This is a genomic window from Dactylosporangium sp. NPDC048998, assembly GCF_043197855.1.
Classification (GTDB): Bacteria; Actinomycetota; Actinomycetes; order Mycobacteriales; family Micromonosporaceae; genus Dactylosporangium.
Window position 1 is genome coordinate 1 of sequence record NZ_JBICTV010000041.1, and the last position, 57671, is coordinate 57671.

Here is a 57671-nt window from a genome sequence, read left to right on the forward strand (position 1 = left end):
CAGCCCGGCCTCGATCTCCGTGATCGTCGCCTCGGGCGTCTCGGCGAAGACCACCTCGTACGAGGTCGCGGTGTCGTGCTCTTCGAGCGCGCCGAACAACACGTGGAAGCCGTAGGTCACAGCCTTGCGGTAGCGCAGCACCAAGACGAGGTCGGGGTTACTCACAGCGCCATCCTGCCAGTACGACAGACATCGGCCTGGTCAAGCTGGCCGCTCGGCTACGAACACGCCTCGTCCCGGCTGGCCTACGACCAGGCCCTGCGCCTTCAGCTCGACCATAGCGAACTGAATGACCGTTCCGCTGACACCGTAGATGTCGCGGAGTTGCTGAGTGCTCGGGAGCTTGTCGCCCGGCTTCAGGGTGCCCGCCTCGATCTGGGCGCGGAGATCCGCCGCAACCTGGCGATAGTACGGCGTCCCGTCGTTCTTCAGAGGCACATGCGCACCCTGCCCCGAGGCCGGCGAAACCTACATCACGAGGTACCACCTACATCACTATGTGATGTAGGTTGGCCTGAGGTGCAGCGGCCCATAACCGCAGCATGAGGGCTATCGCATCCGTCTAGTTACGTCGGCGAGCCAGGAGCGATCATGAGTGAAGAGCTACATCCGACATGGTGCGTCCGCGCGGTGTGCACTGCCTACGGTCCGGCAGTGGACGAGTACCACCGCTCCCAGCCGTTCATCGTTCAGACCGACGATCCACGGATCGACCTGTTCATCTCAAAGGTCGCCGACCCGGACGGCACGAACGAGTACATCGAGATCACGGAACTGGAACGAGACGACGACCAGCCCTGGCACCTGCGGGAGCCCGTCCGGGGAATGTTTCTCCCGCGTGCCTCGGCTGACGCCGCCTGGCGCGCGATGGCGGAGCTGGTCTGAACAGATGCGTCTGAAGCAAGCCTGGAACCGGCTTGCAGATTCCGCACAGTAGCCTGCATGAAACCGCAAGGGTGGCGACGGCTAGAGCGGGATGTTGCTGTGGGCGCCGCGGGCGGGTGGGGCGCCGGCCAGGGCCGCGGCGATGCGGCGGCGTGTCCTCGCCGGGTCTACCACCTCGTCGACCACGCCGATCTCCAGCGCGCGGTTCACGCCGCCGGCGACCTCGATCTGCTCCTTGACGAGCCGTGCCCGCAGCTCGTCGCGCTCCTCCGGGGCGGCCGTGGCCAGCTTCTTGCGGTGCAGGACGTTCACCGCGGCGCTCGCGCCCATCACCGCGACCTCGGCGGCCGGCCACGCGAAGACCGCGGTCGCGCCGAGCGAGCGGGAGTTCATCGCGATGTACGCGCCGCCGTAGGCCTTGCGGGTCACGAGCGTGACGCGCGGTACGACCGCCTCGGCGAAGGCGTGCAGGAGCTTCGCGCCGCGGCGTACCACGCCGTCCCACTCCTGGCCCAGGCCGGGCAGGTAGCCGGGGACGTCGACGAGCACGATGAGCGGCACGCCCAGCGCGTCGCACATGCGCACGAAGCGGGCCGCCTTCTCCGCGCTCGCGGCGTCGAGGCAGCCGCCCAGGCGCAGCGGGTTGTTCGCGATGACGCCGACCGTGCGGCCGCCGAAGCGGCCCAGGGTGGTGACGATGTTCGGCGCCCACTTGGCGTGCAGCTCCACGCCGGGGGCGTCGAGGATGCCCTTGACGAGGGGCTTCACGTCGTACGCCCGGTTGGCCTCGACCGGCAGCAGCGCGCCGAGGTCGGCGTCGGTGACGTCGTCGGGCGAGATGCGGCCCTGCTTGCCCAGCAGCGAGGCGAGCTCGCGGGCGCTGGTCAGGGCCGACTCGTCGTCCTTGGTGGTCACGTGCACCACGCCGGAGCGGCGGCCGTGCGGCTCGGGGCCGCCGAGGCGCTCCATGTCGACCTGCTCGCCGGTGACGCTGCGCACGACCTCGGGGCCGGTGACGAAGATGCGCCCGGCCCCACTCATGATCACGATGTCGGTCAGCGCCGGGCCGTAGGCGGCGCCGCCGGCGGCGGGGCCGAGCACGACCGAGATCTGCGGCACGCGGCCCGACGCCCGGACCATGGCCGCGAAGACCTGGCCGACGCCGTCGAGGGCGACGACGCCCTCGGCGATGCGGGCGCCGCCGGAGTGCCACAGGCCGATGACCGGCACCCGCTCGCGCACGGCGGTGTCGATCACGTCGACGACCCGTCTGCAGCCCTCGTCGCCCATCGCGCCGCCCATCCGAGTGGCGTCGCTGGCGAACGCGACGACGGGCGTGCCGTCGATCTCACCGCGCGCGCCGAGCATGCCCGAGTCGTCGCGCGGCGCGAGCAGGCGCAGCGTGCCGCGGTCGAAGAGGGCGCGCAGGCGCACCTCCGGGTCGCGCAGGTCGACGGTCTCGGTGTTGGTGTCGGCGTGCATAGACGTGGACGTGGACGTGAGCGTCACGGTGGCTCCAAGTGGTGCGGTGGTTCAGGCGCGGACGAAGACCAGCGCGGCGTTGTGCCCGCCGAACCCGAAGGAGTTGTTCAGCGCCGCCGGGATCTCGAGGTGGCGCGCCTTGTGCGCGGCCACGTCCAGGTCGAGTTCGTCGTCCGGCTCATCGAGGTTAATGGTCGGCGGCACCACGCCGTGGTAGATCGCGAGAATCGTCGCGATCGACTCCACCGCGCCGGCCGCGCCGAGCAGGTGCCCGGTCATCGACTTGGTCGAGGTGAGCACGGGGTGGTCGCCGAGCGCCCGGTGCAGGGCCTTGATCTCGGCCAGGTCGCCGACCGGGGTCGAGGTGGCGTGGGCGTTGACGTGCATCACGTCGGCCTTCGCGATGTCCGCGTCGCGCAGCGCGAACGCGATCGCCCGCACCGCGCCGTCGCCCTCGGGGTGCGGCTGGACGATGTCGTACCCGTCGGAGCTGAGGCCGGCGCCGGCGAGGCGGGCGTAGATGCGCGCGCCGCGGGCCCGGGCGTGCTCGGCCCGCTCCAGGACGATGACGCCGGCGCCCTCGCCGAGGACGAAGCCGTCGCGGCCCTTGTCCCACGGGCGGGAGGCGCGCTCCGGCTCGTCGTTGCGCACCGACATGGCGCGCATCGAGGCGAAGCCGGCGATGGGCAGCTGGTGGATCACGGCCTCGGTGCCGCCGGCGACGACGACGTCGGCGCGGCCGAGCCGGATCAGGTCGAGGCCGTGCGCGATCGCCTCGGCGCCGGTGGCGCAGGCGCTCGCGACGCAGTGCACGCCGGCGCGCGCGCCCAGCTCCAGCCCGACCCAGGCGGCGGGCCCGTTGGGCATCAGCATCGGCACGGTGTGCGGCGAGACCTTGCGCGGGCCGCTGGCCTCCAGGATGTCGTCCTGGTTGAGCAGGGTCTGGGCGCCGCCGATGCCGGTGCCCACGCTGACGGCGAGCCGGTCCTTGTCCACCTCCGGCGAGCCGGCGTCGGCCCAGGCCTCGCGGGCGGCCAGGATCGCGGTCATCTCGCTGCGGTCCAGCCGGCGGGCCTGCACCCGGTCGATCTTCTCGGTGGGCTCGACGGCGAGCTGCGCGGCGATCCGCACGGTGAGCTGCGCGGCCCAGTCCTGGGTCAGCGGCGACACTCCCGACTTGCCGGCGAGCATGGCGTCCCAGGTGGACGGGGCATCCCCGCCGAGCGGGGTGGTTGCCCCGATGCCGGTGACGACGACCTCAACACTCACTGCACAACACTCCTCACAGCTGACCTAACGACGGGGCCCTGGGCAAGGTCCCGGGGTGACCGTGCCCTGCTCAGGACCCCGGCGGCGGATTTCAGGCCTGCGACTTCTCGATGTACGAGACGGCGTCGCCGACGGTCTTGAGGTTCGGCACCTCGTCATCCGGGATCTTCACGCCGAACTTCTCCTCGGCCGCCACGACGACCTCGACCATGGACAGCGAGTCGACGTCCAGGTCGTCGGTGAACGACTTCTCCTCGGCGACGTCGTCGGGGTTGACTCCGGCGACCTCTTCGAGGATCTCGGCGAGACCTACGGCGATCTCTTCACGGGTGGACATAGAGCTTTCCTTCCTAGGGTTGACACGCTCGTCGATGGAAGATGAACAGACCGCTACGGGCAGTAGATGACTTGGCCCGCGTAGGTCAGGCCGCCGCCGAAGCCGAAGAGCAGCACCGGTGCGCCGGAGGGAACCTCGCGCCGCTCGATCGCCTTGGACAGGGCCAGCGGGATGCTCGCCGCCGACGTGTTACCCGACTCGACGAGGTCCTTGAGGATGATCGCGTTGGGCAGGTCGAGGCGCTTGACGATCCCGTCGATGATACGGGCGTTGGCCTGGTGGGCGACGAACGCGGCGATGTCCTTGCCCTGCACGCCGGCCCGGTCGAGGGCGGCCTGGGCGTAGGGGGCGATGGCGGTCGTGGCCCAGCGGAACACCGCCTGGCCCTCCTGTTTGATGTACGGCCGCCACCCCTCGATCCTGAGCACGTCGCCCCGCTCGGGGGCGGAGCCCCACACGACCGGGCCGACACCGGGCCGCTCGCCCTCGGCCACCCCGGTCACCACGGCCGCGCCCGCGCCGTCGCCGAAGAGCACGGCGGTGGTGCGGTCGGTCCAGTCGGTGAGGTCGGAGAGCTTCTCGGCGCCGATCACCAGCGCGTTGCGCGCCGCGCCGGCGCGGATCGCGTGGTCGGCGCCGGCCAGGGCGTAGCAGAAGCCGGAGCAGGCGGTGTTGAGGTCGTAGGCGGCCGGGGCGTTGATGCCGAGCTTCGCCGCGACCCGGGTGGCCACGTTCGGGCACCGGTCGACCGAGCTGCAGGTGGCCACGATGACGGTGTCGATGTCGGCCGCGGTGAGCCCGGAGGCCGCGAGCGCTTTGCCCGCCGCGGCGATCGCCATGTCGGCCACCGTCTCGCTGCCGGCGACGCGCCGCTGGGCGATGCCGACCCGGTCGCGGATCCACTCGTCGTTGGTTTCGATCACCTTCGACAGGTCGTCGTTGGTGACCACCTGGGACGGCTGGTAGTGGCCGAACGCGAGGATCCTCGATCCTGCAGCCGGGGTCATAGCTGGCCTCCAATGCGGGCGAGCGGCTGGCCCGGGGCGACCGGGTCGTCGTGGTGGGCGAGCCACTCGGTGAGCACGCCGGCGCGGTGCGCGACGACCTCGACCGGGCCCTGCCGGGTCTCGATGGCCCCGACGACCTGGCCGCCGCGGATGTCGGCGCCCTCGGCGAGGCCGGCGGCCGGGGTGAACGTGCCGGCGGTGCCGGCCACCACGACGCTGAACTCCGGGTGCGGCTCGTGGGTGGGCGCGGCGCCGTGCCGCGCGATCGCGTCGCGCGCCGCGGGCAGGTCGTCCGGGGTGTTGACGGTGACGATCTCGATGCCCTTGAGCGCCCGCTTGGCCAGCCCGGCCAGCGTGCCGGCCGGGGCCAGCTCGACGATCGCGGTGATGCCGAGGTCGGCGAGGGTCTGCATGCACAGGTCCCAGCGCACCGGGGCGGTGACCTGGCGCACGAGGCGCAGCAGCATGGTGGGGCCGTGGTCGACCGCGGTGCCGTCCAGGTTGGACAGCAGGATCTTGCCCGGCGTCGCGGCGGTGATGCCGGCCGCCACCCGGCCCAGCGCCTCCTCGGCGGGGGCCATGTACGGCGTGTGGAACGCCCCGGCCACCTGCAGCGCGATGATCCGGGTCCGGGCCGGCGGCGTGGCGGCGAGCTTCTCGAGGCCGGCCAGCGCCCCGGCGGCGACGACCTGGCCGGCGCCGTTGCGGTTGGCCGGGTACAGCCCCGCGCCGTCGATCGCGGCGAGCACCTCGTCGGGGTCGCCGCCGAGAACGGCGCTCATGCCGGTCGGCTCGAGCGCGCAGGCGGCGGCCATCTCGCGGCCCCGCACCCCGGCGAGGGTGACCGCGGCCTCGGCGCTGAGCACGCCGGCGAGGGCTGACGCGGCCAGCTCGCCGACGCTGTGGCCGACGACGACGGCGGCGTCGTACATCGGCAGCTGCTCGGCGGTCAGCAGCGCGGCCGCCACGAGCAGCGGCTGGGTCTTCGCGGTGTCCTTGATCTCCTCGGCGTCGGCCTCCGTGCCCAGGTGCACGAGGTCGACCCCGGACAGGGCGGACCACCAGCGCAGGCGCGCTTCGGCCCCGGGCAGCGCGAGCCACGGGGTCAGGAAACCGGGCTTCTGAGAGCCTTGGCCTGGAGCGAGTACAGCGAGCACGTCTATGACTTTTCCGGATTCCCAAGAGTCGCGCGGGTAGCGCTACACACCAAAGTGGACCACCTCGTTTGTAGGAACCCTACAAAAGATCGCGTGGTGTTGCGCCAACAGATCCGCACTGTTACCCGCCGCAATCCGTAGTTCACCTGTGATGCGATCCGGATCACTCGGGGTGGCGCAAGCAGAATAAGGGGCAAACCATGGGGCAGCGCCGGGAAACGGCAATCACGGCGGGGGGATCGGCGCGGGGGACGGCGCGAACGGATCCAGCCTGCCGATCGTGAGCGCGATTCGCAATGCGAAGGCGTCCCGCGGCACCAGCGGTGTGAAGCCGGTCACCTCGCCGATGCGCCGCAGCCGGTACCGCACCGTGTTCGGATGCACGAACAGCCCCCGCGCCGCGCTCTCCAGCACCCCGCCGCCCGCGAAGAACGCGTCGAGCGTCTCCAGCAGCTCCCCGCCGGCCCGCACCAGCGCGCCGTAGATCTCGTGCCGCAGGATCCGCCGCGCGTCCGCATCGCCCGCGAGGGCCCGCTCGGGCAGCAGGTCGGCGGCGGCGACCGGGCGGGGCGCGGCCGGCCAGGCGGGCGCGGCCCGGTAGCCGGCCAGGGCCGCTCGGGCGGACTCGGTCGCCTCGTCCAGCGACGGTACCGCCGGCCCGACCACGACCGGGCCGTCGCCGAAGCCGACCAGCAGCCGCTCGGTGGCGGCCATCGGGTCCGCCGCCCCGCCCAGGACCACCACCAGGCGGTCGCCGTGGACGCCGCCGAGGATCTCCACGCCGATGCGCCGGGCCGCGCGGTACACCGTGTGCAGCACCGCCGCGGCCTCCCCGCCCGGCGAGCGGCCCACCGCCACCGCGACCGGCGGGGCATCGGCCCAGCCCAGCGCCGCCGCCCGGCTGGCCAGCTCGTCGGAGGAGTCGCCGCGCAGCAGCGCGTCGACCAGCAGGGCCTGCAGGCGGGCGTCCCAGGCGCCGCGGGTCTCGGCCGCCCGGGCGTACACCCGCGCGGCGCCGAAGGCGACCTCCCGGCTGTAGTACAGCACCGCCTCCCGGAGGCCGTGCTCCTGCCCGGGCGCGGCCAGATGCGGCAGCTGCGCCTCGACGACCTCGATGGTGACCCGGATAAGCTGTACCGTCTGGGCGAGGTTGATCGAGCGGGCCAGCGCGCGCGGCGCGGCGTCGAAGAACTCGTCGGAGTTGTCCGGCGGCGCCGGGCCGTCCTTGTCGCGGTTGCGCAGCCACTCCACCATCGAGCGCACGCCCGCCTGGGCGACCAGCATGACCCAGGCGCGCTGGTCGGCCGGCAGCTCGCGGAACCAGGGCAGCGTCTCGTCCATCCGGGCGACGCTGGCCGTGGCCAGCGCGCCGGCGGCCCGCTCGATCGAGCGCACGCTCGCCTCCAGCGAGCCCGGCGCCGCAGGGGGCTCCGAGCCCTTGGAGCCCGCCAGGAGCTCCGGGAACCGGTCGAAGTCCGCCGCTGTCACACCTACAGCCTTTCATGGGCTGTTCCTCGCTTGGCGCGCGCTCCGCGCGGGCGCGGCCGGGGGGTTCCCACCCCGGACCCCCCCCCCATGCCCGCTCCGCGGGCACCTTTGCTGCGCTGCGCGCCCCTGCGTCGCCTCGCCGTCGCCTACCGGCGCCTACGGCGCTGTGCGCCGGGGTGGATTCTCGGTTGATGCGTGCTGCGCGTGCCGGGGTGACGTATGCCGCCGCGAGCTACGACGGCAGGAGTGCGGGAAACGCCGTCCTGATGACAGGCCGTCTGACCATGGGTGAGGCGCTATCCGGGGGCTCGCCACTCGTCCGTTGTCCGAGGGTGATTCGGCCGTGAGGGGATCGACCGCCCTTCCTGGCGCAAGGTAGCGTTGGGCCCACGCAGCGTGCGAAAAGGCAGCGTGCGAAAAGGGAGAGCCGTGGAGTCCAAGGCAGCCGAGATCGCCGCCGAGCAGCAACACTTCGATCTCGCCCGCAAGCACCGCGAGCTGCTGCGCGCCGAGCTGGGCGAAAACCCGGACGTCGCCGCCAATCCCGGGACCGGCCGCTGGCTGTCGGGGTTCCGCCGCGGTCGCCGCGATGCTCTCGCCCCGCCGGAGCAGGAGGTCGCGTTCGGCCGTGTCGACAAGAAAGTCGACCAGAAAGCCGGCCAGCAAGTCGACCAGGGCGGCGACGAGCGGTTCTACATCGGCCGCGAGACGATCCTCGACGACCAGCGCCAGGTCCTCGTGGTCAACTGGAAGACCCCGATCGGCGACCTGTACTACCAGGCCTCCGCCGAGGACCCGCGCGGCCTGACCCGCAAGCGCACGTACAGCTGCGAGGGCAACCGGATCGTCGACTTCGAGGACCTGCTGTTCGAGCGGCTCGCCGAGGCGATCGAGGCCCTCGACGGGCCCGACGCGGCGCTGCTCGGCGAGCTCGACCGCGAGCGCACCGGCGCCATGCGCGACATCGTCGCCACCATCCAGGCCGCCCAGCACCAGCTCATCCGCGCCCCGCTCGAGCAGCTGCTGGTCATCGAGGGCGGGCCCGGCACGGGCAAGACCGCCGTCGCCCTGCACCGGGTGTCGTGGCTGCTGTACAACCACAGCGACCGGCTGCGCCCCCGCGACGTGCTCGTCATCGGCCCGCATCCGGCGTTCATCCGCTACATCCGCACCGTGCTGCCGAGCCTCGGCGACGCCGACGTCGAGCAGGCCGACATCGACGCGCTCTGCCCGCCGGTGCAGCGCGGCCGGCAGGAAGACGCGGCCACCCGTCGCCTCAAGGGCGAGGCCCGGATGGCCGGGCTGCTCGCCCGCGCGCTGGAGGCCCGCATCGGCGCGCCCGAGGCCGCCGAGCGGATGCTCTTCGACGGCCGCTTCCTCACCCTGACCGGCTCCGAGGTCGCCGCCGAGGTGGCCGGCGCCCGGCAGGCCGTCGGCCCCTACGCGCTGCGCCGCCAGCGGCTGCGCGCCCGCCTCGCCGAGCTGGTGCGCGAGCGCGGCGGGCCGGTCGACGCCGAGCGGCTCCCCCCGGTGGAGAACCTCCTGGAGCGGCTGTGGCCGCTGCAGAGCGCCGCGGCGTTCCTGCGCGGCCTGCTCGGCTCGAGGAACCGGATGGCCGCCGCGGCCGCCGGCGAGTTCACCGACGAAGAGGTGACGCTGCTGTACCGCCGGGGCGCCGACCGGCTCTCCGAGCAGGTCTGGAGCGACGCCGACGGGCCGCTGCTCGACGAGGTCGACGACCTGCTCAACGGGACCGCCGGGCGATACCGCCACATCGTCGTCGACGAGGCCCAGGACCTCTCGCCGATGCAGCTGCGCGCCATCGCCCGCCGCTCGGCCAACGGTTCCCTCACCGTCGTCGGCGACCTGGCCCAGTCCACCGGGGCATGGGCCCGCGACCGCTGGGAGGAGGTCACCGACCACCTGCCGCAGACGCTCCCGCGGGTCGTTGAGCGGCTGCGGTACGGCTACCGGGTGCCGCGGCAGGTGTACGAGCTCGCCGCCCGGCTGCTGCCGATCGCCGCCCCCGGCGTCGAGCCGATCCGGGTCGTTCGCGACGGCCCCGAAGGTACCCCCGCCACCCATGTCGTCGAGCCCGGGGAGCGGGCCGGCCGGGCCGCCCAGATCGCCCGCGACCACCTGGAGGCGCACCGCTTCGTCGGCATCGTCTGCCCCGCCGCGTGCCGGGCCGAGCTCGAGTTCGCCCTGCACGCCAACGACCTGCCGTGGGGCCGCGCCGACCAGGGCGAGCTGGACCGCGCCATCAACCTGGTCTCGCCGCAGGAGGCGAAGGGCCTCGAGTTCGACGCGGTGATCGTGGTCGAGCCCGAGGAGATCGTCGCCGAGGACCCGCGCGGGCACCGGCTGCTGTTCGTCGCGCTGACCCGCACCATCCGGTATCTCGACATCGTCAGCAGCGGCGACACGCTCCCGCTGGAATCGCCGGGCGACGTGACGGACCGCATCCCGCGCCAGCGCACGCTCGTCGAGCCCGACCCCGACCCGACGGTCGAGCTGTCCCTGCTCGACCGCCTGGCCGAGGACCTGACCGCGATGATCGCCGGCGGCGCCCCGCCGTCCATGTGGGACGAGGTCCTGCAGCGCACCGCGGCCCTGCTCGACGAGCGCTCCGGCCGCGACCGCCCGAAGGGCCGCCACCACCGCGCCTAGGTTGATCAGCTAGGCGGTGACCTCGGTACGGAGCTCGTGGCCGCCGTCCTCGCGGGTGCCCTCGTAGTAGATGCGGCCCGCCACGGCGGTCAGGTAGCGCAGGCCATGCGGCGCGTGCGGGGACTGCGCGGGCGGGGCGTCCGCGGCCGTCAGCGGGCCGAATGTGCCGTCCGCCAGCAGCGGCGCGGTCGCGGTGCCGGTGCGCTCCTCCCAGTTCTCCGCGGCGGTGGCCCGCCCGTCGTAGGCGAAGGCCAGGCCGCCGTCGACCGGCAGTACCGCGCTGACCCGCACGCCGCGGGCGTCCCACGCGCCCGGGCGCGGTGCCAGGACCGCGCCGTGCCAGGTCCAGTCCACGCCGTCGGGGCTGGTGGCGTACCAGGTGCTCATCCGGTCGGCGTGCTCGTCCGACTCCAGCGGGTGCACCGACGCCCACAGGTGCCAGCGGCGGCCGTCGAAGTGCAGGACCGGGTCCTTGACGCCCGCCGTCGCGTCGCCGGGCAGCACGGTGCGCGCCGGCGCCTCGCCGAGCTGCCCGGGGTCGTCGGCCTCCAGCAGGTCGACCCGCCAGTGCTTCGTGCGGGGGGTGGCGACGCTGACGTACAGCCGCCACCGGCCCTCCGGGGTGACCGCGAGCGCCGGCCGCTCCAGCGACGCGCCGCCGAAGCGGTCGCGGTGCACCACGGCGACCGTGGTGAACGCGACGCCGTCGCGGGAGCGGGCCACCACGTTGGCGTAGCCGCGCCCCTCGTCGACCGGCCGGCGCAGCCGGTACGCCAGGTACACCTCGTCGCCGACGCGCAGCGCGCTCGGCGCGCCGGCCCAGCTGCCCGGCCCGCCGGCGGGCGGCTCGACGACGACGCGGGCGTCGTCCCAGCGCGGCAACGTCAGCAAGGCTTCTCCTCCGGGCGTGACACGGAGAATTCACCCTATCGGGGACGGCCCCGGCGACAAGCGGCCGGGATGAATGTCATGCTGCACCGATGAGCGTCGTCTCCGTGATCAACTACAAGGGCGGCGTCGGCAAGACCACCGTGACCGCGAACCTCGGCGCCGAGCTCGCCGCCCGCGGCCGCAAGGTGCTGCTCATCGACCTGGACCCGCAGGCCAGCCTCACCTACTCGTTCTACCGGCCGGCCGACTTCGCCGAGCAGCCGACGATCCGCTCCTGGTTCGAGGCGTTCGTCGCCAGCCGCACCCCGGAGTCGCTGTTCCGGTACGTGCTGGCCCCGCACGCGGTCAACGCGGTCGTGCAGCCGCTGGGCGGCCACCTGCACCTGGTCGCCTCCCACCTGGGCCTGGTCGACGCCGACCTTGACCTGGCCGCGGGCCTCGGCGGCGCCCGGTTCCAGCGCAGCAGCCCGCGATACCTGCAGGTGTACCGCCTGCTCGCCGACGCCCTGGCGGAGCAGCCGTTCAGCGCCTACGACGCGGTGCTGATCGACTGCCCGCCGAACTTCAACCTGGTGACCCGCACCGCCCTGGTCGCCAGCGACCACGTGGTCGTCCCCGCCCGCCCCGACTACCTGTCCACCCTGGGCATCGACCTGCTGCGCAACCGCCTGTCGCAGCTGGTGGAGGACTACAATTCCGTGGCGGAGCACCCGATCAACCCGGAGATTGCCGGCGTCGTCTACATGATGGTGCAATACACCCCGTCGGGCCCCCTGGCCAGCCAGCGCAGCTCGTTCGAGGAGACCACGCGCATCGAGATGCCGGTGTTCTCCCAGACGATCCGCGACAACAAGACCGCGGTCACCGAGGCCGGCAACCGCTCCGTGCCGGCGGTGCTGGCACCGCCGGGCAGCACCGCGATCGAGACCCTACGATACGAGTTGCAGCAGCTCACCAGCGAGTTCCTGGCACGCACGCGAACCTGAGGGAGAAGCCCAGATGACCGACCCGGCCGACCTCGCCCACGAGGTGCTCCTACGCGTGGCCGCGTTCGTGAAGACCCTCCCCGCCGACCAGCTGGCCGACCTGGCCTCCGGCGCCGCGAAGCTGGAGCTGGTCCCGAAGGGCGGCCGCCCGGCCCGCGCGACCAAGGCCGCGCCCGCCGCGCCGTCCCGCCCGGTGAGCGAGATCGAGGCGATGCTGGCCGAGCTCGGCACCCGGCAGGCCGCCGCGCAGTACCTCAACGACCTCAAGCTGACGGTCGCCCAGCTCCGCGAGCTGGCCAAGGCATTGAGCGTGGCCGCCCCGGCCAAGGCGACCAAGGCCGCCCTGACCACCGCCATCGTCGACGCCACCACCGGCCGCCGCCTGGACAGCCTCGCGCTCAGCGCCCGATAGCGAGCCGGCGAGCCCCGTTGGCGCGTGCCGATCCCGGCGATCGTCTCAGCACGTCCACCGCACCGGGAGGACCGGGTCGTTCTTGCTGCGGGAGAGCCAGCCGACCGCGGTCCGGCCGTCCGCGCTCATCGACGTCACCACCGCCGACTGGCCGTCGGACAGCACCGGCATCTCCAGCACCGCCCCGTCCGTCCAGAGCGCCGGCGGAGCGTCGTCGATGCTGCGCATCACTACGCCGAACATCCGCCCCGACGCGTCGACGCCGCCCGGCACGAACGTGCCGAGTTCGCGCACCTCGCCGGTCCTCAGGTTCCACCGCACGCCCTGGTCGAACCACGTGCTGCCGTCCTCGTAGTAGCCGATCGCCCAGTCCCCGGCGATCTGGGTCACGCCGTACGCCGGTTTGCCGCCGGAGCGTTTGAGCAGCCTGGGGGTGCCGTCGGGGCGCCACACGTACGGCTGGGGGTCGTGCCCGGGCTCCATCCCGCGCCCGAAGACGGTGCCGTCGTCGGCGACGCCCGACGCACGGGCGATCGTCGGGCTGGTCGTCACGTAGGCGAACTGCTCGGGGCGCGCCACGTTCCACCGCACGATCCGCGCCCTCGTGGCCCGGCTGCCGTCCTGCCACGACGCGGTGCCGATGATGTCGCCCGCGGCGTTGATGCCCTCCGCGGAGACCGTGTCGGCGTCCGGCGGGGTGGCGAGCCTGGTGAAGGTGCCGTCCTTCAGCATCCACGGCACCGAGGTGCTCTCGCCCTGGCTGTTGCCGACCACGACACCTGCGGCGTTGACGCCGGCCGGGTGCGGGTAGGGCAGCGGCGCGCCTGCCACCGGCTGCAGCACACCGTCGGTCCACAGCAGCACCACGCCAGCACCCTGCTCGCCGCCGGAGTCCCCGTCCAGGGTGCCCACCGCATACCGCCCTGCCGGGTCGACCGCGCCGACGACGGCCGGGGCGCCGCCCGGAGTGGGCAGCCGCTGCACGCCGCAGCCGTTGCGGGTCCGCACCACCGTCGGACTCGGCGGCGTCTCGTCGCCGATCTGCGGTGGCCGTCGATCCGGTGCGAACGCCGACACACCGATGAGGGTGGCGCCGACGGCGACGGCGACCGCGGCGACCGCGAGCAGGCGGCGGCTGCGCTCGCGGCGCCGGCCCTCGGCGAGCGCCCGCTTGATGTCCACCTTGGACGGCGGCATGGGCTGCGGCCGCATCAGTGGCTTGAGCGCCTGTGCCTCGAACTCGTCGTTCACCAGGCACCTCCGTTGGCGTTCTTCGCGGTGGTCGCGGTGGTACTGCCCGCACCTCGCGACCTGCCTGCCTCATCGGTGCCGAGGATGCGGCGGAGCGCGGCCAGACCGTCCGACGTGTGGCTCTTGACGGTGCCGGGGGCGCAGCCGAGGGTGGCGGCGACGTCGTTGACCGGCAGGTCACACAGGAAGCGCAGCACCAGCACCGCCTGCTGCTTGGCCGGGAGCCGGCGCAGCGCGGCCCGGACGACCAGGGCGTCGTCGGTCGATGCCGCGGCGGCGGCCTGCTCGGGCAGCCGGTCGGTGAGCCAGGTCCGCGCCCATGCACGGCGCTGCTCGGTGAGGAACGTGTGGACGACCATCTTCCGCACGTACGCGTCGACGCTGTCGGCCGCCCGGACCTGCCGCCACTTCAGGTACAGGCTGGTCGCCGTCGTCTGCACCACGTCGTCGGCGCGGTCGAAGTCGCCGGTCAGCAGGTAGGCCAGCCGGCGCAGGTGCGGCATGCGGACGCGGACGTACTCCACGTACTCCCGCTCGAGTTCGTCGCGCAACCAGGTCCCCTTCCACCGCTCCAGCCCTCAGATGCGCCCGGGCCGTCGATCGGTTGGGTTCCCCGGGGGCCCTTGGCACCGCGGACCTTGCAGGGAGGGCCGCCAGGCCCGACCGCTTCGCCCAGTCTGGCTCGATGAGGCTTCGCGGCGACCGACCCAGACCAGGCGCTCACGGGAGGAACGGTCCGCAGGTGACGCGGCCCGAGCCAGGAAAAGCTCGCGGCTCAGGCGCAGGCCGAGGCGGGCAGGCCCGGGACCGGGACCGGCGTGCGGCCCGGCGCCTTCGCCTTGCCCACCAGCACGTCGGCGAGCGCGGACATCGAGGCGCGCGACGAGGAGTAGGTCGCGACCAGGGTGCCCTTGGCCGAGCCGAGCACGTACGGGGTGTCCAGCGCCACGGTGACCGCCGACGACGGCGACAGGTCGGCCGAGCCGCGGCTGTAGCCGACGAGCCGCACCTCCGCGCCGCCCTGGGGCACCACCTCGGCGCCCGCCTGGCGCAGCGACTCCTCCAGCGCGCCGCGGGCGGTGTCGGCACCGGCCGAGGTGACCCGGACCGGGCCGGTGACCAGGGCGCCGGAGCACGGGCCGCGCAGGACGGTGATCGCGGCGGCGGCGCCGGCCCGGGCGGCCGACTTGCCGGCGTCGCCGTCGACGACGCTCATCGGCGGTCTCGGTACCGCGGCCAGCCGCAGCTTCAGCGTCAGGATCCGGGTCGCCGACTCGATCAGCCGCTGCTTGGTGATCCGCCCGGAGCGCACGGCGTCGAGCAGGCCCTTGTACGCCGCGGTCAGGTTGGGCGGCATGAGCAGCACGTCGTTGCCGGCGAGGATCGCGCGGACCGCGGCCTCCCCCGGCGGCCACGCCTCGGCCGGCGTCATGTTCAGGGCGTCGGTGACGACGACCCCGGTGTAGCCGAGCTTCGTGCGCAGCAGGTCGACGAGGATCTTGCTGGAGAACGAGGCCGGTCCGCCCGGGTCGACCGCCTTCACCTCGAGGTGGCCGGACATGATCAGGCCGATGCCGGCGTCGCGCGCGGCGAGGAACGGCGGCAGGTCGCCGGACTGCAGCGCGTCGAGGCTCTGGCCGAGCACGGGCAGGCTGCTGTGGCTGTTGACGGTGGTGTGCCCGTGGCCGGGGAAGTGCTTGGCCGCCGCGGCGACCCCGGCGGACTGCAGGCCCCGCACGGCCGCGGCGACCTGGACGGCGACCTTCGCCGGGTCGCTGCCGAACGAGCGGGAGCCGATCACGCCGCCCGGCTGGGTGCCGAGCACGTCGGCGTCCGGGGCGAAGTCGACGTTGACGCCGATCGCGGCGAGCTCGGCGCCGGCCGCCCGCCACGCGGCCTCCGTCACCGCCGGGTCTCCGGCCGCGCCGAACGCGAGCGCGGACGGCAGCTGGACCATGCGGTCGCGGATGCGGGTCACCTGGCCGTACTCCTGGTCGGTGCCGATCAGCAGCGGCAGCCGCGCGGGCAGGCTCAGCGCCGCCTGCTGCAGGCCGGCGGTCAGCTTCGCGACCTGGGCCGGGGACTCGACGTTGGTGGTCATGTTGGTGCCGGCGGTCGGATCGTCGGCGCTGGAGGAGACGAGGATGATGCCGCCCAGGTGGTACTTCTTGACGATCTCCGCCGGGGTCGCCGCGCCCGCGTAGCTGCGGTTGGCCGACGCCGAGCCGGAGGACACCTTGTCGGCCGCGTTGCCGTACGCGTAGGGCATCAGCAGCTGGCCGACGAGCTCCTCATCGGAGAGGCGCCCGGCGATCTCCGCGGCCTGCGTGGCCGGGTCGCCGCCCGGCACCAGGGCGGACACCGGCCCACTGGAGCTCGGATCGGCGGTGCCGGACCCGCCATCGGTGCAGGCGCTCAGCAGCAGGGCGAGCGCCGTCAGGGACGGCAGGAGGCGGCGGAGGACGGACACCCCGCCACTCAACCACGGGCGTGCAACCTGTCTCTGCCGGTTATCCGACCCGGGTGAGAAGGGTCAACGGGACGCCGTCGCCGGCGTGGCGGTAGGGCTCGAGCTCCGCGTCCCAGGGGGCGCCGAGCGCCTTCTCCAGGGTGTGGGCGAGCGTGTCGTAGCCGCGGGCGCCGGCCACGAGGGCGCGCAGCCGGTCCTCGGACAGCACGATGTCGCCGTTGGCGCTGGTCGAGCCGCGGAACAGGCCGCGGCCGGGCACGTGCATGAACCGCTCCCCGTCGACGCCCGGGCTCGGCTCCTCGGTGACCTCGAAGCGGATCATCGGCCACTGCCGGAGCGCGGCCGCCAGCTCACCGCCCGTGCCGGTCGCGCCGGTCCACGAGCACTGCGCCCGGCGGGCCGAGGGCTCGACGGGCTGCACCGACCACTCGAGCCGCACCGGTGTCCCGAGGACGCGCGCGATCGCCCACTCGACGTGCGAGGACACGGCGAGCGGGGTCGAGTGAACGTATATGACGCCACGCGTGGGCACGAAAGACCTCCTGGAGACCGAGGTGCGTCTTCCCCTACGACCTCGTGCTCCGCGGGTCATGCCGTCGCGTCGACGGTGACTGTTGCGACCAATGATGACGATGTTGTGCGCGGTGCGCCAGAGAATCGGTCACACCGCTCCTGCGATTTGTCCAACGAACGGAGGTTCCACCAGGTAACTCGCTTTTTCCGGCCGGTGCGGCCGGGTGTTACAGTTTCTTGTCTTCCGTACGCAGCCTCGACAAGGAGTTCCCGCCGTGGCGAGCAACACCTCAAAGACCGCGCGGGCCTCAGTCCGCGCCGGTCAGGCCGGTGCATCCGGCGCCCTCAGTGTGCTGGGTGAGTTCAAGTACCTCATCCCGCTCAACAAGGGCAAGCACGTCTACGTGCGCAACCTGACCAACGGCAAGACCGTCCACCTCAGCACCGCCTCGGACGCCTTCGTCGAGGAGATCCGGCAGCTGGCCGGGGCCGGTCACGCCACCAAGATCCGCGCGGAGCTGCAGGCGCTCGCCGCCGCCACCCCGCAGGACGGTTGGGACGCCGCCGAGAAGCGCCTCGTCGAGGCGGGCGTGTTCGAGGCCGCCTGAGCCTCTCGCTGTGCGGACGCCGCCGGGGTCACCCCGGCGGCGTCCGGCTTTTCGCCAGGAGTAGCCCTGGAGTACTCCTTGATTACTCCTTGATTACTCCCGAGGATCACCGGGGTAATTCCAGGTACTTCCGGGTAACAATGGTTCATGGGTACCGTCGTCTCCCCTTCCGTGAGGCTCAAGGACGGCGCCCGCCTGTACAGCGTGCTCCACCCCGCAGCGCTGGCCACCCCCGGCCGGCGCCCCGTCACGGTGGTCCTCCTGCACGGCTGGACGCTCGACAGTCGCCTCTGGCGGCAGCAGATCGCCGACTTGCCCACAAGGCTCGGCGCTCCCATCCGGCTGCTCGCCTTCGATCTCCGCGGCCACGGCCGCTCGTCGGCCATCCGCGGCGCCGACGCCACCCTCGAGCAGCTCGGCGACGACCTCGCCGAGGTGATCGAGCAGCTCGTCCCGCACGGCCCCATCGTCCTTGCCGGGCACTCGCTCGGCGGGATGGCGATCATGGAGTACGCCCACCGCCACGCGGCCGAGTTCGCGCGCCGCGTCGTCGGGGTCGTGCTCGTGTCCACCTCCGCCGAGGGCTCCTCGCGCACCAGCTACGGGCTCAGCCCCCGCCTGGCCCGGGTGATGCGAATCCTCGAGGTCCAGGGCGCCGGGCTGCTGGCCCGCTCCGGCGCGTGGCGGCCGCACCGACGCCTGATGCCGCTGCTCGCCCCCGGTGTGCGATGGCTCGTGTTCGGCCACCGGGTCGACACCAGCTGGGTCGCGCTGACCGCGTCCATGGTCGGCAACGCCCCGCTGTGCGCGATCGGTGGCTTCCGGCCCTCGGTCGACCTGCATCATCGCGTGGAGAGCCTGGTCGCGATGCGCGGGCTGCCCGTGGCGGTGCTGGTCGGGTCGATGGACCGGCTCACACCGCCGATCTGCTCCGAGACGATCGTCCGGGAGCTGCCCGACGCCGAGCTGCAGATATGCGACGAGGCCGGGCACATGCTGCCAATCGAGCGCCCGGACGCGGTCACGGACGCGATCGTGTCGGTCATCCGGCGCGCCGCCCGCAACCGCCGCCGCGCGCCGAAGCCGCACCGGCCGCGCACCGCCGTGACGGGCGACGACGTCGCCACGCCGACGGGCTGAGCTTCACCGGCCTCACCCGGCCATGGTGACGGTCACACCGTCCAGCGTGCGCACGAAGTCCGCGCCGAACGCGGCTGACGGGGTGTGCACGCCGGGCGGCACCTCGCCGGCCCGGACCCGCTGGAGGGCGCGCAGCGAGGCGTCGGCGGTCAGCGCATACGCGTTCGGGCCGCTCAGCGTCGCCGAGCGGGTCGCGCCGAAGGCGTCGCGGACCTCGGCCCACGCCTCGCAGCCGGTGCCGGCCCGGCGCGCCGCCGACGGGCCGCCGCGGCGGACCAGGGCCCGGGCCAGCCGGCGCAACGGACCGAGGCGCAACGCCTTGGCGCACCCGCTGACCAGGGCCGCGCCGGGCGGCAGGGGCATGGAGACGGTGATGTCCGGGATGCCGGTCGAGCGGTAGGCCGTGACGAGGTCGCCCCAGCGGGTCGCGCCCACGCGGCGGGGACCGGACGGGAACGGCACCGTCCGCGACGGGGTGCCGTAGCGGGTGGGGACCAGCTCGCCGCCGATGCGGCGGGCCGCGCCCGCGCCCATCTCCGCGAACGCGGTGCGGGCGGTGCCGCGGGACATCCCGCCCGGCGCGTGGAACGCGATTTCCAGCGCCACCGCGCCGGGCAGTTCGGCGGCGAGCAGCGCGGCGAGGCAGTCTGTCGGCACGACGTCGAAGCCGGCCCCGGTGATCATCGTCACGCCGGCGGCGCGGGCGGCCCCGTCGTGCCCGAACATATCCTCGAACACGTCCAGTTCGCCGGTGATGTCCAGGTAGTGCGCCCCGGCCGCCAGACAGGCGGCGACGGCTGGCCCGGCGGTCTCGGCGAACGGCCCGGCACAGTTCACGACGGCATCGACGCCTTCGAGCAGCCCCGGGGTGAGCGGGCCGACCCGGTGCGGCAGACCCAGCTCGGCGGCGAGGGCCGCGACCGGCGCCGCGGACCGGCCGGCCAGCACGGGGCGCTCCCCGCGGATCACCGCCAGCCGGGCGAGCAGTGACCCGCTGTAACCGTTGGCGCCGTACACCATCCAGCTCACGCTCAGCAAGGTATGAGACGCTGAGCACAGACGGAAGTCTCTGGGGAGGGGAACCGCGGTGCATTACATCGAGACGTGGATGGGCACGCTCTCCCCGATCTGGGTTTACCTGCTGGTCGGCGCCGTCATCGGGGTCGAGAGCATGGGCGTGCCGCTGCCCGGCGAGATCGCGCTCGTCACCGCATCCCTGCTTTCCGTCACCACCGCGGTGAATCCGTGGGTGGTCGCCGGGGCCGCGTCGGTCGGCGCGATCGCCGGGGACAGCATCGGATACCTCATCGGCCGCCGCGGCGGCCGGGCCCTGCTGGAGCGGTTCGGCCGGCGGTTCCCGAAGCACTTCGGGCCCCCGCACCTGGCCAAGGCCGAGCGGGCGTTCCAGCGCTGGGGCGTCTGGGCGGTCTTCTTCGGCCGGTTCATCGCCCTCCTGCGCATCCTCGCCGGCCCGCTCGCGGGTGCGCTGCGGGTGCCGTACGGCAAGTTCCTCATCGCCAACGCCCTCGGCGGGATAACCTGGTCGTTCGGCACCGTGTTCGCCATCTACTCGCTGGGCCGGGTCGCGGAGAAGTGGCTGAAGGACTTCTCCTGGGTGGCGCTCGCGGCGGCCGTCGTCGCCGGCCTGGTCACGACCTTCTACCTGCGCCGCCGGGCGGCCGCGGAGGCCCGGGCGCTGCGCGCCGAGGCGGACAAGGAGCCCGCGGCCACGCCGTAGGAGGGCCCTGCCGCGAAATCCGGGCGCCGACGCGCGAGTAGGATTTCGGGGTTGTTTTTCGCCGGGCGGCAGGAGTAAAGCGTTGAGCGACGCGGTTCGCGACTCGGAGATCGCCGCTGAGCAGGCATATCTGGACCGGGTGTATGTGCGGCTGGACCAGTTGCGCATCTCCGCCGCCGAGGTGGAGAAGGCCGGGTACAGCCTGGCCCGGGTCGGCAACTTCGGCGCCCTCGTCGAGCGCGACGCGATGGTGTACCACGCGGCGCGGCGCCGGCGCGCGCTGGAGAGTGAGCACGACGGGCTGGTCTTCGGCCGGCTCGACCTCGGCCCCGACGGGGTGTCCGGCGCGGACGCCGCCGCGGTCGAGCCCGCGGTGCCGGACGGCGAGGTGCGCTACATCGGGCGGCTGGGGCTGCGCACCGAGCAGTACGAGTCGCTGGTCGTCGACTGGCGGGCGCCTGCCGCGGCACCGTTCTACCGGGCCACCCCCGCCGACCGGATGGGTGTGGTGCGCCGGCGCAGCATCCGCAGCACCGGCGAGAAGGTCGTCAGCATCGAGGACGACCTGCTCGACCCGGCGGGCGCGCCCCCGTCCATGGCCGTCATCGGCGACGGGGCGCTGCTGGCGAACCTGTCCCGGGCCACCGGCCGGGGCATGAAGGACATCGTCGCCACCATCCAGCGCGAGCAGGACGACGCGATCCGCTCCCCCGCGTCCGGGATCACGATCGTGCGGGGCGGGCCGGGCACCGGCAAGACCGCCGTCGCGCTGCACCGCGCCGCATACCTGCTCTACGCCGACCGCAACCGGTACGAGTCCGGCGGCGTGCTGGTGGTCGGGCCGTCGGACGTGTTCGTCGGGTACGTCTCGCGGGTGCTGCCGTCCCTCGGTGAGGACACCGCCACCCTGCGCTCGCTGGGCCAGCTGGTCGAGGGCGTCCAGGCGACCCGGCACGAGCCGCCGGAGGTCGCCGCCGTCAAGGGCTCGCTGCGCATGCAGAAGGTGCTGGGGCGCGCCGCCCGCAGCCCGATCCCCGGTTCGCCCGACAGGATCCGGATCTTGTACCGCGGGGAGCTGCTCAGCCTCGACCGGCCCGCGCTCGACGAGCTGCGCCGCACCGTGCTGGGCCTCGGCGTGAAGCGCAACGCCGCCCGGGCCAAGGCCGCCGGGCACGTGCTGGACGCGCTGTGGCGGCAGAGCGTCGAGCTGCTGCCCGCCGGCCGGCAGCAGAAGCGCGAGGAGTTCGCCCCGGACATCGCCGAGCGCCCCGAGTTCATCCGGTTCATGCGCGGGTGGTGGCCGGTGCTGCGCCCGGTGGAGGTGCTCGGCTGGCTCGCCGACCGGCAGCGGCTGTCGCGCTGGGCGGGCGGCGTGCTGAGCAACCGGGAGATCGCCACCCTGGCCGCCTCCCTCGACCCCGACGCGCTGCCCGGCAGCCTGTCGGTCGAGGACGTGGCGCTGCTCGACGAGTTGCACGAGCTGCTCGGCGAGCCGCCGGCGCGCAAGCGCCCGCCCCGCGACCCGTTCCAGGTCGCCGAGGGCGTGCGCGAGGTGACCACCTACGCGGACCGGATGGCGGCGGCGCGTGCCCAGGCCGTGGAGCGCCCGGACGACTACCGCGACTACGCGCACATCATCGTCGACGAGTCGCAGGACGTCTCCCCGATGCAGTGGCGGATGGTCGGCCGCCGCGGCCCGCACGCCACCTGGACGATCGTCGGCGACCCGGCGCAGGCCGCGTGGGCCGACGCCAAGGAGGCGGAGCGGGCGATGGAGAGCGCGGTGGGCACCCGGCGCCGCTCCGCGTTCACGCTCACCACCAACTACCGCAACTCGGCCGAGATCTTCGCGGTCGCCGCCCGGGTGATCCGGGCGGCGCAGCCGGACATCGAGCTGCCGACGGCGGTCCGCTCCTCCGGCGTCGAGCCCCTGGAGACCGTGACCGACGACCTGGAGACGGCGGTGCGCGAGGCCGCGAAGACGCTGCTGGACCAGGTCGAGGGCACGGTCGGCGTGATCACCCCGACCGCCCGCCGCGCGGAGGTCGCCGGCTGGGTGGACGGCCTGGACCCGCAGCGCCTGCAGACGGTGGGCGCGCTGGACTCGAAGGGCATGGAGTACGACGGCGTCCTGGTCGTCGAGCCGGCCGACATCCGCGAGGAGGCGACGACCGGCTTCCGGACGCTGTACGTCGCCCTGTCCCGCGCCACCCAGCGCCTGACCACGGTCGGCACCCGCCCCTTCTGACCCGTGGCATCTGCCCCGTGTCATCGCCGCGTCAGCCCTTCGCGGCTCCCAGGGTCAGGCCGGCGACGAACTGGCGCTGCAGGGCGAAGAACACCACGAGGGTCGGGAGGGCGACCAGCAGCGAGCCGGCCGCCAGCAGGTTGTAGTCGGTGAAGAACTGGCCGCGCAGGTTGTTCAGGGCGCTCGTCACCGGCAGCTTGTCTCCGGTGGAGATGAGCACCAGGGCGTAGAGGAAGTCGTTGTAGATCCAGGTGAACAGCAGGGTGGCGAGCGCGGCCAGGGCCGGGCGGCACAGCGGGAGCGTCACCTTCCGGTACTGCAGCCACACCCCCGCCCCGTCGACCACCGCGGCCTCGGTAATCTCCGGCGGCAGCGTGCGCATGAAGTTCGACAGCACGAACACGCAGAAGCCGACCTGGAACGCCACGTGGATCGCGATCAGGCCGACGTACGAGTCGTAGAGGGTGCCGGACCCCGACACGAAGCCGGGCACCGGGATCTGTTTGTACAGCTCGTACAGCGGCGTGACGAGCACCTGCGGGGGCAGCAGGTTGCCGGCGGTGAACACCACCAGCAGGAGCAGCGACCAGCGTATCCGCAGCCGGGCGATGCAGAACGCCACGAACGATGCCAGGAACAGGGTCAGCAGCACGGCCGGCACGGCGACGACGACCGAGTTCGTGAAGTACTTCGGCAGCTGCGCGGAGTCCCACACCTGCGCGTAGTAGTGCAGCGTGAGCCGGTCCGGCCAGGAGAAGTACCCCTTGCGGGAGGTCTCCGCGTAGGGGCGCAGCGACGCGTAGACGGCCAGCGCCAGCGGTGCCAGCCAGCCCAGCGACACGATGATCAGGAAGCCGTTGAGCAGCACGCGCGCCGGGCGCAGGGCGCCTGCCTTCATCGCTCCTCCCGCAGGATGCGCACCAGATACGTGACGATGAAGCCGAGCGAGATGAGCAGCAGGATCACGGCGATCGCCGAGCCGAAGCCGATCCGGCTGGCCTCGCCGATGATGTTGTCGGTGACGAGCACGGACAGCAGCTCCAGGCCGTTGCGGCCGCGGTTGATCGCGTAGACGACGTCGAACGCGCGCAGGCCCTCGATGACGGTGATGACCAGCACGATGATGTTGACCGGGCGCAGGGTCGGGAAGGTGACCCGGAAGAACGTCTGCGCCTCGTTGGCGCCGTCCAGCGCGGCCGACTCCTTGAGCGCGGGGTCGACGGCCTTGAGCCCGGCGAGGTAGAGGATCATCACGTAGCCGACGTGGCGCCAGCCGACGGCGATCAGCACCGCCCAGATGTTGATGGACGGGTCGCCGAGGAAGTCGATCGGGTCGGACGTGCGGCCGAGGATGTTGTTGAGCGCGCCGTAGTCGCGGGAGTACACCAGCTGCGCGATGAACCCGACGATCGCCAGCGACAGCACGACCGGCAGGTAGAGCGCGCTCTGGTAGAACCGGCCCAGCCGCAGGCGCTTGTCCAGCAGTACCGCGAAGAACAGCCCCAGCGGCGTGGCGACCAGGCCGAGGAACGCCAGCCACAGCAGGTTGTGCCGCATCGCCGGCCAGAACGGCGGGTAGACGTTCACGATCGTGTCGTAGTTGCGCCCGCCGACCCAGACCGGGTCGGTGACGCCGTTCCACGAGGTGAAGGACAGCCCGATCGAGGCGATCGTGGGACCCCAGATGAGCCCGAGGTCCAGCACGATCGCCACGCCGAGCACGACCGCGATGACGGCGCGGTCGCTCACGCTGAAGCGGCGGACCTTCACGACGTGAAGATGGTCTTCTTCTGGGCCTCGATGCTCTTCAGCAGGCCGTCGACGTCGTCGGGCTTGTTGATGAACGTCTGCAGGGCCGGGATCATGACCTGCGAGGCGAAGTCGGGGCGGGTGTCGCGGTCGAGGAACTGCGAGATGTGCTTGGCGCTGCTGACGAGCTCGACGGACTTCTTCTGCAGCGCGTTGTAGGCGGAGGTGTCGGCGGTGGAGTTGGCGGCGATGTTCGTCGGGTTGCTCTTGAGGTAGGCCAGCTCCGCGGGGCCGGTGGCCAGGTACTTGAGCAGCTCCTTCGCCGCGGCGGCGTGCTTGGGCCTGGCGGCCATCATGAACCCGTCGATCGGCGCCTCGACCGAGTCCCGGCCGAACTCGGAGTTGATCTCGGGGAAGGCGAAGAAGTCGAGGTCCGCGAGCTCCGCGCCGGCGAACTGCTCGCCGACGAAGGTGCCGCAGACGTACATGCCGGACTGGCGGTTGAGCAGCGACTGGGCTGCTTCCTGCCAGGTGCGGCCGTTGGCGCCGGGCTGGTGGTAGGGCAGCAGGCCCCGCCAGGTGTCGAAGACGGTCTTGAGCTTGGCGTCGGTCCAGGCCTGCTTGCCGGCCATGAGGTCGACGTGGAACTGGTAGCCGTTGATGCGCATGTTGAGGTAGTCGAACGTGCCCATCGCCGGCCAGCCGTCCTTGTCGGCGAAGGCGATCGGCACCAGGCCGTCGGCCTTCATCTTTTCGCACAGGGCCTTGAACTCGTCCAGTGTCTTGGGCTCGGTGTAGCCCTTCTGCTGCCACAGGCTCTTGCGGAAGAAGACGCCCCACGGATAGTTGTAGAAGGGCAGGAAGTACTGCTTGCCGTCCTCACCGGTCGAGGCCGCCTTGAGCGCGCCGGAGAAGTTGCCGCCGACCTCCTGCCACACGTCGGACAGGTCGCCGGCGAGGCCCTGCTTGGCGAAGAACTGCATGCGGTAGCCGGCGAACCAGGTGAACACGTCGTCGGGGTTGCCCTGCAGGTACCGGTTGATGTTCTCCTGGAACGAGTTGTGGTCGACGGTGTTGACCTTGACGTTCTTACCGTTGGGGTAGGCCTGCAGCACCGCGTCCATCGCGGACTTCGGCACGGCGTCGGAGTAGTTGGACCCGAAGGTGACCTCAGCGGTGGTGCTCCCGCCGCCCCCGGAGTCGCCGCACGCGGCGAGCAGTGACGACGCCGCCACCCCTCCGAACCGGCCAGTGCACCGCCCAGGACGGTACGACGTGAGAAGTTCATCGCTTCCTCCTCAGCAAGGCACAGAACCAAACGAGAACCTCCAGTAGGGCGACAGTCCTCGGATAAACGGGCATTGTCAATGGATCTACGTATTTGATCAGGAAAAATTAGCAGTGATCGATGTATTTTGTCCGGAAACTTTATCGACACATGTCGGTAACAGCGGGGCGCCGGGGCCATCCATCGACAACCGGATGTTTGTTCGAGTTTGTTGACTTCTGGTCGGCTAGGTTCGAAGCTGTACGCCATGCGAGCGCACCTACGCGCCCTCTTCGGGGGTGACCGCCCGGCGAGAGACTTCGACCGGGTCAGCGAGGTGCACGTGCGTGCGGGAGACGTAACGTCTGCGTGGGAACCCGTTGTGGGTCCGGACACTCGCGCAGTCGTGAACACCCCCGCTGCGCCTGCGAAGGGAACGGCGTGATGCTCGCACAGCAACGTCAGGCGGCCATCCTCGACCTGGTCCGCCGCCACGGTGGCGTGCGCGTGAGCCAACTGGTCCGCCAGTTCGGCGTCTCCGACATGACCATCCGGCGCGACCTCGAGGCGCTCGCCGACCGTGGCCTCGTCGACAAGGTGCACGGCGGCGCGACGATCGCCGGGCCCGGCTCGACCGAGGAGCCCGGCTTCGACGCCAAGTCCGTGCGCCAGCGCAACGAGAAGGCGGCGATCGCCGAGCGGGCCGCGAGGCTGATCGAACCGCACACCGCGGTCGCGCTGTCGGCCGGCACCACCACCGCCGCGCTCGCCGCGCACCTCGTCGACGTCCCGGGACTGACCGTCGTCACCAACTCGATCCCGGTCGCCGACACCCTGTACCACGCCGGGCGCCCGGACCAGACGGTCGTGCTCACCGGCGGGATCCGCACCCCCTCCGATGCCCTCGCCGGCCCCGTGGCCGAGGCGGCGATCGGCTCCCTCAACGTCGACGTGCTGTTCCTCGGCGTCCACGGCATGAGCCCGCGCACCGGCTTCACCACGCCCAACCTCATGGAGGCCGGCACCAACCGGCTGCTGGTCGCCGCCGCGCGCCGGCTCGTGGTGCTCGCCGACCACACGAAGTGGGAAATGGTGGGCATCGCCACCATCACGCCGCTGGACGAGGCGGACATCCTCATCACCGACGTCGGGCTGGCCGCCGAGGCGCGCGTGCAGCTCGCCGAGCGTGTCGGGGAGCTCATCGTCGTCGATCCGAACGGTTAGCCAAAACTCGGTAGCAAGACCCTGGAGAACGAGTGAAGCGCACGGTCACCCACCTCGCCGACGGCCGGGAGCTCATCTACTTCGATGAGCGCGACGACGCGTCCCGGGACACTGTCGACCAACGGGACCTGCCCCCGCCGCCGGCGGCGTCGGAGATGCGGTACGACCCGATTCTCGACGAGTGGGTGGCGATCGCCACGCACCGGCAGTCCCGCACCTTCCTGCCGCCGTCGGACCAGTGCCCGCTGTGCCCGTCGACGCCGGAGTGGCAGAGCGAGATCCCGTCGCCGGAGTACGACGTGGTGGTCTTCGAGAACCGCTTCCCCTCCTTCAGCCACCGGGTCGGGCCGGGCCAGGGCGACGTGCTGCCCGGCCTCGTGCCGACCCGCCCGGGCGCCGGGCGCTGCGAGGTCGTCTGCTTCACCTCGGACCACAACGCGTCGTTCGCGTCGCTGGCCCCGCACCGGGTGCGCACGGTGATGGAGGTGTGGGCCGACCGCACCGCCGAGCTGTCCACCCGCGACGACGTCGAGCAGGTCTTCTGCTTCGAGAACCGGGGCGAGGAGATCGGCGTGACGCTCTCCCACCCGCACGGGCAGATCTACGCCTACCCGTTCGTGACCCCGCGCACCCGCCGCATGCTGCGCTCCGCCCGCGAGCACGCCGCCAAGAGCCCGGGCGGCGCGAACCTCTTCGCCGACGTGCTGGCCGCCGAGCGCGCCGACGGCACCCGGATCGTGGCCGGCAACGAGTGCTGGACGGCGTTCGTGCCCGCCACCGCCCGCTGGCCGTTCGAGATCCATCTGTACCCCAACCGCCGGGTCGCCGACATCCCCGCGCTCAGCGGCGAGGAGCGCGACGCGTTCGGCCCGCTGTACCTGGAGGTCCTGCGCCGCCTCGACGGCATGTTCGGGCTGGCCATGCCCTACATCGCCGCCTGGCACCAGGCGCCGGTGCGGGTCGCGCGGGACCTGGCCTACCTGCACCTGCAGCTGTTCAGCACCCGGCGGGCGCCGGGCAAGCTCAAGTATCTGGCCGGCTCCGAGTCCGGCATGGGCGTGTTCGTCAACGACGTGCGGCCCGAGCAGGCCGCCGCGATGCTGCGGGAGGTGGCCCTGTGAACTCCGCCGTGGAGCGGCTTCCGGACGGACCCTACGACGCCGTCTGGGCGAGCCCCGGCCGGGTCAACCTGATCGGCGAGCACACCGACTACAACGACGGCTTCGTGCTGCCCTTCGCCCTGCCGCACAGCACCGTGGTGGGCGCGCGCCGGCTCGACCGTCCCGAATGGACGGTGACCTCGGAGCAGACGGGCGAGACGGTCACGTTCGGGCCGCAGGACAAGGTGGACGGCTGGGCCTCCTACGTCGCCGGGGTGGTGTGGGTGCTGCGCGAGGCCGGCCACGACGTGCCGGGCGCGGCCCTGACCGTCGCCTCCGACGTGCCCTTCGGCGCCGGGCTGTCCAGCTCCGCGGCGCTGGAGTGCGCGGTGATGGCCGTCCTGCTCGACCTCGCGGGGATCGACCTGCCGATGGCGCTGCGGCCGCGCCTGGCGCAGCGGGCCGAGAACGAGTACGTCGGCGCGCCGACCGGCGTCATGGACCAGTCCGCCTCCACGCTGTGCCGGGAGGGCCACGCGCTGTTCCTGGACTGCCGGTCACTGGCCACCGAACAGGTGCCCTTCGACCTGGCCGCGCAGGGCCTGGCGGTCCTCGTGGTGGACAGCAGGGCGCCGCACGCGCACGTCAGCGGCGAGTACGCGGCCCGGCGGCGCAGCTGCGAGGAGGCGGCGAAGATCCTCGACGTGCCGGCGCTGCGCGACATCGACCCGGCCGGGCTGCCGGCCGCGCTGGAGCGCCTCGACGACGAGGTGATGCGCAAGCGGGTCCGGCACGTGGTCACCGAGGACCAGCGGGTGCTCGACACCGTGGAGGCGCTGCGGGCCGGCGACGCACGGGCGATCGGGCCGCTGATGACCGCCTCGCACGCCTCGATGCGCGACGACTACGAGATCACCGTGCCGCAGGTGGACACGGTGGTGACCGCGGCCCTGGCGGCCGGGGCGCACGGGGCCCGGATGACCGGCGGCGGCTTCGGCGGGTGCGTGCTGGCCCTGGTGGACGCCGACCGGTGCGGGGAGGTCGAGGCGGCGGTGCGGGGGGCGTTCGCCGAAGCCGGCTTCACGCCCCCCGACGCCTTCGTCGTGACCCCGGCGGAGGGGACCCGCAAGGTCGGGTGATCAGCAGACGATCAGCAGACGAGCCGCGCGTCCGCCCAGTCGGCGTGGTCGTAGTCGATGCTGCCCGCGCCGCCGACCACCAGGTGCAGGTCGCTGCGGCCGGCCACGCTCACGTCGATCGCCACCGGTGAGCCGGCGGTGACCGTCGGGCTGGCGTACAGGGTGGCGCCGTCGGCGACGACGCTGAACGTGACGCCGGTCGACTGGGTGCCCACCTCGGCGTCCAGGCCGGCCACGGCGGTGAACCGGCTGCACGCGCCGCCGAGCGGCACCGCGATGTCGCTCGCGGCGTGGGCGCCGACGCCCTTGGGGTAGAACACCCCGCCGACGGTGAGCACGCTGCCGTCGCCGGCCGGCTGCTCGCCGTTGGACATGTCGCGCTCGGCCGGTCCCCAGCCGTTGCTCGCCGCGCCCCAGGTGCGGTCGCTGACGGCCGAACCGGCGCCGGCGCCGCCGCAGACCAGGGTCGGCGATCCCCAGTCGGCGTGGTCGTACTGGATGCCGTTCGTGCGCCCGTCGGTGACCCGCAGCTCGAGGTTCAGGTAGCCGCCGGTGGAGACCGTCAGTCGGGTGGGTGCCTGGCCGCCGGTCTTCACCCCGGTGTACGCCAGGAGCCGCCCGTCGCCGTAGACCGCGAAGCGCACCGAGCCGTTGGTGCCCACCTCGGCGTCGACGCCGACCTGCGCGGTGAAGGTGCGGCAGGCGCGGCCGAGGTACACGTGCACCGCGGAGTCGGCGTGCGCGCCGATGCCCTTGGCGAACGTGGTGCCGCCGATGTTGAGCGTGCCGCCGTCGCCGGCCGCCTGCTCGCCGTTGGCGCGGTCCCGCTCGGCCGGGCCCCAGCCGTTGCTCGTCGCGGCCCACGTCATGTCGCTGACCTGCAGGGTGCCGGCGGCGGGCGGCGCGGCCAGGGTGCCGGCGCGGGTCACCCGGAACATCGCCACGCCGTGCGCGGGCACGGAGGCGCTCAGCGCGCCCGTGGTGCTCGAGGTCGCGCCCGTCCACAGGTTCTTCGCCTGGTACGAGCTGGAGCCGGCCAGGCCGAGCTCGGCGGCGCTGGTGGAGACCGTGGCGCCGGCGCTGCCGCGGTTGAGCAGGACCACGGCCACCGACCCGTCGCTCATCGGCTTGGCCCACACCTCCTGGTCGCCGGCGTCGGCGACGCGCCGGCCCTGGGAGCCGCCCCAGTCCCGGTTGACCGCGATGACGTCGGCGTTGCGCAGGATGCCCAGCGTGGCGGCGCTGACCGAGCGCAGGTCGTTGCCGAGCAGCAGCGGCGCGGACAGCAGCGCCCAGAGCGAGAAGTGGGCGACGTTCTCGTCCTGGGTCAGCGAGCCGTTGCCGACCTCGAGCATGTCCGGGTCGTTGTAGTAGCCCTTGCGCGCGAACGGCTCGAGCCCGGCCTGCTGGTCCAGGATCGAGGTGATGCTTCCCCAGCTGGCGTTGATGTCGTCGGTGGTACGCCAGGAGCTGCCGCCCACGTTGGGGCCGAAGACCCACGGCTGGTCGCTGCCCCAGTTGCACAGGCTGTAGACGATCTGCCGGCCGGTGGCCTTGAGCGCGTCACCCATCGCCTTGTACCGGTCGAGGGCCGGGCGGCCCTGGTTATTGCAGTTGTCGTACTTGAGCAGGTCCACGCCCCACGACGCCCAGGTCTGCGCGTCGGTGACCTCGTGGTCGAGGCTGGCCGGCAGCCCCTGGCAGGTGGCGGTGCCGGCCGAGGAGTAGATGCCGAGCTTGAGGCCGCGGGCGTGGACGTAGTTGGCGATCGCGGCGATCCCGCCCGGGAACCGCACCGGGTCGGGCTGCAGGCGGCCCTGCGCGTCGCGGGTGCTCGCCATCCAGCAATCGTCGATGTCGACGTAGGTGTAGCCGGAGTCGCGCAGTCCGGTGCTGACCATGGCGTCGGCGGTCGCCTTGATCAGGTTTTCGTCGATGTTGCAGCCGAAGCGGTTCCAGCTGTTCCAGCCCATGACGGGGGCGGTGAGGGGGCCCGGCTGCGGCGTGGCGGCGGCCGCGGCGGGCCCGGCGCCGGCCACAGTGACGGTCACAACGACGGCGATGGATGTCGGGACGGCCAGGCCGAGTGACACGGCGGCCGCCGTCAGGGCGCGGCGCAGCGCCCCAGGGGGTCGGATCATCGCAGCTCCCAGGTGGAATTCCGATCGAACCTGTTGAATATTGTTCTACGCCGATCAACACGCTCGCACAAGGTCGTGCACCGATGTCGGGCCGGCGCCGCCCAGGTCTTGGAAATGTGACAGTTGATGTTTGGTTTTGGGCAGCTGGGTGGAAAGTCTTGACAGAAAAAGTTTAAGGGTGAGTGAATGCGATACGCATCGATGCGGTGCTCGCACAGACACCCCCTGTCCACCCTTCGCTCAAGGGAGTGACACCATGATCGATATGCGTGGCCGCTGGCGGCCCGCTCTGGCCGTGCTCAGCGCCGCGGCCCTGCTGATGTCCGGCTGCGCGAAGTCCGAGGACGACAACGCCGGCTCGTCGGCGGCGGCGAACGCGTCCGCCGCCGCACAGGCCACCAAGTCCGCCGACGCCGGCGGCGCGACCTGCACCCTGCAGCAGTACGGCGGCACGAAGGCCGACCTGAAGACCGCCACGGTCGGCTTCTCGCAGTCGGAGAAGGAGGCCAACCCGTTCCGCATCGCCGAGACCCAGTCCATCAAGGACGAGGCCGCGAAGCTGGGCATCCCCGCCGACCACCTCAAGACCACCAACGCCGACTCGAAGTTCGACAAGCAGATCACCGACGTCAGCACCCTGATCGACCAGGGCGTCCAGCTGCTGATCATCGCCCCACTCAACTCCGACGGCTGGGACTCGGTGTTCGCCAAGGCGTCGGCCAAGAAGATCCCGATCGTCACCATCGACCGGAAGATCAACGCGAAGAGCTGCACCAACTACCTGACCTTCATCGGGTCGGACTTCGCGGAGCAGGGCAAGCGGGCCGCCGACAAGATGGCCAAGGCCCTCAACAACACCGGCACCGTGTCGATCCTGCTGGGCGCGCCGGGCAACAACGTGACCACGCTGCGCACCAGCGGCTTCAAGGACGAGCTGGCCAAGGTCGCCCCCGGCATCAAGATCGTGTTCGAGCAGACCGGCAACTTCTCCCGTGAGGACGGCCAGAAGACGGCCGAGCAGCTGCTGCAGGCCAACCCGAACGTCAACGGCATCTACGCCGAGAACGACGAGATGGCCCTCGGCGCGATCACGGCCCTCAAGGGCGCGAACAAGAAGGCCGGCGACGTCAAGATCGTGACGATCGACGGCACGAAGGGCGCGGTCCAGGGCATCGTCGACGGCTGGATCTCCTCGGTCATCGAGTCCAACCCGCGCTTCGGCCCGCTCGCCTTCTCCACCGCCCAGAAGTTCTTCGATGGCGAGGCGATCCCGGAGAACATCATCATCTCCGACCGCGAGTACGACTCCACGAACGCGCAGTCGGACCTGGGGCTGGCGTACTGACCTTTACGGCGGTTGGCCCGGGCCGGACCCTGCCGGCCCGGGCCTTGCCGGGGAGAGAGGCATCATGTCCCAGCCCTTGCTCGAGGTCGCCGGGGTCAGCAAGCAGTTCCCGGGCGTGCGCGCGCTCGACGACGTCTCGTTCACGCTGCGCGCGGGCGAGGTGCACGCCCTCGTCGGCGAGAACGGCGCCGGCAAGTCCACCCTGATCAAGGTGCTCACCGGCGTCTACCGGCCCGACGCCGGCGAGGTGCGCTACCTGGGCGAGCCGGTGTCGTTCTCCGGCCCGCTCGACGCCCAGGCCGCCGGCATCTCGACCATCTACCAGGAGGTCAACCTCGTCCCGCTGATGAGCGTGGCGCGCAACCTCTTCCTCGGCCGGGAGCCGCGCAACCGCCTCGGCCTGGTCGACGTCGCCCGGATGCACCGCGAGGCGGCCGGAATCCTCGCCGGCTACGGCATCACGTCCGACGTGCGCCGCCCGCTGGGCCTGATGCCGCTCGGCGCGCAGCAGATGGTGGCGCTGGCGCGGGCCGTCATGGTCGACGCCAAGGTCGTGGTGATGGACGAGCCGACCTCGTCGCTGGAGCCACGCGAGGTGGAGACGCTCTTCGGTGTCATCCACCGGCTGCACGAACGCGGCGTCGGCATCGTCTACGTCAGCCACCGCCTCGACGAGCTGTACCGCATCTGCGACGGCGTGACGATCCTGCGCGACGGCCGCCTGGTGCACGCGGGCCGGCTCGCCGACCTGGAGCGGATCGAGCTCGTCTCGCACATGCTCGGCCGGCCGGTCTCCGCGGAGCGCTCGTTCACCAGCTTCGCCGGTGAGCACGACGCCGCGGGCGGCGCCCCGATCCTGCGGGCCACCGGCCTCAGCAGCCGGCACCGGCTCACCGGGGTCAGCTTCGAGGTGCGGCGGGGCGAGGTGGTCGGGCTCGGCGGCCTGCTCGGCGCCGGGCGAAGCGAGACCATCAAGGCGGTGGCCGGGGCGCTGCCGCTGGACGGCGGCACCGTCGAGGTCGACGGCCGGCCGCTGCGCCGCCCGACCCCGGTCAGCGCGCTCAAGGCCGGCATCGCCGTGCAGCCCGAGGACCGCAAGGCGGAGGGCATCGCGCTGGGGCTGTCGGTGCGGGAGAACATCGCGCTGGCCGTCCTGCCGCGGCTGGCCACCGCCGGGGTGGTCTCCGAGCGGCGCATCGACGAGATCGTCGAGCGGTTCATGACCCGGCTGTCGATCAAGGCGTCCGGCCCGCACCAGCGCGTCGGCGACCTCTCCGGCGGCAACCAGCAGAAGGTGCTGCTGGCCCGGCTGCTGGCCACCGGGCCGAAGGTGCTGCTGCTGGACGAGCCGACCCGGGGCATCGACGTGGGGGCGAAGGCCGAGGTGCAGGCGCTCATCGACGAGCTCGCCGCCGAGGGCCTCGGGGTGGTGCTGGTGTCCTCCGACGCCGAGGAGCTCATCGAGGGCTCCGACCGGGTCGTGGTCCTTCGCGATGGCGCCGTCGTGGGCATGCTGCGCGGCGACGAGGTGACGACGGAGCATTTGATGAACGTGATCGCGGTGGCCGCGTCATGACCGATGTGAGCACTCCCGCCCAGGGGCGCGGGCTGGACCTTTCCAGATGGTGGCGGCTGCTGCCGGCCTACGGCGTGTACGTGGCGATCGTCGTGCTGGTGCTGTTCAACGTCGCCTTCACCGGCAACTTCCTCGAGTGGTCGAACCTGCGCATCCAGCTGGTCCAGGTCACGCCCGTGGTCATCGTGGCCCTCGGCATGGCGCTGGTGATCGGCACCGAGGGCATCGACCTGTCGGTCGGCTCGGTGATGGCCCTGGGCGCGGCGATCATCCCGCTGTACCTCGGCTACGGCGCCGCGCCCGCGATCGTGCTCGCGCTCGTCGGCGGCCTGGTCATCGGGCTGGTCAACGGCGGCCTGGTCGCGTTCGTCGGGCTGCAGCCGATCGTGGCGACGCTGGCCATGCTGGTCGCCGGCCGGGGCATCGCGCTGGTGCTCTCCAGCGGCCGCTACAAGGACATCCACGACAGGAGCTTCCTCGCGATCGGCACCGGCGAGCTGTTCTCCGTGCCCTACACGGTGTGGATCGCCGCGGTGCTCGCCGTCGTCGTCGGTTTCGTGGTTCGCCGGACCGTCTTCGGCCGGCGGCTGCTGGCCATCGGCGACAACCGGCCGGCCGCGGTGCTCGCCGGCGTGCCGGTGCGCCGGGTGCTGGTGGCCGTCTACGTCATGAGCGCGATGCTGGCCGCGGTCGCCGGCGTCATCCAGGTCTCGCGGATCGGCTCCGCGGACGCGTCCCGGATCGGCCTGCTCATCGAGCTGTCCGCGATCACCGCGGTGGTCGTCGGCGGCACGCCGCTGACCGGCGGCAAGGTGCGCGTGCTGGGCACCGTCGCCGGGGCGCTGCTCATGCAGCTGCTGACCGCGACGATGATCGCCAACAACCTGCGGGACTCGACCGCGCAGATGGTCCAGGCCGTCATCATCCTGGTCGCCGTGTACGCGGCGCGCGAACGGAGGACCCGATGAGCGGCCCGGCCATAGCCACTCCAGCCACTCCCCCGGCTCAGGCGGAGCGCTCGGAGGCCGCCTCGCTGCGCACCGAGCGGGTCGTCGAGCTGATCCAGCGGCAGGGCGCGCTCGCCGTGCTGGCCGTCGTGATCGTCGTCGGCGTCGTGGCGTTCGACAGCTTCCGCACCTACGCCAACGCCGGCACGGTGCTCATCTCGGCGGCGCCGCCGGCGCTGATCGCGCTGGGCATGACGTTCGTGATCATCGGCGGCGGCATCGACCTGTCCGTCGGGTCGCTGTACGTGCTCGGCGGGGTGCTCGCGGCGTGGGCGTCGCAGTACGGCACCTTGGCCGCCTTCGCCCTGCCGCTGGCGGTGTGCGGGGTGTTCGGCCTGGCCCAGGGCCTGATCATCGCCTACGCCCGGCTGGCGCCGTTCATCGTCACGCTCGCCGGGCTGCTCGGGGCGCGGGGCCTGATGCTCGCGCTTTCCGGCGAGGGTGCGAACACCTACCTGGTCAGGACCGACGCGTTCAAGCACTTCGGCACGGGCGACCTCGCCGGCATCGGCTACCCCGTCTACCTCGTCGTCGTGCTCTTCGCGGTCGGGATGCTGCTGCTGTACCGCACCCGCTTCGGCCAGTCCGTCTACGCCATCGGCGGCAGCGCGGACGCGGCCCGCCTGATGGGCGTGCGGATCCGCAGCACGCAGGTGCGGGTGTACATCCTCTCCGGCGTCCTGGCCGGGCTGGCCGGCGCGATCAACGCGGCCCGCCTCGGCTCCGGCGTCACGGTGCTCGGCACCGGCATGGAGCTCGACGCGATCGCCGCGGTCGTCATCGGCGGCACGCTGCTGACCGGCGGCGCCGGGACGCTCGGCGGCACCGTCGCCGGCGTGCTGCTGCTGCAGGTGATCCAGAACCTGATCAACCAGATCGGCACGGTCACCTCGGCCTGGCAGACGGTGATCAGCGGGGCGTTCATCGCGCTCGTCGTGGTGGCGCAGACCTACCTGGCCCGGCTGCGAAGCGTGGCCTCGGGCTGAGGCCGCGGAGGGGGCGCCTGCCTGCGCCCCCTCCGGCGTCGCCGCGACGTGCAGATCCTGACGCTGCGGCGCCAACCGCACACGGTGTGCGACCCGCGTCCCCATGGCGCCGACACGATGGGTGCCTTGCCACCGGAGGCGTTGGGAGGTAGGCGCGTGAGCGTGCCTGGATACCGCGACATGCCTGGGCCGCAGTGGGATGCCCACGCACCCGTGGACCCCGCGGAGGCGGAGGATTTCCTCGCCCTCTACCACCGCGAGCACCATAAGCGCGGCGACGCGCGCGAGCGGCTGGCCCGGGTCCGCGACGAGATCGCCGAGACCGGCACCTACGCGCACACGTACGCCGAGCTGGTCTTCGGCGCCCGGGTCGCGTGGCGCAACGCCAGCCGCTGCATCGGCCGGCTCTACTGGCGCAGCCTGGTCGTGCGGGACCTGCGCAAGGTCGCCGCCCCGGCGGAGATCTTCGAGGAGCTCGTGCGCCACCTGCGCCTGGCCGGGCAGCGCGAGCGCAACGTGATCCGCCCGATGATCTCGATCTTCGCGCCGCACACGCCGGGCCGCCCCGGCCCGCGGCTGTGGAACGACCAGCTGATCCGCTACGCCGGGCACCGCCACCCCGACGGCACGCTCGTCGGCGACCCGCGCTACGCGCAGTTCACCGAGACGCTGCGGCAGTACGGCTGGCACGGCAAGCCCGACAACCCGTTCGACGTGCTGCCGCTGGCGCTCGAGTCGCCCGACGGCACGGTGAGCCTGCACGAGCTGCCGGAGGACGCGGTCTGGGAGGTGCCGATCGTGCACCCGGAGCTGCGCTGGTTCGCCGAGCTGGGGCTGCGCTGGCACGCGATCCCGGCGATCTCGAACATGCGGCTGACCATCGGCGGCGTCGACTATCCGCTCGCGCCGTTCAACGGCTGGTACATGGGCACCGAGATCGGCGCGCAACCTCGCCGACCCCGACCGCTACAACCTGCTGCCGCTGGTCGCCACGCGGCTGGGCCTGGACACCGGCACCGAGCGCTCGCTGTGGAAGGACCGCGCGCTGGTCGAGCTCAACCGGGCCGTGCTGTTCTCCTTCGACCAGGCCGGCGCCCGCATCAGCGACCATCACACCGAGTCGGAGCGGTTCCTGGCGCACGTGGCCAGCGAGGAGCGCTCCGGCCGCCGTACCCCGGCCGACTGGTCGTGGATCGTGCCGCCGATCAGCGGCGCGGCGACCGGCGTGTTCCACCGCTACTACGCCGAGGCCGACCAGCGCCCCAACTTCTACCTCGACCCGGACGCGCGGGAGCTCGGGCGGCGGGGCCGCTCCCCAGTGACGCCGGCCGCCGGCTGTCCGGTCGCGCACGGGGAGCGGGCGGCGCTGCCCCGGCCGCGGGCGGTGCCGGCGGGCGGCTCGATGGGCCTCGCGGACGGCTCGACGGGCGGCCCGGCGGTCCTCCCGCCGGTCCGCCCCGTGGCGCCGGACGTCGTGGTGCGGGACGCGCCCGCGGTGGTGCCCGGGCAGCGCCCCGGCTGGCTCGGCCGCCTGCTGCGCCGCTGAGCCGGCCGGCTCAGCCCCGGAGCACCTCGATCAGGGCGTCGACCGCGCCGTCGATCTCGTCGCGGGTGACAACCAGCGGCGGGGCCAGGCGCAGCGTCGAGCCGTGGGTGTCCTTGGCCAGCACGCCGCGGGCCATCAGCCGCACGCACGCCTCCCGGCCCGTCATCAGCGCCGGGTCGATGTCGATGCCGGCCCACAGGCCCCGCCCGCGGACCGCGGTGAGCCCCCGGCCGACCAGCTCGCCGAGGCGGCGGTGCAGGTGGGCGCCGACCTCGCGGGCGCGCTCCTGCGGCTCGCCGGTCTCCAGCAGCGCGACGACCGCGCGGGCCACCGCGCAGGCCAGCGGGTTGCCGCCGAAGGTCGAGCCGTGCTCGCCGGGGCGCAGCACGCCGAGAACCTCGCGGCCGGCGGCGACCGCGGAAACGGGCACGATGCCGCCGCCGAGGGCCTTGCCCAGGATGTACATGTCGGGCACGACGCCCTCGTCGTCGCAGGCGAACGTGGCGCCGGTGCGGCCGAGGCCGGACTGGATCTCGTCGGCGACGAACAGCACGTCGCGCTCCGAGCACAGCCGGCGCACGCCGGGCAGGTAGCCGCGCGGCGGGACGAGCACGCCGGCCTCGCCCTGGATCGGCTCCAGCAGTACCGCCACCGTGGTCTCGTCGACCGCGGCGGCGAGCGCGTCGAGGTCGCCGTAGGGCACCACCCGGAAGCCGGGGGTGTAGGGCCCGTAGTCGGCGCGGGCCTCCGGGTCGGTGGAGAAGCTGACGATCGTCGTGGTGCGGCCGTGGAAGTTGCCCTCCGCGACGACGATCGTGGCCTTCCCGTCCGGCACGCCCTTGACCCTGTACCCCCACTTGCGGGACACCTTGATCGCGGTCTCGACGGCCTCGGCTCCGCTGTTCATCGGCAGGACCATGTCCTTGCCGGTCAGGCGGGCCAGGTCGCGGCAGAACGGGCCGAACTGGTCGTGCAGGAACGCCCGGCTGGTCAGCGTGACCCGGTCGAGCTGCTCGCGCGCGGCGGCGATCAGGCCGGGGTGGCGGTGGCCGAAGTTCAGCGCCGAGTAGCCGGCGAGGCAGTCGAGGTATCGCCGGCCGTCCACGTCGGTGACCCAGGCGCCCTCCGCCTCGGCGATGACGACCGGCAGCGGGTGGTAGTTGTGCGCGGTGTACCGCTCGGCCTCTTCAACCGCCGGGGCCGTCAGGTTCGCAACACTGGTCATGACCCCTCCTCGCTTCGCTCGTCGGTGCCCTGACCTGAATCCTGTGTTTCCTGGTGACCGGCCCCTCCGCTTCGCTCCGGACCGGTCACGCCCCGGACCTCCAGGGTGCAGCACTTCGGGCCGCCGCCGGCCTTGTGCAGCTCGGAAACGTCGACCGGCACCGGCTGGAACCCCTTCGACGCTAGCTCCCGGGCCAGGCGGGTGGCGGCGGACGGCAGGACGACCCGGTGCCCGTCGCTGACGGCGTTGAGGCCCAGCACGGCGGCGTCCTCGGCGGTGGCGAGCACGGCGTCGGGGTACAGCCGGCGCAGCACCTCCTGGCTGCCGGGCGAGAAGGCCCCGGGGTAGTACGCGACGTTGCCGGCGGTGCCCGTGTGCTCCAGCACGGTCAGCGCCGTGTCGAGGTGGTAGTAGCGCGGGTCGACCAGCTGCAGGGTGATCACCGGCCGGCCGAACAGCTCCTGCGCCTCGGCGTGCGCGGCGTGCTCGGTGCGCAGGCCGGTGCCGGCCAGGATGACGCTGCCGGCAAGCAGCAGGTCGCCCTCGCCCTCGTTGACGTTCTTCGCCGCGTGCACGTCGAAGCCGTTGCGGGCGAACCACTCCAGGTAGGCCGGGCCCTCGTCGGCGCGCTCCGGGTGGCGGAACTGCGCGCCGTACACCCGGCCGTCGACGACCGTGGCACCGTTGGCGGCGAAGACCATGTCGGGCAGGCCGGGCACCGGGTCGATGAGGTCGACGGTGTGGCCGAGCGACAGGTACAGCTCGTACAGGGTCGTCCACTGCGCGACGGCCCGCTCGGCGTCGACCGGTGCGGTCGGGTCCATCCACGGGTTGATCGCGTAGTCCACCGCGAAGTACGTGGGGCGGCACATGAGGTAGCGACGACTCATGCGTAAGAACCTACGGCGGCCCGGCGCGGCGAACCATTGCGATTCGGTGCTTCTCGGCGCATGTTCATTGTGTGATTGTCGCCGCGTTCGGTGATTCGTTGCGATCGCGCGGAGCACCTACTTGATCTCGCGCCAGTTGCCGGGCTGGGCCAGCAGGCCGGAGACGCAGTCCATGGCGCGGTCCTCGTCGGTGAACTCGTAGCGCCGGCTGCGGCCGTCGGCGCCGCCCTCCCGCGACTCGACCCACCAGACGCCGGCGTCCTCGAAGAGATACACGTCGCGGCGGGCCAGCCGGCCCCAGGTGCCGTTCCACCAGTGCTTTCTGCGCTCCATGAGGGATCATTCGAACACATGTGCCAACCTTGCGGAAGGGCGACCCGCCCATATCCCCCGCTCGAATCGGCGCGTGTGACGGAATGACTCGGCGGGTAAGCCGCTATTCATGGCAGTTTCCGAGGACAGGCAGCCGCTGATCGCCACCCTCAAGAAGGCCGCGTTCCACCTCAAGGACGCGGGGATCCCCTTCTGCCTGGCGGGCAGCTTCGCGGTGTACGCGCGCGGCGGCGAGTCCGTCGACCACGACATCGACTTCCTCATCAAGGAGGAGGACGCGCAGCGGGTGCTCACCGCGCTGTCCGAGGTCGGCTTCCGCGGCGAGGTGCCGACGGAGGGCTGGCTGGTGAAGGCCTGGGACGCCACCGAGCAGGGGGACCTGCTCATCGACTTCATCTTCTGCCCGGTACAGCGGCCGGTGACCGACGCGACACTGCAGGACACCGACGTCATCGCGGTCAACGCCTGCCACATGCCGGTGCTCTCGGCGACCGAGCTGATGATCCACAAGGTGCTCACCTGGTCGGCGCACTACTGCGACTTCGCCCGTGGGCTGCCGGTGGCACGCTCCCTGCGGGAGCAGATCGACTGGCCGCGGGTATACCGCGAAACGGCTCACTCGCCGTACGCCCATGCTTTCCTGTTCCTGATCGACCGCCTCGGCGTCATGTCGCTGGCCGAGGCCAGCGCGCTGTCGGCCGCCGTCTAGCCGGGAGGGAGAACACCATGACCTTCGACCACGCCGGGTACGTCGAAGGCGAGCTGCAGCACCTGCTCGCCGAGGACGAACGCATCACGGAACAGGGCATCAGGTTCGTGCGTACCGAGACGGGAATCGCACTCGTCGGCGAGGTGGAGAGCGCCGAGCGACGCGCGCTGATCTGCCGGGCGATCGCCGACGCGTTCCCGGACCTTCCGGTGCGGTGCAACATCGGCCTCACGCGCGTGCACGAGCCGGAAGAGGTGGAGGAGCTGTGACGGCCGAGGAGGGCTGCGTGCGGGTGGCGGCGGTCGGCGACGTACACGTCGACGCCGACGTCGTGGGCCGGTACCGCCCGGCGCTGGAGCACCTCAGCCTCAAGGCCGACCTGCTGCTGCTCGCCGGTGACCTGACCCGCCACGGCACCGAGGAGGAGGCCCGCTGCGTGGCACGGGAGTTCGGCGGCCTGGCGGTGCCGGTGGTCGCGATCCTCGGCAACCACGACTACCACAGCGATCAGCAGGAGGGGGTGGCGGCGGTACTGCGCGACGCCGGCATCACCGTCCTGGAGTGCACCGGCACCGTCGTGAACTGCGCCGGCGTCCGCGTCGGCGTGGCGGGCACGAAGGGCTTCGGCGGCGGCTTCGCGGGCGCGTGCGCGAGCGAGTTCGGCGAGCCGGAGATGAAGGAGTTCACCCGCCACGGCCGCGAGCTGGCCGCCCGGTTCGGCGAGTCGCTGGCCGCGCTGGACTGCGACGTGCGGATCTCGCTGACGCACTACTCGCCGGTCCCGGAGACCCTGCTGGGCGAGCCGCTGGAGATCTATCCGTTCCTGGGCTCGTACCACCTGGCGCAGGCCATCGACGCCGCCCCGGAGGTGGGCCTGGCGGTGCACGGGCACGCGCACGCCGGCTCGGAGCGGGGCGCGACGCCGGGCGGGGTGCCGGTGCGGAACGTGGCGCACCCGGTCATCAAGCAGGCGTACAACGTGTACCAGCTGTCGTCGGCGCTCACGCCCCTCTCTCGCTGACCCGATACGTCATGACCCGGGCTGTGGGGGGAACGCGGACGTCGGGCGGGTCAGAGGGGTTCGGCCAGCTCGCCGCGGAGAAAGGTCAGGGCGCGCGCCAGCAGGCGGGACACGTGCATCTGGGAGATGCCCAGGCGTTCGGCGATCTGGGTCTGGGTCAGGTTGCCGAAGAAGCGCATGGCGATGATGCGCTGCTCGCGTATCGGCAGGCGGGCGAGCAGCGGGCGCAGCGATTCGCGGTCGTCCACCGCCTCCAGGGCCCGGTCGACGTCGCCCAGCAGGTCGGCCAGCTCGGCGCCGGACTCCTCGCCGCCGGCGGGGGCGTTGATGGACAGGGCGCGGTACGCGTGGCCGGACTCGAGGCCCTCGATGATCTCCTCCTCGCCGACGCTCAGGCGGGCGGCCAGGTCGGCGACGGTCGGGGAGCGGCCGAGCTCCTGGGCCAGGTCGCCGGAGACCTTGGCGATCCCGAGGCGGAGCTCCTGCAGGCGGCGAGGTACGCGCACGTCCCAGCCCTTGTCGCGGAAGTGGCGCTTCAGCTCGCCGACGATCATGGGGATGGCGTAGCTGGTGAACGCGGCGCCGCGCGCCGGGTCGTAGCCGTCGACGGACTTGATCAGGCCGACGCCGGCCACCTGGGTGAGGTCGTCGAGGGGTTCGCCGCGGTTGCGGAAGCGGCGGGCCAGGTACTCGGCCAGCGGGAGGTACAGCTCGATGAGCCGGGCTCGGATCCGCGGGCGGTCGGGGCTGTCCACCGGAAGGTCGTCCAGCAGCGTGAGCAGCGCCTGCGCGGTGGCCTCGGCCTCCTTGCCGCCCGCCCGGCCGGACACGGACGGGGTGGGTGCGGCGCTTCGGGAGGAGTTGGCGGTGACGGTCATGAGGGAATCCCCCTGCCTGCCGGGGACCGCGAGGGCGCGCGACTTTTGGCACGCGGCGGCCCGGGCCTGAGATTCGGCCGGTCGGCGCCCTGGTCTCGAGCGCCCGGCACGGGCCCGCGGCGGGATCGCGGCTGTTTGACGACCCGCCGGGCTGGTCCGGGATGACCCGGATCGTCCGCATCCATCCCGGACGACCGGCGGATCGACCATCGGCCGTTCGGCTGATGCGGTCCGACCAACGTACCGCGAGGTACACGCCACGGGCAAGGCGCAAGCACGAACGGGGGGCCTCCCGCGGTACGACACCCGGGGGTCATGAAACCTCGGAGAGGGCCTCGTCCTCCTCGTCGGCCTCGTCCGTGGCGCCCGCTTCCGGATCGCCGCCGGTCACCGAGCGGTAGACGCGCTCCAGCTCCGCGGCGGTGCGCTCCCACGTGTAGCGGGAGCGGACCCGGTCGATGGCGGCGCTGGCGAAGCTCATCCGGCGCACCTCGTCGCCGAGCAGGGTGCGCAGGGCGGCCGCCAGAGCGGCGGTGTCGCGGGGCGGCACGAGCACGCCGGTGACGTTGTCGATGACGCTCTCCGCGATCCCGCCGACCTCGTACGCCACGACCGGCACGCCGCAGGCCATCGCCTCCAGGGGCGTGAGGCCGAACGGCTCGTACCAGGGCGCGCAGGCCAGCACGTCGGCGGAGCGGTACCAGGCGGCCATCTCGTCGTGGCCGACGGCACCGATAAAGCGCAGGCGGTCGGCGACGCCCCGCCGATCGGCGAGCTGCAGCAGCCGGCGGGCCTCGGGGTCGCGGTCGATGCCGGCGGGGTCGGGGCCGCCCACGACGACCAGTTCGGCGCCCGGGACGCGGCGCAGCGCCTCGATGAGGTCGGCGAAGCCCTTTCGCTCCACGAGCGGGCCGACGCTGAGGATGCGGCGCAGGCCGGCGCGGCGGTGGTCGGCGGCCGGGCCGCCGGGCGTGAACCTCTCCATGTCGACGCCGGACGGCACGACGACGGTGCCGGAGCGGCGCACGCCCATCCGGCCGAGCTCGGCGACCTCGTCCTCGCTCTGCGCGACGACCCGGTCAGCGAGCGAGCCGAGGGTACGCTCGAGCCCCGCCCGCGGCCCGGGGCGGGCGTTGCGGTCGGCGGGCAGGTGGCGGCGCTCGGCGGCGGCGAGGCCGTGGTATGTGACGACGACCGGCCGGCGGTCCTCGGCGGTGGCGGTGAGCGCGGCGAGGCCGGAGAGCCAGTAGTGGGCGTGCACGACGTCGGGGCCCGGCGTGCTGTCAGCCCAGCGGGCGGCCAGCGCGCGGCCGAAGTCCCCCATGATGGGCAGCTGGTCGTCGGGCGGCAGCGGGCGGTCGGGGCCGGCGGGTACATGATGGATGGTGACGCCGGGCGCGTACGCGACCGCGTCGGCGACCGTGGAGTCCTCGCGCCGCACGTACACGGCCACCTCATGCCCGAGGCGCCCCAGCACCCGGGCGAGGGCCGCCACGTGTGTGTGCCGCCCTTCCGCGCCCGGCCCGCCCAGCGCGAGCGGGCTAGCCTGGGCGGAGACCAGGGCGATCCTCAAAACACCGACCTCCACCGAGCCGACTGCGCTTGACTGCACCGCCCCTACCCGCGCCGGTTGGTGGTAAACATCAACGGGCGAGCCGATGGGCGGCGCGCACGGACCGGAGAGGCAGGAGGCATGGTCGACAGGGCCCCCGCTGAGGGCGGCAGCGCCGAGCCGGCCGATGCGCTCGCCGCGCTGGTCGCGAAGCTGCGGGCCGAGCTGACCGGGGTGCGCACCGCCATGCGGAACCGCGCCGTGATCGAGCAGGCCAAGGGCGTGCTTGTGCAGCGGCTCGGGATCACCCCGGACCAGGGCTTCGACCAGCTCGTACGGCTGTCCCAGCGCACGAACATCAAGCTCATCGAGGTCGCCGCGGCGATCGTCGGGACCACCTCGCCGGACCCCAACGCGCCGGACGTGGTGAACCTCATCGACGACGAGCTGCGCCAGCACGTGGCGCGCCGCCGCACGGAGGGCAAAAAGCCGGAAAAGCCGGATATGGTACCGCAAAATGCCCGCAAACGGGCCAGCCGCACGCCCGAGGTGGAGGCGCTGCAGTCGCAGCACCAGCTGCTCAGCGCCCGGATCGCGGCGGCCCGCAGCTACGACGAGATCTGCGACGTGCTCGGCACCGCGCCGACCGCCTGGCCGCCGCCGACCTCCGTGATGCTGACCCTGCTCGACCCTGACGGCGCGCAGCGCGGGGTCGGCGCGTGCGGGGTGCCGGGCGAGGTGCGCAGCCGGTGGTCGCGCATCCCGCCGGACCCCGGGCTGCCGCTGGTCGTGGCCGTGCAGGACGTCGAGACGCTGTGGCTGCAGGCGGAGTCCGAGCCGGCGCGGCGCTTCCCCGTCGTGGGCCAGCCGCCGTTCAGCGGCGAGACGCTGCTCGCCTCGCCGCTGATCTCCGGCGAGCGGGTCATCGGCGGCATCCTGCTGACCTGGACGGACGGGCTGCCGGACGGCGAGGAGCTGCGCCGGTACGTGGCCGCCCTGCTGGAGCCGGTGGCCCGGCAGGTCGACGCGCTCATCGGCGACGACATCGCCAGCGCCTGGTTCGACGTGGCCGGCGAGGAGAGCGGGCAGGCGGCGCCGGCGCAGGTGTGGCTGCCGACCGTCATGGACGCACTGCACAACCCGGGCGTGCTGCTCTCCCCGGTGCAGGAGGACGGGCAGCTGGTCGACTTCCGGGTGGAGTACGCCAACGGCCTGGCCCGGCAGATCTTCTCCGGCGCGCGGGTGGACCCGGACGAGGCGACGCTGCTGGCCGCGTACCCGGCGCTGGGCAGCTCGACGCTGCTGCCCGAGTTCGCCCGGGTACTGCAGGACGGCCAGCCGCGCCGGCTCGACGGGCTGCACGCCGACCCGCGCACTGACGGGGTGCCCGGGCCGCAGACGCTGTCGGTCCACGCGGTGCGGCTGTGGGACCGGGTGTTCGCGGTATGGCGGGTCGCGACCGAGGCCGATCTGCTGTACGACCAGCTGCTGCAGGCCGAGCGGATCGCCGGGATCGGCTCGTTCTGCTGGGAGCTGCGCGATCCCGAGCCGCGCTGCTCCCCCGAGCTCGTCCGGCTCTTCCACCACGGCCAGGTCACCCGCGGCCAGGGCGGGCGCGGCGCGGCCCGGGTGCCGGTCGAGGAGCTCACCGCCTCCGTCCACCCCGACGACCTGCTCGCCGTGCAGGACGCGGTACGCCGCACGATCGTGGACGGCAAGCAACTGCTGGCCGAGGTGCGCGGCGCCGGCCGGGTCAACGGCAGGCGCCTGCGGCTCTCCGCCGAGCCGATCTTCGACGACACCGGCAACGTCACCGCGGTGCGCGGCACCGTGCAGGACGTCACCGAGGAGCGCGCGACCGAGGCCCGGCTGCGCCGCGCCGAGGAGGCCCTCGCCGCGCAGCGGCACCGCATCGCCGACGAGCGACGCGCGGCCGAGGCCCTGCAGCGGGCGCTCCTTCCCACCGAGCCCGAGCTCGGGCACCTGGAGGGCGTGCGGTTCCGCGGGCGGTGCCGCTCCCCCGAGCGCGTCGGCACCGTCGACGGCGACTGGTACGACGCAGCACCGGTCCCCGGCGGCGGCACGATCCTGGTCCTCGGCGACGTCGACGAGCGCGGCCTGTCGTCCACGACGACGGCGGCGCGGCTGCGGTACGCGGTGCGCGCCTACGCCACGCTGGACATGGCGCCGGGCGACATCCTGACCGCGGTCAACGGCATGCTGTGCGCGATGGAGGTCGAGCACACGGCCAGTCTCGTGGTGGCGCGGTACTCCCCCGCCACCCGCGAGCTGCGGTGGGCCGCCGCCGGGCAGGTGGCGCCGGTCCGCTACGACACGGGCGGGCGGGGCACGGTGCTGTCCGGGCCGCTGGGGCTGCCGCTCGGCGAGGTCGCGGAGATGCGGTACACCGACACGGCGGTCACCCTGGAGCCGGGCGACCGGGTGCTGTTCTACGCCGGCGGCCAGTACGCGGGCGTCCGCCCACGCGCCGACCGCCGCCGCGGCGGTGGCCTGGACCAGGTCCGGCGGGCCGGCGAGACCATCGACCTGGCCGACTTCGACGCCGTGGTGGCGCACCTGGTGACGAGCCTGAACGTGCCCGACGACGAGGACGTCTGCGCGATGCTGGTGCACGTGCCCTGAGCCGCCTCTTTTGGACGGCTTTCGCGGGTCTCTGTGCTTTGTCAGAGCGTGCGGGTGTCCCAGTCCCAGGGCAGGGCGAGGCCGTCGAAGCGGCCCAGGGCGTCGCGGTGGCGGGCGGCGAGCACGATCCGGTCCGGGCCGAGGTGGCCGAGCAGGTCGTCGTCGCCGTAGTAGCGCACCTGCGGGTCGGGCCACTGCCAGAGCCCGTCGTCGAGCTCGCGGAGCCGGACCTGGACGGCGCGCAACTCCTCGGGCTCGGGGTTCATGTAGACGAGGCCGTGCAGCGGGGCGTAGGTGGCCTCGTACACGGCGGCGTACACCAGGAAGCGCGACAGCGTGAGGCCGGTCGGCAGCTCGTCGTTCTCGATGACCTCGGGATCGGCGATACCGGAACGGAATGCTCCGTTGTCGTACGAGTACCAGTCGTCGATGCCCTGCCAGAAACGGACCGTTCCGTTCTCGTCACGACCGTTCTCGTCACGACCGTTCTCGGCGCGACCATTCTCGGCGCGACCCGCGAGCGGGACCATGGCATGGTCGCGGCTGAGCGGGTATGTGTAGCGGGCGGCCAGGCGGTGCCACTCGAGCAGCGGCGCGGGCACGCCAGGGTCGTCGAGCGGCATCGCCGGGCGGTCGGGCGCGCCGTACCAGCGATAGACGAACCGGCCGAGGCTGCCCGGCGAAACGACGTCCAACTCGTACACCCGCACCATGATGCCGCCCGCGCCGGCGCCATCACACAGTTGCGATCAAAGCCAAAAGTTCGACGACTACGAAGGTCTCCGGTCATATCCGGATGCGTCCGGTTTCGGGGCCGGCTCATGACGGGGTGCGGGGAAGGCGCCGCACCGGGGCGGGAAGAAGACAGCGTCGCGGCGGAGGGCCAGCCGCCACTCGCCGACCGCGACCTACACCTCGCGAATGGGGGTCGCGTGTCCTTGGGCGACGTCACGCCGGGGTGTCCCCTCGCGCGCACCCCACTTCGGGCAGGGGCGGGCCTGGGGCCGGTTCGGTCAGGGGCCGCGTGGCAGCGAGGTCGACGCGGGCCGTGCGGAAGCGAGGTGGGCCTGCACGCCGCGCGGGAGCGACGTCGGCTCGGGCGCCGCACGGGAGCGACGTCGGCCTGAGCGCGCGCAGGAACGACGTCAGCCCAGGCGCCGCACGGGAGCGACGTCGGCTCGGGCGCCGCGCGGTAGCGAGGTCGGCCCCCGGACCGCGCGGGGAGTGGGCAGGTCGGTCAGGGGCCGCGCGGGGTGCGCAGGACGCCGAGCAGGTGGGCGTGGACCGTCCGGGCCGCGGACTGGGCGGCGCGGATCGCTGCCACGTCTGTCGGGTCGTGCGGGAAGAACGTGAGGCGGCCGTCGTCGCGGAGCATGACGGGGACCTCCACGCGTTCGAGGATCGCGGTCAGGGCGCGCTGGGCGTCCAGCGCCACCCGGCCGGCCCGGCGCACCACGGCGGCCGGCACCCGCCACAGGTCGTCGACGGTGAACGCCGACGGCATCGCCACATCGACCGTCATGCCTTCGACGATAAGAACGGCACACGACGTACCGCCACCAAGATTTTCTTCCTGTGGATAACTTCGCTTCGGCGCGTTGGTAGGACGGCCGGGCCGCGTTCGCCGCTCCGCCGAACGTGGATCAGTCCGATCCGACCGCGGCGTGTCGGTCGACCCCCTCGTGGCGTGATCCGACGGATGTCGATGCGTCCGTCAAGCGCGCAACGCGGACCGTTGGGCCGATCGCGGGGCCGCTACCAGCCCGTATATTGGCGACGTGGACGCGCGAGGGCACCGGCTCGGGGTGGACTTCGGCACCTCGAACACCGTGGCGATGCTGGCCTGGCCCGACGGGCACGTCCGGCCGCTGCTGTTCGACGGCTCGCCCACGCTCCCGTCGGCGGTGTTCGCCGACGCGCAGTCCGGGCTGCTCGTGGGGCGCGACGCGATGCATGCGGCGCGGATCAGCCCCGAGCGGTACGAGCCGAATCCCAAGCGGCGCATCGACGAGGCGGCGGTCCTGCTCGGCGACTGGGAGGTCGCGACCGTCGATCTCATCGCCGCGGTGCTCGCCCGGGTCGCCGGGGAGGCGCGGCGGGTCTCCGGCGGGGCGTTCGGCCCCACGACCGTCACCTGCCCGGCCGCGTGGGCGCAGACCCGGCGCGGCGTGCTGCTCGCGGCCGCGGAGCGCGCCGGGCTCGGGGCCGTGACGCTCGTGCCGGAGCCGGTCGCCGCCGCGCAGGTCTTCCGCATGCTGGGCGGGGCCGGCGCGCCGTCGGGGCCGCCCGGGTCGGCGTTCGTCGTGTACGACCTGGGCGCCGGAACGTTCGACGCGTCCGTGGTACGCCACGGACGCGGGGCGTTCGAGGTGCTCGCCGCGGAGGGGCTGAGCACGTCCGGCGGGCTGGACATCGACGCGGCGATCGTCGGGTACCTCGGCGCGACCCACGCCGGGCGCGACCCTGGCGCGTGGCAGCGGCTGACGCATCCGTCCAGCAGCGCCGAGCGGCGCGCGAACCGACTGCTCTGGGACGACGTGCGCTCCGCCAAGGAGATGCTCTCCCGGACCTCCTCGACCATGATCCACATCCCGGCCCTGGAGACGGACGTTCCGCTCGGGCGGGATCAGTTCGAGCAGCTGGCCCGGCCCATCCTCGCCGCCACCGTGACGGCCACCCGGGCGGCGGTCGCGGCGGCCGGGCTGAGCGCCGCCGATGTCGAGGGCGTGTTCCTCGTGGGCGGCGGGAGCCGGATTCCGCTCGTCGCCACGCTGCTGCATCAGGCGCTCGGGAAGGCGCCCACGGTGGTGGAGCAGCCGGAGCTCGTGGTGGCGCAGGGGGCCGTAGGGGCCTCCGCACAGTTCACGCCGCCCGGGGCCGGTTCCGCCGGCGCCGGGCACGCGGCGGGCGGCGCGATCTGGGGGCCGCCGGTTTCCGGAGCCGGGGTCTCCGGCGTCGTGCCGGGTGCCGTTTCCGGGGCGCCTGCGTCGCCCGCCGTGTACGGGTCACCCGCTTCGCCCGCCGTGTCCGGGCCGCCTGCTTCCGGCGTTTCAGGGCCGCCGGACGCGTCGTCCGTGTCCGGGCCTCCCGGGATGCCGATGTCGGGGGTGCCGGGCGGCGGTGGTGCGAGCATGCCTTCGGCGCCCGTCTCGCCGGCGTTCTCCTCGGCCCCCGTGACCGGGTATCCCGTTTCGCCGGCCGTTGGCGGGTACACGGCGCCGACCTCGAGGGCTCCCGGTGGGCCTGGGGTGCCCGGGCCGCCCGTGGGACGGATTACCGGACCCGCGCCTGCTGGGGTCGCGGCTTTCGGTGGCGGCGCCGCTGGCAGTGTGGCGGTGCCGCCGGTTGCGGCGCGTGCCGCCGCCGGGGCGCCTTCCGGTGGTACCGCCGGCGGGCGCGGCCGGCGCACCGGGATGCTGGTCGCGGTGGCGGTGGCCGTACTGCTGGTGATCGGGGCCAGCGCATACGGGGTCAGCCAGCTCGTCGGGAAGACGGGCAACGACGGTCCCGGCGACAACAGTTCCAGTCAGGACAGTTCGTACGTATCGGCCGAGATCGACCATCCGAACGTCGACTGGGCCAGCAAGGCCGAGGAGTACGACGGCAAGGCGGGGACCACGATCGCGTACGAATGCCCGTCGCACGGGACGATCGGGACGGTGTGGGGGTCCGGCCCGTACACCACGGATTCGTCGGTCTGTACCGCGGCGGTGCACGACGGGCGAATCTCGCTCGAGGACGGCGGGCGCGTGGTAATCAAGATTTTGCAGGGAGAGAGCTCCTACGAGGGCAGCACGCAGAACGGTATCGTGACCACCGCGTACGACGCCTATCCGTGGGCGTTCCAGATCATCAGCTGATCGAACAAGGGAAAACGGAGCGCTCTGTTCTGAAAGGCGCTTCCGCTGGTCGTCCGCGCTCCGGCCCTTCCACGCCGCCGGCCCCTCTGCACAGCAATGACGCCGGCCCACACCACGTGGGGCGGCGCCATCGCTGTGCTTGCGCTTCCGCTTGACTTCTTCTCGTGCCTTCCGGTTCCAGGCCTTCCGGGTTCGGAGCCTCGGAGGTTCGGGGCCTTCCGGTTCGGAATGGAAGGCCCCGTTCTGCCGTCGGGGCGGGTGCGGGCGGCTCCGCGGCTCGGCGGCTCCGCGGTTAGAGGGTCTGGGTGGCGGCCACGGCCAGGAGTTCGCTGGAGTGGCTGCCGAAGACGCCTACGGTGGGCGGCCGCGGCGTGAAGCCGGGCAGGCCGTCCAGGCCGTCGCTGCCGTCGACGAGCCGGAGCTTGAACGGGCCGGCGCCCTTCAGGACCAGGGTGACGTCCAGGCCCTCGGACGGCGGGCCGTGGAAGACGACGGCGAAGCGGTCCTGCTCGGTGACGTACGTGGTGGCTTCCCGGCCCTCGACGGCGGCCGAGACGACGCGATGGTCGCCGACCTCGCCGTAGAAGGACAGGAAGCGGACCTGGCGCTTCGAGGTGATGCGCAGGTGCAGGGTGCGCTGGTCGCCCGACGTGTCGTCGGACAGGATCGTCGCCTCGGGGGCGGGCAGGTCGGCGGCCCGGGCGGGGCCGACGGAGAGCATGCCGTCGGGAAGCACCGGGAACAGCCGGTTGAGCGCCTGGTGGTTGCGCACGTAACCGGACGTCCAGTCGCCCGGCGACTGCTCCAGGCTGACCCACTCGGCGGTGCCGGTGTCGCGGTCCAGCGCGTACATGAGGTGGGTCGGCTCAGGATGGCCGGTGTCCCAGTCGTCGACGACCATGCCGGTCGTGGTGCAGATCAGCGACACCACCACGGCCGCGGCCGCGGGGGCGGCGCCGAGCCGGCGGTGGCGCGTCGCGAGCGGCGGGCGGAACAACAGCTCCAGCACCGGCAGCGCCGCCAGGCCCAGCAGCATCGCGAACATCGCCGCGGCGGCGCCGGTGGCCAGGCCCAGCGCGGGGAAGAACAGGGCGACGGTCGGCGCCAGGATGAGCGCGGCCACGGCGGCGCCGGCGGTGAGGATGGCGACCTTGGCCACGGCGGGGCGCGCATACAGGGCGCCGATACCGGCCAGGGCGCCGACCAGGGCCGGGATGGCGGCCAGGTACGAGCCGCCGGGGATGGCCGCCGCGAAAAGCGCGCCGAGCAGCGCCAGCAGGGCCAGGCCGCCGGTCGCCAGCGGCACGGGGCCCAGCCTGCGGCGGCTCAGCGCGTACCAGCACAGCAGGATCGCCGCCGTCAGCGCGACGACGCCGAAGCGGAACCAGGTCGGGCGGGCCGGGTCGAGCAGCTCGCCGTAACCGGGACGGATCGTGACGAGCAGCGCCCACAACGCCTGGGCGGCGACCGCGACCGCGATCAACGGGACCAGGGCCAGGCCCAGCCCGGCGAGACTGCGCGGGATGGAGGTCAGGCCGCGGCGCCGGGCGAGGAGCACCAGCGCGGCGACGGCGAGCAGGGCGAGGACGGCGATCGGCCAGGTCAGCGCAGACGGGTAGCGGACCAGCAGGCCGGCGAACGGGAAGTACACCGCGTCGCCGGAGGCGGGTTTCATCAGCGGCGGCAGGTCGGCCCGGCCGAACTCGCGGGCGAGCGCGAGGGCGTTGTCGCCGTGGTGCTGCAGGCTCGCCCTGTCCATCGTCGAGGGCCGGTCGAACGGGCTGTGGTAGACCGACGACCCGTCGATGTACGCGGTGTTGAGGCCCGTGAAGCGGCTCTGCGCGAGGAACGGCGTGAAGTCGGTGTCGTTGGACAGCAGCCGGTAGACCTCGACGGCAAGGCTGGTGCCGACCGGGTGCGGCGTGCGGGCGTAGACGTCGATGAGGTCGGCGTTGCCCTCGGAGGTCTGGAACATCACCGCGGGACCGCTGCTGCCGCGGGCCTCGAAGTTGAGTACCACCGACTGCTTCTGCCCGAGCGGGTGCCGGCTGACGAACGCCTCGGCGCCGCAGAGGCACGCCTCCTCGGCGTCGGTGAACAGGAAGACGATGTCGTTGCGCGGGCGCGCGCCGCCGCCGGCGGTGAGGGCGCGCGCGACCTCGAGCAGGGTGCTGGTGCCCGCGCCGTCGTCGTTGGCGCCGTAGCTGACCTGGACGGAGTCGTAGTGCGCCATGAGGACGACCTGGCCGGTGGACGAGGTGCCGGGCAGCACGGCGATGACGTTGCGCACGTGCGCCATGGCACCGTCGCCGAACTTGCCGGCGTTGACCCCGACCGCGTCCTGAACCTCGGGGTGCAGCCCGTAGCCGGTGAGGGTGTCGATGATGTACTGCCGCACCCGGCCGGCCGCGGGGCTGCCGGTGACGTGCACCTCCTGACCCATGCGCTGGACGTGCTCGAAGGCGCGGCCGGCGGAGAACTCGCCGGCGGGGGCCGCGGCGGGGCGGGGCGAGGGCGGCTGCACGTCGGCGATGCCGAGCGCGGCGATCAGCGCCAGGACGACGAGGGCGACGGCGGCCACGAGCGGGCGCCGCGGCGGGGCGGCGAAGCCGCGGTCGGGAGCGGAGCCGAGGGCGGGTGCGGGGTCAAGGCCGCGATCGGCACCTTGCCCAGAAGCCGGGTCAGGCACGGGCGCCGGGTCGGGGGCATCGGCGGCGGCCTCGCCGCCGGGACGTTCCTCAGGACCGGCCGACGGCCTCGGGGACGCGGCGGTGCGGTCGCCGCCCTGGCCGGGGCCGGAACCGGTGGGCGAGCCGGCGGACGGTTCGGGGACTGGGGTGTCGCCCGAGTCGGTGTCGGGGGTGTGGTCGGACACGGTCTTCGGTCCTCCTGAGCGGGGTGCCGGCGGGGTGGCCCGGCGCGGGGTGAGGACATTCTGCACGCCACCCCCGACAATTCTCGGGCGCCCGGGCAGAACGATTCCGGAGCGTGATGTCGTCCGAACGGAGTGCTCCGGTTCATGAACGGGTGCCGGTCGGTTGTTGACGACCAAATCGGGCCTCGGACTGCCTAGCGTCATCGTCCATGAGCAACGAACTCACCCCCGCCGCCCCCAGTGGGCCTCGACGCCGGCTACCTGGCGACCGCCGAGCTCGACTCCCGGTTCTACCTCGACCACGTCATGGCCATGGTCGGCATCGACGGGCTGGTCGAGGCGCTGGCGCAGCCGTTCCTGCTCGCACGGGTCGACCAGCACGCCGCGGCGGTCCGGGAGAGCCTGCTCGCGGCCGGAAAGGCGATCGACCCGATCTCGCTGGCCGGGTACGCCCGATCGTTCATCGCCGCGCACCAGCGCCACGGCCGGCCGCTGCCGACGCCGGACAGCGTGGACTGGTCGGACGCGAACTGGACCGTGCTGCGGCTGGTCGCGGTCTGCCACCTCGCCGACGCCGCCGACGCGTTCTGACCGCCGACCGGCTCCGTGCCAGCGTGCGGGACCCCGACCGGTGTGCCCTGTTCCGATCGCGGCCGCGCCGGAGGAAATCCCGCCGTCAGGACGCAGCGCGGCGGCGGGCGGGGCACATGGGGTACAACTGGGAATCAGCGACGGCGGCCCGGCGACTCGTTCCAGCGGAAATGCACGAACAGGCGGCCGAAGTTGTCGGAGTCCTTCTCGATGCGGTGGTACAGCGCCTTGATCTCGCGCTGATCGAGGAAGCGCAGCACCCGCTTCTTCAGGGCGCCCGACCCCTTGCCGGGAATGATCTCGACGAGGGTGGCCCGCTTGGCCACCGCCTCGTCGATGATCCCGCGCAGCGCGCGGTCGATGTCGCCGCTGCGGTTGAAGATGTCGTGGAGGTCGAGCTTGAGCTTCACCCTCCCAGCGTAGTCACTCCCCCGGTGACCGGGTGCCCGGCCGCCTTCCACGCGTGGAAGCCGCCGGCCAGGTCGGTCGCCCGGTGCAGGCCGAGATCCTGCAGCGCGGCCGCCGCCAGCGACGAGGTGTAGCCCTCGGAGCAGAAGACCACGACCGGCAGGTCGTACCGGTCGGCGATATCCAGCCGCGCGTCGCTGCGCGGGTCGAAGCGCCACTCCAGGACGTTGCGCTCGACGACGAGCGCGTCCGGGATCTCACCCTCGGCGGCTCGCTGCGCGGCCGGGCGGATGTCGACGAGCACGGCTCCCTCCGCGGCGGCGAGGCGGGCCTGGTCGGCGTCGAGGCGGTGCAGCCGGGCACGGGCCTCCGCCAGAATGGCGTCGATGCCCCGGCCCGGGTCGCGGCGGGTCGCCCGCTCGGTGGTCGGCTCAGTGGTCGGCTCCGTGGTGGGCACTGTCACCAGTCCGCCCCCGCCTTCGTCACGGACTCGACGCTGAGCCGGCCGTCGTGCAGCCGGTACCTCGTCATCGCGGTCAGCGCCGGGCCGTACGCGTGCACGGTGACGGCCGGGCGGGTGCCGTTGTTGACGATGCGGTGCACGTGGTGGGCGCCGAAGCGGCGGCCCTCGCCCGCGGCGTGGACGGTGTTCGCCAGCTCACCGCCGCGTACGGCCTGTTCAACGACCGCGCCGGAGACGACGGTGAACGCGCCGGCGGAGCCGCCGTGGTCGTGCAGGTCGGTGGCCTGCCCGGGCAGCCAGGTGAGCAGCCAGACCTCGTGGTCGTCGGCGACGGCGAGGCGGCCGTACCAGCGGCGCGCGGGATCGAAGCGGGGCGCGAACGGCCAGTCGTCGGGGGCCGCGGCGTAGGCGCGGGCGAGCGACAACAGGTCCGTCGCGCGGATGACGGTGGTGGCGACAGGCATGGGCATGTTCTCCATTATTCGCACGTACTAGGTATGAATTAAAGCAGAAAGTGCGGCCCCGTGGGCGAAGCCACGGTCACGGGAGACGGATGAAACGGGGAGGCGCCGCGAGCGGGAGCTCTAGCGGGTACAGCGCGCGCTGGCGTGTCGAACCAGGTCGACCACCAGTCGTTGGGTCAGCAGCGCGCCGTCAGGCCCCATGGAATCGATGCTGCCGAGCCGCTCGCGAAAACGTCAACTTGTGTCCACAATGCGGGAATCGGGCGACCATCGGGTGGTGCGACGGCCTGTCAGCGAATGACAGGGCGATGTGCGCGGTTTGACAGCGGCGCCGGGCATGCTGCACTGCGTTAGGAAGGACATCCACAGGGGGAACACGCCATGAGCTTCGCTTTCCAGGCGAACGGCCTGGTCAAGCGCTTCGGCAAGACCACCGCGCTGGCCGGGGTGGACCTGGCCGCCGAGCCGGGGACGGTGCTCGGCGTCCTCGGCCCGAACGGCGCCGGCAAGACCACCGCGGTGCGCATCCTGGCGACGCTGCTGCGCCCCGACGAGGGGCGGGCGGTCGTCGGCGGGTACGACGTCGTGCGCCAGGCGGCGGCGGTGCGCCGCATCAGCGGGCTGACCGGGCAGTTCGCGTCGGTCGACGAGGACCTGACCGGCACCGAGAACCTCGTCCTCATCGGCCAGCTGCTCGACCTGCGCGCGAAGGAGGCGAAGGCGCGGGCCGCGCAGCTGCTCGCCGAGTTCGACCTGAGCGAGGCGGCGAACCGGCCGGCGAAGACGTACTCCGGCGGCATGCGGCGCCGCCTCGACCTGGCCGCGAGCCTCGTCGGCCGGCCCGCCGTGGTCTACCTCGACGAGCCCACCACGGGCCTGGACCCGGCCAAGCGCGAGGACGTGTGGAACATGGTGCGCACCCAGGTGCAGGAGGGCACGACGGTACTGCTGACCACGCAGTACCTCGAGGAGGCCGACGCGCTCGCCGACAACATCTCGGTGATCAACCACGGCAAGGTCATCGCGCACGGCACGCCGGCGCAGCTCAAGCACATCGTCGGCGGCCAGACGATCAGCGTGCGGCCGGCCGACCCGGCGCATCTCGACACGGTCGCGACGATCCTGGCGAACGTGTCCGGCAACCAGCCGGAGTCGCACGGACGCGGGGTGATGTCGGTGCCGGTCGCGGACGACAGCGCCATGACGGCCGTCGTACGCCGGCTCGACGAGGCGGGCATCAGCGTCATCGAGCTGTCGCTGCACCTGCCCAGCCTCGACGAGGTGTTCTTCACGCTGACCCGCGAACGGCAGGAGGTGGCGGCATGACGACCACGACCACACGCGAGACCTCGGCCGACGGCACGCAGTTCATCGCGGCCGTCCCGGCGCGCCCGTTCGGGCTGGTGCGGCACAGTCTCGTCATGGCGCGGCGCAGCCTCATCAAGACGATGCGCACGCCGGAGCAGCTGCTCGACGTCACGCTGCAGCCGATCATCTTCATCGTGCTGTTCGTGTACCTCCTCGGCGGGGCCATCGCTGGGTCGCGCCACGAGTACCTGCAGTTCCTGCTCCCGGCGCTGATGGTGCAGAACGTGCTGTTCGCGTCGGCGCCGACCGGTGTGAGCCTCAACACCGACATCAAGACGGGGGTCTTCGACCGGTTCCGCAGCCTGCCCATCGGGCGGTCCGCGCCGCTGATCGGCGGGGTGCTCGGCGACATGATCCGATTCGTGGTGTCGATCGTGGTGATGATCGGCTTCGGGTACCTGCTGGGCTTCCGGATCGGTACCTCGGTGCCGGAGACGGTCGCCGCCTGCCTGCTGGTCATGTTCATGGCGTTCTGCTTCAGCTGGATGTTCGTGCTGCTCGGCATGGTCGTCCGGGAGCCGGGCGCGGTGCAGGGCCTCGGCTTCGTGATCATGTTCCCGCTGACGTTCGGCACCAACGTGCTCGTGCCGACGAACACGCTGCCCGGGTGGCTGCAGGCGTGGGTGAAGGTCAACCCGGTCGCCGACGCGATGGAGGCGGCGCGGGGGCTGATGGTCGGCAACGCGCCGGTGTTCGAGCCGGTGATGAAGACGCTCATCTGGTCCGTGGCGGTCCTGCTGGTGTTCGCGCCGCTCGCGG

Annotated in this window: 51 protein-coding genes and 1 pseudogene (1 of these 52 running past the window's edge); 24 read left to right on the forward strand and 28 right to left on the reverse strand. The window is 72.6% G+C overall.

Translation table 11 applies throughout. From position 1 onward, the window contains the following. Positions 1-201: 201 nt before the first annotated feature. Positions 202-438 (reverse strand): winged helix-turn-helix domain-containing protein, encoded by a 237-nt coding sequence (locus ACGFI8_RS42470; protein WP_345128741.1) that lies wholly within the window; start codon positions 436-438, stop codon positions 202-204. A 216-nt stretch (positions 439-654) separates the two neighbouring features. Here ACGFI8_RS42470 and ACGFI8_RS42475 point away from each other — a divergent pair, with 216 nt between their 5' ends. Then, complete coding sequence (locus ACGFI8_RS42475; RefSeq protein ID WP_392813440.1) at positions 655-885, forward strand: hypothetical protein; 231 nt, start codon at positions 655-657, stop codon at positions 883-885. Positions 886-966: 81 nt separating this feature from the next. On the opposite strand, the gene ACGFI8_RS42480 is transcribed toward ACGFI8_RS42475, so the two are convergent. The 6 genes from ACGFI8_RS42480 to ACGFI8_RS42505 form a co-directional block, all read right to left on the reverse strand. Beyond that, positions 967-2367, reverse strand: coding sequence for an acyl-CoA carboxylase subunit beta (locus ACGFI8_RS42480; RefSeq protein ID WP_392813513.1), 1401 nt, complete (start codon positions 2365-2367; stop codon positions 967-969). A gap of 51 nt (positions 2368-2418) precedes the next feature. After that, entirely contained in the window at positions 2419-3636 is a 1218-nt protein-coding gene (fabF, locus tag ACGFI8_RS42485; RefSeq protein ID WP_392813442.1) for a beta-ketoacyl-ACP synthase II, read from the reverse strand. Positions 3637-3727: 91 nt separating this feature from the next. Next, a complete protein-coding gene (locus tag ACGFI8_RS42490; RefSeq protein ID WP_392813443.1) occupies positions 3728-3973 on the reverse strand; it encodes an acyl carrier protein in 246 nt (81 codons plus the stop codon). Positions 3974-4026: 53 nt separating this feature from the next. Next, entirely contained in the window at positions 4027-4980 is a 954-nt protein-coding gene (locus ACGFI8_RS42495) for a beta-ketoacyl-ACP synthase III (protein ID WP_392813445.1), read from the reverse strand. After that, positions 4977-6137 carry an acyltransferase domain-containing protein gene (locus tag ACGFI8_RS42500; RefSeq protein ID WP_392813446.1) on the reverse strand — a complete coding sequence of 387 codons (1161 nt, stop codon included), beginning with the start codon at positions 6135-6137 and terminating at the stop codon, positions 4977-4979. The genes ACGFI8_RS42495 and ACGFI8_RS42500 overlap by 4 nt, the downstream gene beginning before the upstream one ends. 225 nt (positions 6138-6362) lie before the next feature. Then, a complete protein-coding gene (locus ACGFI8_RS42505) occupies positions 6363-7589 on the reverse strand; it encodes a PucR family transcriptional regulator (RefSeq protein ID WP_392813514.1) in 1227 nt (408 codons plus the stop codon). A 465-nt stretch (positions 7590-8054) separates the two neighbouring features. Between ACGFI8_RS42505 and ACGFI8_RS42510 the strand changes: the two genes are divergently transcribed. Continuing rightward, positions 8055-10295: a HelD family protein gene (locus tag ACGFI8_RS42510; RefSeq protein ID WP_392813448.1), complete on the forward strand. Its 2241-nt coding sequence runs from the start codon at positions 8055-8057 to the stop codon at positions 10293-10295. A 9-nt stretch (positions 10296-10304) separates the two neighbouring features. Here ACGFI8_RS42510 and ACGFI8_RS42515 read toward each other — a convergent pair whose 3' ends face one another. Continuing rightward, on the reverse strand, positions 10305-11186 hold the full coding sequence (locus ACGFI8_RS42515; protein WP_392813449.1) for a hypothetical protein: 882 nt from the start codon (positions 11184-11186) through the stop codon (positions 10305-10307). An 89-nt stretch (positions 11187-11275) separates the two neighbouring features. On the opposite strand from ACGFI8_RS42515, the gene ACGFI8_RS42520 reads away from it, so the two are divergent. Both ACGFI8_RS42520 and ACGFI8_RS42525 read left to right on the forward strand, forming a co-directional pair. Next, positions 11276-12172 (forward strand): ParA family protein, encoded by an 897-nt coding sequence (locus ACGFI8_RS42520; protein WP_392813451.1) that lies wholly within the window; start codon positions 11276-11278, stop codon positions 12170-12172. 13 nt (positions 12173-12185) lie between these two features. Then, positions 12186-12584: a hypothetical protein gene (locus tag ACGFI8_RS42525; protein ID WP_392813452.1), complete on the forward strand. Its 399-nt coding sequence runs from the start codon at positions 12186-12188 to the stop codon at positions 12582-12584. Between the two features lie 45 nt (positions 12585-12629). Here ACGFI8_RS42525 and ACGFI8_RS42530 read toward each other — a convergent pair whose 3' ends face one another. From ACGFI8_RS42530 to ACGFI8_RS42545, 4 genes are all read right to left on the reverse strand, one after another. Further along, positions 12630-13835, reverse strand: coding sequence for a hypothetical protein (locus ACGFI8_RS42530; RefSeq protein WP_392813453.1), 1206 nt, complete (start codon positions 13833-13835; stop codon positions 12630-12632). After that, a complete protein-coding gene (locus ACGFI8_RS42535) occupies positions 13832-14386 on the reverse strand; it encodes a SigE family RNA polymerase sigma factor (protein WP_392813455.1) in 555 nt (184 codons plus the stop codon). Before ACGFI8_RS42535 ends, ACGFI8_RS42530 begins: the two co-directional genes overlap by 4 nt. 224 nt (positions 14387-14610) lie before the next feature. Continuing rightward, positions 14611-16305 (reverse strand): glycoside hydrolase family 3 protein, encoded by a 1695-nt coding sequence (locus ACGFI8_RS42540; RefSeq protein WP_392813456.1) that lies wholly within the window; start codon positions 16303-16305, stop codon positions 14611-14613. A gap of 40 nt (positions 16306-16345) precedes the next feature. After that, positions 16346-16837, reverse strand: a complete 492-nt coding sequence (locus ACGFI8_RS42545; protein ID WP_392813457.1) for a DUF3145 domain-containing protein — start codon at positions 16835-16837, stop codon at positions 16346-16348. Between the two features lie 256 nt (positions 16838-17093). Between ACGFI8_RS42545 and ACGFI8_RS42550 the strand changes: the two genes are divergently transcribed. Then, on the forward strand, positions 17094-17426 hold the full coding sequence (locus ACGFI8_RS42550) for a hypothetical protein (protein WP_392813459.1): 333 nt from the start codon (positions 17094-17096) through the stop codon (positions 17424-17426). A gap of 171 nt (positions 17427-17597) precedes the next feature. Further along, positions 17598-18566: an alpha/beta fold hydrolase gene (locus ACGFI8_RS42555; protein WP_392813460.1), complete on the forward strand. Its 969-nt coding sequence runs from the start codon at positions 17598-17600 to the stop codon at positions 18564-18566. A gap of 12 nt (positions 18567-18578) precedes the next feature. Here the strand turns inward: ACGFI8_RS42555 and ACGFI8_RS42560 are convergent, their stop codons facing one another. Beyond that, a complete protein-coding gene (locus tag ACGFI8_RS42560) occupies positions 18579-19586 on the reverse strand; it encodes a saccharopine dehydrogenase family protein (protein ID WP_392813516.1) in 1008 nt (335 codons plus the stop codon). A gap of 67 nt (positions 19587-19653) precedes the next feature. Here ACGFI8_RS42560 and ACGFI8_RS42565 point away from each other — a divergent pair, with 67 nt between their 5' ends. Then, positions 19654-20304 carry a DedA family protein gene (locus tag ACGFI8_RS42565; RefSeq protein ID WP_392813462.1) on the forward strand — a complete coding sequence of 217 codons (651 nt, stop codon included), beginning with the start codon at positions 19654-19656 and terminating at the stop codon, positions 20302-20304. An 82-nt stretch (positions 20305-20386) separates the two neighbouring features. Then, complete coding sequence (locus ACGFI8_RS42570) at positions 20387-22552, forward strand: HelD family protein (protein ID WP_392813463.1); 2166 nt, start codon at positions 20387-20389, stop codon at positions 22550-22552. A gap of 31 nt (positions 22553-22583) precedes the next feature. Here the strand turns inward: ACGFI8_RS42570 and ACGFI8_RS42575 are convergent, their stop codons facing one another. The 3 genes from ACGFI8_RS42575 to ACGFI8_RS42585 are packed head-to-tail and all read right to left on the reverse strand — an operon-like array spanning position 22584 to position 25536. Beyond that, a complete protein-coding gene (locus ACGFI8_RS42575) occupies positions 22584-23450 on the reverse strand; it encodes a carbohydrate ABC transporter permease (RefSeq protein WP_392813465.1) in 867 nt (288 codons plus the stop codon). Beyond that, positions 23447-24322: a carbohydrate ABC transporter permease gene (locus ACGFI8_RS42580; RefSeq protein ID WP_392813467.1), complete on the reverse strand. Its 876-nt coding sequence runs from the start codon at positions 24320-24322 to the stop codon at positions 23447-23449. Before ACGFI8_RS42580 ends, ACGFI8_RS42575 begins: the two co-directional genes overlap by 4 nt. Beyond that, entirely contained in the window at positions 24319-25536 is a 1218-nt protein-coding gene (locus ACGFI8_RS42585; RefSeq protein ID WP_392813469.1) for an ABC transporter substrate-binding protein, read from the reverse strand. Before ACGFI8_RS42585 ends, ACGFI8_RS42580 begins: the two co-directional genes overlap by 4 nt. A 476-nt stretch (positions 25537-26012) precedes the next feature. Here ACGFI8_RS42585 and ACGFI8_RS42590 point away from each other — a divergent pair, with 476 nt between their 5' ends. From ACGFI8_RS42590 to galK, 3 genes are read left to right on the forward strand one after another with little or no spacing between them, the layout of a single operon-like run. Next, positions 26013-26792: a DeoR/GlpR family DNA-binding transcription regulator gene (locus ACGFI8_RS42590; protein ID WP_392813471.1), complete on the forward strand. Its 780-nt coding sequence runs from the start codon at positions 26013-26015 to the stop codon at positions 26790-26792. A gap of 32 nt (positions 26793-26824) precedes the next feature. Beyond that, complete coding sequence (galT, locus tag ACGFI8_RS42595; RefSeq protein ID WP_392813472.1) at positions 26825-27913, forward strand: galactose-1-phosphate uridylyltransferase; 1089 nt, start codon at positions 26825-26827, stop codon at positions 27911-27913. Continuing rightward, positions 27910-29031 (forward strand): galactokinase, encoded by a 1122-nt coding sequence (gene galK / locus ACGFI8_RS42600; protein ID WP_392813473.1) that lies wholly within the window; start codon positions 27910-27912, stop codon positions 29029-29031. The genes galT and galK overlap by 4 nt, the downstream gene beginning before the upstream one ends. 11 nt (positions 29032-29042) lie before the next feature. Here galK and ACGFI8_RS42605 read toward each other — a convergent pair whose 3' ends face one another. Next, positions 29043-31172, reverse strand: a complete 2130-nt coding sequence (locus ACGFI8_RS42605; protein ID WP_392813474.1) for an NPCBM/NEW2 domain-containing protein — start codon at positions 31170-31172, stop codon at positions 29043-29045. A gap of 256 nt (positions 31173-31428) precedes the next feature. On the opposite strand from ACGFI8_RS42605, the gene ACGFI8_RS42610 reads away from it, so the two are divergent. The 5 genes and pseudogenes from ACGFI8_RS42610 (at position 31429) to ACGFI8_RS42630 (ending at position 37632) form a co-directional block, all read left to right on the forward strand. Beyond that, the gene (locus tag ACGFI8_RS42610) at positions 31429-32517 is read left to right on the forward strand and encodes an ABC transporter substrate-binding protein (protein ID WP_392813476.1); all 1089 of its coding nucleotides are present in this window, start codon (positions 31429-31431) and stop codon (positions 32515-32517) included. 64 nt (positions 32518-32581) lie between these two features. Next, positions 32582-34093: a sugar ABC transporter ATP-binding protein gene (locus ACGFI8_RS42615; RefSeq protein ID WP_392813477.1), complete on the forward strand. Its 1512-nt coding sequence runs from the start codon at positions 32582-32584 to the stop codon at positions 34091-34093. Continuing rightward, positions 34090-35061, forward strand: a complete 972-nt coding sequence (locus tag ACGFI8_RS42620) for an ABC transporter permease (protein ID WP_392813478.1) — start codon at positions 34090-34092, stop codon at positions 35059-35061. The genes ACGFI8_RS42615 and ACGFI8_RS42620 overlap by 4 nt, the downstream gene beginning before the upstream one ends. Next, positions 35058-36086, forward strand: a complete 1029-nt coding sequence (locus tag ACGFI8_RS42625; protein WP_392813479.1) for an ABC transporter permease — start codon at positions 35058-35060, stop codon at positions 36084-36086. The genes ACGFI8_RS42620 and ACGFI8_RS42625 overlap by 4 nt, the downstream gene beginning before the upstream one ends. A gap of 180 nt (positions 36087-36266) precedes the next feature. After that, positions 36267-37632: pseudogene (locus ACGFI8_RS42630) on the forward strand (nitric oxide synthase oxygenase). A gap of 10 nt (positions 37633-37642) precedes the next feature. Here the strand turns inward: ACGFI8_RS42630 and rocD are convergent. The 3 genes from rocD to ACGFI8_RS42645 form a co-directional block, all read right to left on the reverse strand. Beyond that, positions 37643-38857, reverse strand: a complete 1215-nt coding sequence (rocD, locus tag ACGFI8_RS42635; protein WP_392813481.1) for an ornithine--oxo-acid transaminase — start codon at positions 38855-38857, stop codon at positions 37643-37645. Further along, positions 38854-39747, reverse strand: a complete 894-nt coding sequence (gene ddaH / locus ACGFI8_RS42640) for a dimethylargininase (protein ID WP_392813482.1) — start codon at positions 39745-39747, stop codon at positions 38854-38856. Before ddaH ends, rocD begins: the two co-directional genes overlap by 4 nt. 117 nt (positions 39748-39864) lie before the next feature. Then, positions 39865-40080 (reverse strand): hypothetical protein, encoded by a 216-nt coding sequence (locus ACGFI8_RS42645; RefSeq protein WP_392813484.1) that lies wholly within the window; start codon positions 40078-40080, stop codon positions 39865-39867. Between the two features lie 109 nt (positions 40081-40189). On the opposite strand from ACGFI8_RS42645, the gene ACGFI8_RS42650 reads away from it, so the two are divergent. From ACGFI8_RS42650 to ACGFI8_RS42660, 3 genes are read left to right on the forward strand one after another with little or no spacing between them, the layout of a single operon-like run. Then, complete coding sequence (locus ACGFI8_RS42650) at positions 40190-40789, forward strand: nucleotidyltransferase family protein (RefSeq protein ID WP_392813486.1); 600 nt, start codon at positions 40190-40192, stop codon at positions 40787-40789. Between the two features lie 17 nt (positions 40790-40806). Further along, positions 40807-41058, forward strand: coding sequence for a hypothetical protein (locus ACGFI8_RS42655; protein WP_392813487.1), 252 nt, complete (start codon positions 40807-40809; stop codon positions 41056-41058). Beyond that, positions 41055-41810: a metallophosphoesterase gene (locus ACGFI8_RS42660; RefSeq protein WP_392813488.1), complete on the forward strand. Its 756-nt coding sequence runs from the start codon at positions 41055-41057 to the stop codon at positions 41808-41810. Before ACGFI8_RS42655 ends, ACGFI8_RS42660 begins: the two co-directional genes overlap by 4 nt. 50 nt (positions 41811-41860) lie before the next feature. Here the strand turns inward: ACGFI8_RS42660 and ACGFI8_RS42665 are convergent, their stop codons facing one another. Together ACGFI8_RS42665 and ACGFI8_RS42670 are read right to left on the reverse strand one after the other, a co-directional pair. Further along, entirely contained in the window at positions 41861-42688 is an 828-nt protein-coding gene (locus ACGFI8_RS42665; RefSeq protein ID WP_392813489.1) for a SigB/SigF/SigG family RNA polymerase sigma factor, read from the reverse strand. A gap of 313 nt (positions 42689-43001) precedes the next feature. After that, positions 43002-44261: a glycosyltransferase gene (locus tag ACGFI8_RS42670; protein WP_392813491.1), complete on the reverse strand. Its 1260-nt coding sequence runs from the start codon at positions 44259-44261 to the stop codon at positions 43002-43004. A 120-nt stretch (positions 44262-44381) separates the two neighbouring features. On the opposite strand from ACGFI8_RS42670, the gene ACGFI8_RS42675 reads away from it, so the two are divergent. Next, a complete protein-coding gene (locus tag ACGFI8_RS42675; RefSeq protein ID WP_392813492.1) occupies positions 44382-46883 on the forward strand; it encodes a SpoIIE family protein phosphatase in 2502 nt (833 codons plus the stop codon). 41 nt (positions 46884-46924) lie between these two features. On the opposite strand, the gene ACGFI8_RS42680 is transcribed toward ACGFI8_RS42675, so the two are convergent. Both ACGFI8_RS42680 and ACGFI8_RS42685 read right to left on the reverse strand, forming a co-directional pair. Then, positions 46925-47587, reverse strand: coding sequence for a hypothetical protein (locus ACGFI8_RS42680; RefSeq protein WP_392813494.1), 663 nt, complete (start codon positions 47585-47587; stop codon positions 46925-46927). A 533-nt stretch (positions 47588-48120) separates the two neighbouring features. Beyond that, complete coding sequence (locus tag ACGFI8_RS42685; RefSeq protein ID WP_392813496.1) at positions 48121-48405, reverse strand: hypothetical protein; 285 nt, start codon at positions 48403-48405, stop codon at positions 48121-48123. Positions 48406-48661: 256 nt separating this feature from the next. Here ACGFI8_RS42685 and ACGFI8_RS42690 point away from each other — a divergent pair, with 256 nt between their 5' ends. Beyond that, positions 48662-50743, forward strand: coding sequence for an Hsp70 family protein (locus ACGFI8_RS42690; protein WP_392813498.1), 2082 nt, complete (start codon positions 48662-48664; stop codon positions 50741-50743). 292 nt (positions 50744-51035) lie between these two features. On the opposite strand, the gene ACGFI8_RS42695 is transcribed toward ACGFI8_RS42690, so the two are convergent. Continuing rightward, on the reverse strand, positions 51036-53618 hold the full coding sequence (locus ACGFI8_RS42695) for a M28 family peptidase (protein WP_392813499.1): 2583 nt from the start codon (positions 53616-53618) through the stop codon (positions 51036-51038). 240 nt (positions 53619-53858) lie between these two features. Between ACGFI8_RS42695 and ACGFI8_RS42700 the strand changes: the two genes are divergently transcribed. Further along, on the forward strand, positions 53859-54209 hold the full coding sequence (locus ACGFI8_RS42700; protein ID WP_392813500.1) for a DUF6401 family natural product biosynthesis protein: 351 nt from the start codon (positions 53859-53861) through the stop codon (positions 54207-54209). 134 nt (positions 54210-54343) lie between these two features. On the opposite strand, the gene ACGFI8_RS42705 is transcribed toward ACGFI8_RS42700, so the two are convergent. The 3 genes from ACGFI8_RS42705 to ACGFI8_RS42715 form a co-directional block, all read right to left on the reverse strand. Then, positions 54344-54619, reverse strand: coding sequence for a Smr/MutS family protein (locus ACGFI8_RS42705; RefSeq protein ID WP_392813502.1), 276 nt, complete (start codon positions 54617-54619; stop codon positions 54344-54346). Beyond that, positions 54616-55005 (reverse strand): rhodanese-like domain-containing protein, encoded by a 390-nt coding sequence (locus tag ACGFI8_RS42710; protein ID WP_392813518.1) that lies wholly within the window; start codon positions 55003-55005, stop codon positions 54616-54618. The genes ACGFI8_RS42705 and ACGFI8_RS42710 overlap by 4 nt, the downstream gene beginning before the upstream one ends. 71 nt (positions 55006-55076) lie before the next feature. Next, complete coding sequence (locus ACGFI8_RS42715) at positions 55077-55550, reverse strand: cysteine dioxygenase (protein ID WP_392813504.1); 474 nt, start codon at positions 55548-55550, stop codon at positions 55077-55079. A 375-nt stretch (positions 55551-55925) separates the two neighbouring features. Here ACGFI8_RS42715 and ACGFI8_RS42720 point away from each other — a divergent pair, with 375 nt between their 5' ends. Together ACGFI8_RS42720 and ACGFI8_RS42725 are read left to right on the forward strand one after the other, a co-directional pair. Further along, entirely contained in the window at positions 55926-56870 is a 945-nt protein-coding gene (locus ACGFI8_RS42720; protein WP_392813506.1) for an ATP-binding cassette domain-containing protein, read from the forward strand. Beyond that, positions 56867-57671, forward strand: partial view of an ABC transporter permease gene (locus ACGFI8_RS42725; protein ID WP_392813508.1) — the 5' portion only. The gene runs 26 nt beyond the window's last position; only the first 805 of its 831 coding nucleotides appear in the window; the start codon lies at positions 56867-56869; its stop codon lies off the right edge, out of view. The genes ACGFI8_RS42720 and ACGFI8_RS42725 overlap by 4 nt, the downstream gene beginning before the upstream one ends.

Bases quoted from the DNA above. Each gene is read 5' to 3' on its own strand.
- ACGFI8_RS42620 (WP_392813478.1), top strand. From the start codon at position 34,090: ATGACCGATGTGAGCACTCCCGCCCAGGGGCGCGGGCTGGACCTTTCC.
- ACGFI8_RS42615 (WP_392813477.1), top strand. From the start codon at position 32,582: ATGTCCCAGCCCTTGCTCGAGGTCGCCGGGGTCAGCAAGCAGTTCCCG.
- ACGFI8_RS42480 (WP_392813513.1), bottom strand. From the start codon at position 2,367: ATGCACGCCGACACCAACACCGAGACCGTCGACCTGCGCGACCCGGAG.
- ACGFI8_RS42625 (WP_392813479.1), top strand. From the start codon at position 35,058: ATGAGCGGCCCGGCCATAGCCACTCCAGCCACTCCCCCGGCTCAGGCG.
- ACGFI8_RS42495 (WP_392813445.1), bottom strand. From the start codon at position 4,980: ATGACCCCGGCTGCAGGATCGAGGATCCTCGCGTTCGGCCACTACCAG.
- ACGFI8_RS42720 (WP_392813506.1), top strand. From the start codon at position 55,926: ATGAGCTTCGCTTTCCAGGCGAACGGCCTGGTCAAGCGCTTCGGCAAG.
- ACGFI8_RS42645 (WP_392813484.1), bottom strand. From the start codon at position 40,080: ATGGAGCGCAGAAAGCACTGGTGGAACGGCACCTGGGGCCGGCTGGCC.
- ACGFI8_RS42560 (WP_392813516.1), bottom strand. From the start codon at position 19,586: ATGGTGTACGGCGCCAACGGTTACAGCGGGTCACTGCTCGCCCGGCTG.
- ACGFI8_RS42685 (WP_392813496.1), bottom strand. From the start codon at position 48,405: ATGACGGTCGATGTGGCGATGCCGTCGGCGTTCACCGTCGACGACCTG.
- ACGFI8_RS42655 (WP_392813487.1), top strand. From the start codon at position 40,807: ATGACCTTCGACCACGCCGGGTACGTCGAAGGCGAGCTGCAGCACCTG.
- rocD (WP_392813481.1), bottom strand. From the start codon at position 38,857: ATGACCAGTGTTGCGAACCTGACGGCCCCGGCGGTTGAAGAGGCCGAG.
- ddaH (WP_392813482.1), bottom strand. From the start codon at position 39,747: ATGAGTCGTCGCTACCTCATGTGCCGCCCCACGTACTTCGCGGTGGAC.
- ACGFI8_RS42590 (WP_392813471.1), top strand. From the start codon at position 26,013: ATGCTCGCACAGCAACGTCAGGCGGCCATCCTCGACCTGGTCCGCCGC.
- ACGFI8_RS42675 (WP_392813492.1), top strand. From the start codon at position 44,382: ATGGTCGACAGGGCCCCCGCTGAGGGCGGCAGCGCCGAGCCGGCCGAT.
- ACGFI8_RS42715 (WP_392813504.1), bottom strand. From the start codon at position 55,550: ATGCCCATGCCTGTCGCCACCACCGTCATCCGCGCGACGGACCTGTTG.
- ACGFI8_RS42490 (WP_392813443.1), bottom strand. From the start codon at position 3,973: ATGTCCACCCGTGAAGAGATCGCCGTAGGTCTCGCCGAGATCCTCGAA.
- ACGFI8_RS42520 (WP_392813451.1), top strand. From the start codon at position 11,276: ATGAGCGTCGTCTCCGTGATCAACTACAAGGGCGGCGTCGGCAAGACC.
- ACGFI8_RS42650 (WP_392813486.1), top strand. From the start codon at position 40,190: ATGGCAGTTTCCGAGGACAGGCAGCCGCTGATCGCCACCCTCAAGAAG.
- ACGFI8_RS42575 (WP_392813465.1), bottom strand. From the start codon at position 23,450: ATGAAGGCAGGCGCCCTGCGCCCGGCGCGCGTGCTGCTCAACGGCTTC.
- ACGFI8_RS42605 (WP_392813474.1), bottom strand. From the start codon at position 31,172: ATGATCCGACCCCCTGGGGCGCTGCGCCGCGCCCTGACGGCGGCCGCC.
- ACGFI8_RS42665 (WP_392813489.1), bottom strand. From the start codon at position 42,688: ATGACCGTCACCGCCAACTCCTCCCGAAGCGCCGCACCCACCCCGTCC.
- ACGFI8_RS42610 (WP_392813476.1), top strand. From the start codon at position 31,429: ATGATCGATATGCGTGGCCGCTGGCGGCCCGCTCTGGCCGTGCTCAGC.
- ACGFI8_RS42525 (WP_392813452.1), top strand. From the start codon at position 12,186: ATGACCGACCCGGCCGACCTCGCCCACGAGGTGCTCCTACGCGTGGCC.